We start from the raw sequence: 54,842 nt of genomic DNA, 5'->3' as shown, positions 1-54,842 counted from the left end.
GCTGGCCTGCTCTATCACCGCCACGAGCGCGCCATTGCGTCCTGGCTGTCCGCGCAGCTGCCCGCGAGTGTGCTGCGGTTTCGGTCTTCGCATTGATTGAATCGAATCGACGCGCACGCCAGCAAATCTGACGCGCAGTTCCGTTGCAACGGAACTGCGCGTCAAACATGAACAAGAAAGCGTCGAGTCAAACATTCGACTGAATCGCGGATCAACCTCTGCTCGACCGCGGACAATCTCGCCCAGCATCGACGCGACAGCACCCCCGCGCTCCTGATCCCCGCACATTTGAAGGCCGCCGAACTGGACCGGCGCTCCCGCCTTTGCGACCGCACGCATCTCAACAAGTCGACGCGGTGCCCGTCGACATAGAAGAACAATGAGGAAGCGCGATAATGAGCGACCAAGAATATCTCATCAACTCCACCACGGCCAACGATCAGCTCGATTCCACGCAAGCCGTGTTCGGCGACGGACGTATCCTTGCTGCCTGGCTCTCGGCCGAAGGCGGCGACTTCCCCACCGAGGTCCGCGTCCGCATCCTGAATCCCGACGGATCGGTCGGATCACCTGATTTCACTATCAATACGAGAGGAGAGGAGCAGAACCAGGTCTCGCTGACGACGTTGCCGGACGGCAATGTGCTGGTCGCCTGGTCGTCGACCGATCTGATCGGGGGGATCAGCGACATCCATGCGCGCGTCGTCGATTCCGACGGCACCGTCGGGTCCGAATTCATCCTCAACTCCGGATCCAACGAAGTCACGGCGGCCGCCGCGACATTGGCCGACGGTGAAACGCTGGTGGCTTCGACGGCCTTCACCTCCGGCGCAGGCAGTCCGTCCGATATCGTCGGCCATTTCGTCGATGCCGGCGGACAACCGCTGGGATCGGAGTTCACCATCAACGGCGCCGTCTCCGGGCAGCAGTTCCAGCCCGCAGTCGCGGCGATGCACGATGGTGACGCCTTCGTGACATGGGTCTCCTCGCAAGGTCAGAGCGCCAACGTGCTCGTTGGCCGTATCCTCAACCCCGACGGCACCGCGAATACAGCCGACTTCAAGATCAGCTCGAGCGACGCGACCGATCAGCTGGGATCGCAGGTCACAGCCCTCGCCAATGATAATGTGCTGGTGACCTGGAGTTCCGGCAACGCAATCGAGGGACGGATGTTCGATGCTCACGGCACGGCCTTGGGCCAGGACTTCCTGATCAGTCCTGCCGGTGGCAATGGCGTCTCATCGTTCGATTCATCGGTGACGGCGCTCGCCGACGGGCGCGCCGTCGTCACTTGGGATCAACACAGCGGAAGCAGTGACGGCGTCTATGCGCAGGTCGTGAATGCCGACGGCACGATGAGCAGTCCGGAATTTATCGTCAACACCTCGACGGGCCTCGGCGAAACGGCGCCGCATGTCACCGAGTTGCCCAACGGACAGATCTTCGTGACATGGACCTCGAGCGAAGGCATCGATCAGGACATTCATGGAAGGGTGCTGACGCTCGATGGCACGATCAGCGGAACCGAAGGCAAGGATGCGCTGTTCGGCAGCGCGGGCGCCGACGAGATCTTCGGCGCAGGCGGAAACGACGCGCTGACGGGGCACGGAGGCGACGATTTCCTCTCCGGCGGTACCGGCCACAATTTTCTCTGGGGCAACGCCGACAACGACACGTTCCTCGGTGGAGCAGGCATCGACAGCTTCGCCGGCGGCAGCGGGATCGATACCGTCCTTTACCAAAACTCCACGTCGGGCGTGACCGTCGATCTGGCGACCCATACCGGCAGCGGTGGCGACGCCCAGGGAGATACCTACGACTCGATCGAGAATGTCGTCGGCAGCGCCTTCAAGGACGCGCTCACCGGCGACGCCACCGCCAATCACCTGGCTGGCGGGATGGGTAACGACAACCTGACCGGCGGCGATGGTAACGACGAGTTGGATGGCGGCGACGGCAACGACCATCTCTGGGGTAACCAGGGCAATGACACGCTGAACGGCGGCGCGGGCGCAGACGTGCTGGCGGGCGGCGCCGGTGCTGACACCTTCGTCTTCAAGGCCACACAGGACAGCATGCCAAGTCGTCCGGACGAGATCACGGACTTCTCCAGCGCGCAGGGTGACCACATCGATCTGTCAGCGATCGACGCCAACACGCAGACCGCCGGCGCCCAGCATTTCACCTTCATCGGAGACGCTGCATTCACCGATATCGCCGGTCAGCTGCGTTATGCCAACAACATGCTGGAAGGGGACGTCGACGGCAACGGGACGCCGGACATCCGCATCCACGTCAATGTCGCCGCCCTTCACAGTGCGGATTTGATCTTGTGACGGCGTGAGATGGGGCACCGGGCGCCGCGTGGCCGGCACCCGGTGTTGTCTGTCGCGGAACGGCTCTACGACAGCCGCATGTCCAGCAGCCTGCGCCCTTCGCCCTTGATCAGCTTCTTCACCGCGCTGGAGGCGATCACCTCGCCATTGTTGGCGTAGGCCTCGTGGTTCTTCTCGATGTCGTCGAGGCGGTAGAGGTAGTTGACCATCACGCCGGCGGACTCGCGAACACCCTTCGGCGAGAGATCGCCGAGCCAGTTGATCCGCTCCAGCCGCGCGCCGTTGCCGAGATGGAAGCGGGCGACGGAGTCGATCATGCGGCCCTTCGACGTGCGTGCCTTGAGGAAATAATGCGCGGCCAGCGGCTCCAGCACGGCGCGCAGCTGCGCGGTCAGCTCGGGGTTCTCAGGCCAGCCACCTCTGTCGAGGATTTCCAGCACCTTGCGGTCGTCGTCGGAGAGCGGCACGTCGGCGGCCTCCTTGATCCACTGCATGAAGCCCGGCACCGGCGACAACGTCACGAAATTGTCGAGCTTGGGCAATTCGCGGCGCAGCTCCTCGGCCACCTGCTTGATCAGGAAGCTGCCGAACGAGATGCCGCCGAGCCCGCGCTGGGTGTTGGAGATCGAGTAGAACACCGCGGTGCGGGCGCGCTCCATCGGCACCGGCTCGCGCTCCTCGGCGAGCAGCGGCGCGATCGCGCCGGGGATCGCTTCCGTCAGCGCGACCTCGACGAAGATCAGGGGCTCATCGGGCAGCGCGGGATGGAAGAAGGCATAGCAGCGGCGATCGACCGGATCGATGCGGCGGCGCAGATCGTTCCAGTCGCGGATCTCGTGCACGGCCTCGTATCGGATGATCTTTTCCAGAATATTGGCTGGCGACGACCAGTCTATCCTGCGCAGCACGAGAAATCCCCTGTTGAACCAGGATGAGAGCAGATGAACCACGTCGCGGTCGAGCGCGGCGAGGTCCTTGTTGCCCTTCATCAGTGAAAGCAGATCGGAGCGCATCGCCACCAGATCGCTGGTGCCGCCCGGTGCGCGGTTGAGCCGGCGGATCAGCTCCTGCCGCCGCGGCTCCGACGCGAAATGCAGGTCGCTGGCGTCGTCGCCATTGGATTGGGTGCGCCAGCTCTCGACCACCTGCGACAGCTTTGCCATGTCGGGCCCGAAATCGCGGGCGAGGGCGGCGAAGAACGACAGGCGGCCGTCGGCGTCGAGGTGGCGATAGCGGTCGAGCACCTCGCGTGCCATCGCGGTGGCGGAGGCTTCACCGCGTCCCGACAGCAGCGCTTCGCAGAGTTCGAGCAGTTCGGAGGAGTCCTGCTTGCCATTGGTGGCGCCGGCGCGGCCGAGCAGGCTGCGCCCGCGTTCGGAGATCGTGGACAGCAGATCGGAGAAGAAGGCGTTGGCCATGTATCGGTTACGTCCGGTGATGCCGAACCTTACAATGGATTTAGGTTCGGGTGGATGGGAATCAAGCGCATCGATCGTTCAGAAATATGTCAGAACGCGACAACGGTATTATTCACGCCTTCTCGGCGAATTCGGTCGGCGTCTTCCCGGTCACCTGGCGGAAGGCGTGGGAGAACGCCGGCACGCTGGCATAGCCGAGGTCGGCGGCGACCTGCTTGACCGAGACATTGCCTTCCGTCGACAGCCGTTCGATCGCAGCCGCGATGCGGGCGCGCTGGCACCAGCTCTTGAACGAGAGCTGCGTCTCCGCCGAGAACAGCCGCGACAGCGTCCGCGCCGAGGTGCCGACCTCGCGCGCCAGCGTCTCGATCTCATGATCATGCGTCGGATCATCAAGCACGATGTCGGCGGCGCGGCGGCAGCGCGGCTCCTGCGGCAGCGGGATGAAGGTCGCGGAGTCCTCGGCCTGTTGCAGCTCGAGCATCACGAGCTTGATCAAGAGCTCCGTGCGCTCGCGGCTCTCGCGCGCGTCGAACAGCGACAGGATCGCCTGGTGCATCAACGGCGAGACCCGCACCACGAACTCATTGCCGAGGCCGTCGCGGAGTTTATCATCCGGCCCGCCGATGGCGGGACCGCCGGGTGGCGCCTCGCGCGTCAGCCACGCCTGGTCGAAATACAGCGTCCGCATCTGGATGTCGGCCAGCACGTCGATCGCATGCGGAAACAGGGCAGGGACCCAGACCGCGCGGTCCGGCGGCACCAGCCAGCGCCCCTTCGGCGTCGTCACCTGCATGGTGCCGCGCGCGGCATAGACCAGCTGCGCCTCGCGGTGCATGTGGGTGTCGAGCCGGACGCCCTTCCTGTAGTTGTTCGCCACCATGTGGACGCCGTCGCCGGTCGAGGTCAGGCGACCGATAATGGAAGGGATTGGCTTTTCGACGACATTCATTGGCGACATCCCGTCAGGGCATCCACGTATAACCCATTTCAAGGAATTGCGGGATTCGACCTCAGGGAACCACCATGAACAGCCCCAGCCGGGTGATCAGCTTCGTCAACGCCGCCCATTTCATCGACCATTATTCCATGCTGATCTTCGCAGCTGCGGTCATCGTGATGGGGCCCGCGCTCGGCATGGCCTATTCGGAGCTGCTGCCTTACGCGACCCCCGGCTTCGTCGCCTTCGGCGCCGGCTCGCTGCTGACGGGCTGGCTCGGCGACCGCTGGAGCCGCCGCCACATGATGGTGATCTTCTTCGTCGGCATCGGCCTGTCGATGATCTCGGTCGGCTTCGTGCAGACGCCGCTGCAGCTCGGTGCCGCCTTGCTCGCGATCGGCATCTTCGCCTCGATCTATCACCCCGTCGGCACGGCGATGATCGTGTCCTATGCCGAGAAGCTCGGCCGCGAGATGGGTTTGAACGGTGTCTGGGGCAATCTCGGCGTCGCCTCGTCCGCGCTGGTGACCGGCGTGATCGGGCAATATCTCGGCTGGCGCTGGGCCTTCATCGTGCCGGGCATGGTGACGGTGTTGATCGGCATCGTCTTCGCGATGACCGTCGCGCATGAGGACCGCAAGGGCACCAAGCAGGCCGCGGCGCAGGCGCGCGTCGCCAAGGAAGACATGTGGCGCGTCGTGCTGTCGCTCCTGATCGTGGTGATCGCGATCTCCACCACCTTCAACGCGGTGACGGTGGCGCTGCCGAAGCTGTTCGCCGAACGGCTGGCTGATCTCACCAGGAGCCCGGCGCTGCTCGGCGTCATCGCCGCTGGCGTCTATGTGTTCGGCGCGATGACGCAGTACACGATCGGCCGGCTGCTCGATCGCTACTCGCTGAAGACGGTGGCGCTGCCGCTGTCCTTCATGCTGGCGCCGTTCCTGTATCTGGCCGCGAGCCTGTCGAACCTGCCGCTGATCCTGGTCTCGATCGGCATCGTGATGGGGGCGTTCGGCCAGGTGACGGTGAACGACGCGATGGTCGGCAAATACACCACCGAAGAATGGCGCTCGCGCGCCTATTCGGTGCGCTATTTCGTCGGCTTCACGGCGGCAGGCGCATCGGTCGGCCTCGTCGCGTGGCTGTACGATCAGGGCGGCTTCGGCATGATGCTGCGTGCCTTCGCCGCGCTGTGCGTGCTCGCGATCGTCGCCGCGATCATCCTGCCGCACGAAATCAGGACGCCTGCGGCGCAGGCGAATTGAGGCAGAGACGTTTTGCCGCGCCCGCGGCAGCGGGCTGAAACGGCGTCGGATACCGCCGTTCCCGGACGCGGATGCTTCGCGCAACGCACCATGCGCCCGGCAACTTGTCTCGACCCGTTGGTGTGATACGGTTGATGCGGCTGTAAGTCTTGGGGGCTGAGGCGCCAGTTGCGCCTCGAACGCGTTTGTGTGGTGCCGCCCCAAGGAGCTGCCCAAGTCATGGCTGAAATCCGCGACTTCAAGTCAGGCAAGCCGGGCAAGCCACCGCCCGACGACGCGATGCCGCGACGCCTTGCTGCGATCGTCGCCGCCGACATCGCCGGCTACAGCCGTCTGATGCAGCTCGACGAAGAAGGCACGCATACCCGCGTCAAGCGGATCCAGCGCGAGCTCGTCGAACCCACCATTGCCGAGCACCACGGCAGGCTGGTCAAGACCACCGGCGACGGCTTCTTCGCGATGTTCGACAGTCCGGTCGAGGCCGTCCGCTGCAGCGTGGTGATTCAGCAGAACATGGTCGGGCGCAACGCAGCGGTGCCGAAGCAGTCCTGGATCGAGTACCGGATCGGGGTCAATCTCGGCGATGTCATCATCGAGCCCGACGACATCTATGGCGACGGCGTCAATGTGGCCGCGCGGCTGGAGGGGATTGCCGAGCCGGGCGAGGTCTTCATCTCCGGCGGCATCTACGAGCAGATCAAGCACAAGATGGTGTGCGGGTATGAATCGCTCGGCGACCGCAAGGTCAAGAACATCACCGATCCGATCCGCGTCTATCGTGTGCTGCCGGACGCCGCGGCCTACGGCCGGACCAGGCGGCGGCGGCGCGAGGCGGTTCTGATCACATTGCTTGGCCTTGCCATCACGGTCATCGCCTGTGGCGCGCTCTGGTACATGCTGACGCAACCGCGCGGCAAGCCTGCGGATGTGGCGCTGGCACCGCCATCTGTTACGCCATCGCCGGCACCAGCGTCGTCGCCCAAGGCGGCTGAACCGGCACCTGCTGCCACCCAGGCCGCGCCGGCGCCAGCACCGAGCCTCGCGCCAAGCCCCACATCAAGTCCTGCACCAAGTCCCGCGCCGACGCTCGCGGGACAGCAATCCGCGCCGCAGCCTGCGCCGTCAGCAAGTCCTGCGCCCGCGCAGGCTGCGGCGGTGCCGGAGCCCGAGATGGTCTCACTCACCGGCGGCAGCTTTTCGATGGGCAGCAATGATGATCCGTCCGAGCGGCCGATCCACAGGGTGACCGTGAAATCCTTTGCGATGAGCAAGTATCCGGTCACGGTGCGCGAATGGAATCTGTGCGCGGCAGCCAAGGCCTGCGGCTTTACGGCAACCGGGAAAGATGATGCGCCGGTCACCAATGTGAGCTGGACCGACGCCAAGCAATATGTGACCTGGCTCGCGGGCAAGACGAACAAGGCCTACCGGCTGCCGAGCGAAGCCGAATGGGAGTTCGCGGCGCGCGGCGGCACCCAGACCAGATACTGGTGGGGCGACCAGGTGCAGTCGGGCCACGCCGGCTGCAAGGATTGCGGTGGCGATGCCGCGGCCGAACAGCCGGTGAAGGTCGGCAGCTTCAAGCCCAATCCGGTCGGCCTCTACGACATGGGCGGCGGCGTCGACCAGTGGGTCGAGGATTGCTGGCACCGCACCTATCAGGGCGCGCCGACCGACGGTTCGGTCTGGGCCGGTGGCGACTGCGCGTCCCACGTCATCCGCTCCGGCTCCTGGAAGAACGACGCGCGCTATGTGCGGCCGGCCAATCGCGACAATTACGACGCCAACGTTCGATATCCGACCCATGGCTTCCGGGTCGCGTTGTCGCCGTAGTGCATCATGATGGGGGAGGGTTCCGATGGGAATGGCACGCGTGATCCTGCTGGCGGCGGCCGTGGGTCTGTTCGCGAGTCCCGCCAACGCACAAGGCAAGCCGGCGCCACCGGACGCAAAACTCTATTTCGTCTGGCCGCACGATGGCGCGACCATCAAGGGCGCGTTCTGGTGCCGGTTCGGCCTGCGCAACATGGGCGTCACCCATGCCGGCGACGACTATCCGAACAGCGGCCATCATCATCTGCTGGTCGATGTGAATGAGCCGCTGAATCCGAACGAGCCGATTCCATCGGACAAGTCGCACCTGCATTTCGGCGCGGGCCAGACCGAGACCCGCATCGAACTGCCGCCGGGCAAGCATACGCTGCAGCTGGTGCTGGGCGATGCCAAGCACTACCCCTTCAATCCGCCGGTCGTCTCCGAGAAGATCACCATCAGGGTCAAATAGGCCGGGATAGCCCCGTTGCGAATCTGACGGTTGCGCAACGCTGTCCCATGCGGTTTGTTGCCGGCCTTGCCGGGCATCAGATCCGGCGTGGAGGAAGGTCCGATGTCTGATCGATTGTCGCGTCTGGCTGGCCTCGCCCTGGGAGTGATCATGATGGCCATGCCTGCCAATGCAGATGCCTTGAAGGATGAGATCGCGCCGACCGGAAAGCTGCGCGTCGCGATCGGGATCAGCCCGGCGGGCGGTGCGTTCTGGTCGACCAGGACCGAGACCGGTTATGCCGGCGTGCCGGTCGACCTCGGCAAGGAGATGGCGGCGCAGCTTGGCGTCCCCGTCGAATATGTCGCGTACCCGAACTCCGGCCAGATCACCGACGCGGCGGCGAAGAACGCGTGGGACGTCACCTTCCTGCCGAAGGATCCCGAGCGCGAGACCAGGATGGCCTTCGGTCCGATCTACGAGGTCGCCGACGCCACCTACATCGTCAAATCAGGCTCGGCGGTGACGAACTTCGCGACGCTTGATCAGGACGGTATCAACGTCGCCGCCGTCAACAACACGACCACGATGCGCGGCGCGATCGCCCATCTCAAGCACGCCAAGGTCACGGGCTATCAGACCTATGACGAGATCTTCAATCTCTTGAAGAGCGGCGAGATCGATGCGTTCGCGCTGTCGCGCGACCAGCTCAACGCGATGGCGAAAAGAATTCCCGGCACCCGCGTGCTCGACGAGACCTTCAAGCAGACGGTGACCGCGGTCGCGGTGCCGCTGGATCATCCGCAGGCCGCGGCCTACATCACCAGGTTCATGACCGACGCCATCGGCAACGGCACGCTGCGCAAGGCCTACGACAACAACGGCCTGAAGGACACGCCGATCCGGACCCAGACCAAATAGCTGGCCCGCATCGCCTGATCCGGCATCGATATCGCATCCCCGTCGAATTGCGGGGACATGGGCGACATCTGTGCAACTTGCCCAAATTCACGGCATTGTGATCGGAGGTGGGCTCGCGAAAGGCCCCGACAAGCTTCGGTATTTGCAGCGTTTTTCGAGCCCTGGGCCCTGCCTGCTGTTGGCATATCGATTGCTTGCACTGTGGCAGTCAATGACGACTGCCGTCCTCCGGATTGCCGAAGCCAGTGCTGGCCGAGGCCAAGGGATCGAGCGACCCATGTGGTTCGCCTCACGCAGTAATCGAGTTTCGATCGGCGTCAAAACCTGCATATCCCTGCTGTGATCGAACGCCCCGACTGACCGTCGGGACCGAGGCCGTCGCCTCGGCGCTTTCGCATTTCGGCACGCGTCCCCGGACGGACGAGCATTTCAACCCAAGCGCATCGCGACTGCCTGTCAGCCGATGCGACCCAATTGCTCAAGGGGACTTCAAGACAATGGCCTACCTCGCTCCTTCCGAATTCGTCACCAAGATGGTCGACGCCGGCGAATCCAAGATCTTCATGTCGACGCGCGACACCATCATCCGCGCCTACATGGCCGGCGCGATCCTGGCGCTCGCCGCGGCGTTTGCGGTGACCATCAACGTCAACACCGGCGTGACGATCGTCGGCGCCGCGCTGTTTCCGGTCGGCTTCTGCATGCTCTATCTGTTCGGCTTCGACCTCCTGACCGGCGTGTTCGTGCTGGCGCCGCTGGCGCTGATCGACAGGCGGCCCGGCGTCACGCTCGGCGGCGTACTACGCAACTGGGGCCTCGTCTTCATCGGCAATTTCGCCGGCGCCTTCACGGTCGCGGTGATGATGGCCGTCGTCTTCACCTTCGGCTTCACCTCGCCGCCCGACAAGGTCGGCCAGGTGATCGGCACCATCGGCGAGAGCCGCACCGTCGGCTATGCCTCGCATGGCTTCGGCGGCATGCTGACGCTGTTCATCCGCGGCATGCTCTGCAACTGGATGGTCTCGGCCGGCGTGGTCGGCGCGATGATCTCGACCACGGTCAGCGGCAAGGTGATCGCGATGTGGATGCCGATCATGCTGTTCTTCTACATGACCTTCGAGCATTCGATCGTGAACATGTTCCTGTTCCCGTCCGGCCTGCTGCTCGGCGGCCACTACACCTTCGTCGACTATCTCCTGTGGAACGAGATCCCGACCGTGGTCGGCAACCTCGTCGGCGGTCTCGCCTTCACCGGTCTCACGCTGTACGCAACGCATGTGAAGACGGCACCGAAGCGCCAGCGTCTGGCGGCTTGATCCCATGGACTGATGGGTCTCTCCTGATCAAGGAGGGACCCATTGGTACGAGCAATGCCGCGCAGCCTCAAAATATCGGTCGGGCAATTCTCTGATAAGGGCCGCAAGGAGGCCAATCAGGATTTCCACGGCGCGCTGATCCCCGAGGAGCCGCTGCTCGGCTTGAAGGGCATCGCGGTCGTGCTGGCCGACGGCATCTCGTCCAGCAGCGTCAGCCGTATCGCGGCCGAGTCCGCGGTCAAGGGTTTTCTGACCGACTATTACTGCACCTCGGAATCCTGGTCCGTCAAAACCTCGGCGCAACGGGTGCTGGAGGCGACCAATTCCTGGCTGCATGCGCAGACCCGCCGCAGCCAGAATCCCTACGACAAGGACAAGGGCTACGTCTGCACGCTGAGCGCCATCGTCATCAAGTCGACCACGGCGCACCTGTTCCATGTCGGTGACTGCCGGATCTACCGCGTCTCCGGCAACAGCCTGGAGCAATTGACCAACGACCACCGCGTCGTGATCTCCTCGCAGCAGAGCTATCTCGGCCGCGCCCTCGGCGTGAACCCGCAGCTCGAGATCGACTACCAGAATTTTCGGCTGGAGCGTGGCGACACTTTTCTCCTCGTCACTGACGGCATCTATGAGCATGTGCCGCCGCGGCAGCTCGCCAAGCTGATCCAGGACGGCGCCGCCGATCTCGACGCTGCCGCGAAGGCGATGGCCGAGCTCGCCTTCGAGCGCGGCAGCGGCGACAATCTCACCGCACAGATCGTCCGGATCGATGAGCTGCCGGACGGCGATGCGCGCGAGGTGTTCGGCCAGCCGACCGAATTGCCGCTGCCGCCGCTCCTGGATGCGCGCATGCAGTTCGACGGCTACCGCATCGTCCGCGAACTGCACGGTTCCAGCCGCAGCCACATCTATCTCGCGGTCGACGAGGACAGCGGCACCACAGTCACGATCAAGATCCCCTCGATCGATCTGCGCGACGATCCCGCTTATCTGAAGCGCTTCATGATGGAGGAGTGGGTCGCGAAACGGATCGACAGCCCGCATGTGCTGAAACCCTGGTTGCCGCAGCGCCGGCGCAACTTCCTCTATGTTGCGACCGAATATATCGACGGCCAGACGCTGACGCAGTGGATGATCGACCATCCCGATCCCGGCCTGGAGACGGTGCGGGACATCGCCGAGCAAATTGCAAAAGGCTTGCGCGCATTCCACCGCAAGGAGATGCTGCATCAGGATGTCCGTCCCGACAACATCATGATCGACAAGACCGGCACGGTGAAGATCATCGATTTCGGCTCCACGAAAATCACCGGCGTCGCCGAAGCCGCGCCGTCGGGTGCCGACGATATCCTCGGCACCCAGCAATACACCGCGCCGGAATATTTTTTGGGCGAACCGGGAACGCCACGCTCCGACCTGTTCTCGCTCGGTGTCGTCACCTATCAGATGCTGACGGGCCGCTTGCCCTATGGTGCCCAGATCGCACGCGCGCGCACCCGCGCCGACTTCAACAGGCTGGTCTATTCGCCGGCCGGGCATTCCGGCCGCGACATTCCGATCTGGGTCGACCGCACGCTGGAGCGGGCCGTGCACGCCAATCCGCTCAAGCGCTACGAGAGCTTTTCAGAGTTCCTGTTCGACCTGCGCAATCCGAATGCGAAATACCTGACGACGTCATCGACGCCGCTGATCGAGCGCAATCCGGTGCTGTTCTGGAAGAGCACGACGCTGGCGCTTGCGCTGGTCGTCGTGCTGCTGCTGGCCTACGGCGCGCATCATTTCCGGTAGGGCGGATGAGCGAAGCGTAATCCATCTCTTTGCGACCGGCACGGCATGGCCGACGCGGCTCTGGTGGTTGCGGACCGGGCAGGGGCATGCCGGCGCCGGATATCCGCGATCCTAATGAGACGTGGCCGAGGAAACGACCGCGTGCCAATGCGACGGGTCCTTCGGGTTTCTCGTGGTAGCCGAATTCGACGTTCCGGCACTCTTCGAGGCCTCCTTGCCGAATAGGCAGGCGGCATTGCGGAGCCCGTCGTTGTATCCCTGCCGATAGCCCAACCGAAAAGCCACCCAAACGGCGGCGAGCCCAACTAAAAGCGACGCAACAACAAACATCTTGGTTGTCCCCCAAAATGGCGCACCGGACCAAATAATCCCTTTGTGCAAGAATTTCGTGCGCTAGTCGAGAGGCCCGCACACCAGCATCATTATCCAATGGGGGTAGGCCGATACTCGCGCGGGGAAACAGTCTCTGCGTGTGGACCGGGCCGCGTCCTCGCCCTCCCGCCCTGGCGTTACCAGGTCCATGGCCCTGGCCACATAGCTGGGCCGTTGCGCGTGCTTGGCTGCTCGATGATGACATAGCCCAAATGGATCAAGCTCAAACGGTGTGGTCGTGATCTCAGTGCCGCATGGAGCTGTTTTCACGATCGGGGTACGGCGTGCTATCGCTAACCGCACTATTGGCGGCGTTAGTCATGGCGCTTTTGTTCTTTACGTTCGAAGATTCAAGTTCGGGGGATGTTCGCAGCGCCGTCGGCACGCCTTCCGATCGCCGGTAAGCTCTCTCCGGTCTCGCTGGCAGTAGAATGAAAGAGTGCTGAGGCGAGCCGCGAAAACGGCGGATGCCCAAGGCGCTTCGGCTCTTCCACGCCCTCGTGGCCATGCAGCCGCCGCCCCCAAGAAAGTGCAGCTCGCTACCTAAGCTTGCGATGGTCAATTTGTCGCAGCGCGCTCGATGATCTGCCAAGACATCATGCCTGTCGATTGCGGTCAGCCAGTTAGGCGCAAATCGTTTGTTTATCGTCGTTTCGCTTGAGGGTTCTTCGGGAAATGAGCTGCTCCGTGATCCGAACCAAGAACGTCGGCCAAATGTATGGAGCAAGCTCGTGCATCGTTTTTCTTTAGGATTGTTGTATCTCACCTTCGCGTTCGTTCTGCTTGGGCCGCCGGTGGCGCACGCTCAGGCAACCCGGACTTGGGTGTCTGGCGTCGGCGACGACGTCAATCCCTGCAGCCGAACGGCACCGTGCAAGACGTTCGCCGGTGCGATCTCAAAGACCGCGGCGGGCGGCGAGATCAACTGCCTTGATCCGGGCGGCTATGGAACTGTGACGATCACGAAGTCCATCAGCATCCTTTGTAGTGGTACGCTCGGCAGCGTTCTCGCATCGGCAACCAATGGCATCAATATCAATGACTCCGCCAGTGGTTCGCCCGGCACAGTCGTGGTTTATCTCGAAGGGCTCGATATCGAAGGAGCCGGCACAACGCCGGGCTTGTCGGGAATCCGGTTCACCTCGGGCGCCTCGCTGCACGTCAAGAACGTGACAATTCGCGATTTCACGACGAGCCCTGCCCACGGGATCAGTTTCGCGCCCACCGCTTCAGCCAAGCTGATCGTTGAAAACACGACGATCTCAAACACCGGCACTGGCGCGGCCGGGGCGGCCATCGTCGTTAATCCGGGCTCTGGAGCCGCAGCAATTGCGATGATCAGCAACTCTCACCTTCATCGCGGAACCTTTGGTGTCGCGGGCGATAGCTCCGGAGGCGCCGCGGGTATCAATATCGTTGTCCGGGATACGGTTGCGAACGGCTTCACCAATACCGCCTTTCTGACGACCGGCAATAACATCGGAATGCTGGTGAACGGGAGTGCCGCGACCGCGAGCGGGACCGGCCTGGTCGCGAATGGCGGAAGCACGATCAGAGTTGGCTCGTCGGTGATCGTGGGCAACGGCACGTCAGTCAGCGGAAATGTTCTGTCTTTCTGGGATAACCGGATCAACGGCAATAACGTCGATGCCATTCCGGGTCCGGTGCCCGGCGGATCCCACTGATAACGGGACGCTGCCTGATACAAACGATCGACCTCTGGGGCTGATGCCCCAGAGGTCGCAGTCCAAACAAGCGCCACGCTGACGCAGCCCGCAAAGCTGCAGATGATCGTCCAATGCGATTGGCACGATTACCTGCACACCCTGTTCTTCTTGTTGTCCGCGACATCGATCTGGCACCACGAATTGCAGATCGGAATGCGATTGCCCCTGGCGCCCCTGCACTTCTTCTGCAGGCATGTCGCCACGTCACAAAAAGCGGGCGCCGCTCGTGCCTCCGACACGATAACGCAGCCCATCCCGGCAAGAATTGTCATGGTGAGAACCGCAGATGCCAAACGTGACATGAAATGCTCCAACAAAAAATGAGGAATAAAATCAATCGATCATAGTGCCGCGGCCGGAGAACAGGCAATCCCATCGACGTGCTGTATGGTTGTTGAAAATCTTGTTCGACGAAAATCTCCGTCCGATCTGCGTGACTTGCGTGGTGCTCGTGCGCAGGAAGCCAGCCAGGCGGACACATCCCAATCTCCGGCTGTCAATGAAATGCTGGTGATGTTGGCCGCAGTCCCTGTCGTCAGCGATGCAGCAGGGGAATCGGATCGAGCCCGCTCTTCACCAGCGTGTCGCGCGCATCCGGCGACGCGAGAAACGCGATCAGCGCCTTGCCGGCCTCGGGCTCCTTCGACACCGTGGCGATGCCGGCGGAGAACACGGTGATCTTCTGCAAGCTCTCCGGCAGCGGGCCGACGATGTCGATGCCGGCGACGGGCTTCAGCTCGCTGATCTGCTGGAAGCCGATCTCGGCCTCGCCATGCGCGACGATCTCGCCGACGGGCGTTGCCGGAATCTTCCGCGCCTTGTCCTTCATCGCCTCAGCGATGCCGAGCTTGCCGAACATCTCGGTCGAGACATAGACGCCGCTGGCGCTGTCGGAATAGGCGATGGTTTTCGCCGCCAGCAGCGCGGTCTTGATCGTCTCGGCCGAGGAGATGTCCGGCTTCGGCGCGCCGGACTTCACGGCGACACCGATCGGCGAGTTGACGAGATCGACCTGGCTGTCGGCCACGACCTTGCCCTTCCTGGCGAGATCGGCCAGCGCATAGCCCACCATGATCAGCACATCCGCCGGCTCGCCGCGCTCCAGCCGCACGGGAATCGCGTTGGTGGTGGTGCCCATCGACGGTCCGTAGGCGGTGATGACCTTGTGCCCGGTCTTGCGCTCGAACTCCGGCACCAGCGCGTTGTACGCCGCCGTCAGCCCGCCCGAGATCATGACGCGGACTTCCGCGGCGGATGCTGCGGTTGACAGGGCGAGGGCGGAGACGAAGGCAAGCGCAAGGGTGCGGAACGGCGTGGTAGGACGCATCGAGTTTCTCCCGGGCGACGATTCTTGGGAAGCAGGGGTCGTCGTGGCCGGGGGACGATACTTCCTCGAAGTATACTCCGCCAGAGAAGGCGAGGCAGATCGACGTATGTTCTGCCATGCAAGCCTGGAGTGCCACCTCTCCCGAAGGGAGAGGTCGAATTTCGGGCGTAGCGCGAAATTCGGGTGAGGGGTTTCGCTCCATCGAGGGACCTGAGCCCCTCACCCGGATCGCTGACGCGATCCGACCTCTCCCAATGGGAGAGGTGAAGCAAGAGCCCTCACGAATTCACATGCACAAAATCCCGCAGCAGCGGGTAGATCTCGTTGTTCCAACGCTTGCCGGAGAACACCCCATAATGCCCGACGCCCGCCTGCATGTGGTGCACCTTGCGATAGGTGCGCACGCCGGTGCAGAGGTCTTGCGCCGCCAAGGTCTGGCCGATCGAGCAGATGTCGTCCTTCTCGCCCTCGACCGTCATCAGGCCCATGCGCTTGATCGCGGCGGGGTTCACCGGGCGCCCGCGATGCATCAGCTGGCCCTGCGGCAGCAGGTGCTCCTGAAATACGTCGCGCACGGTTTCGATATAGAACTCCGCCGGCAGATCCATCACGGCGAAATACTCGTCATAGAACGTCTTGATCAGCTCGGCCTTGTCGGTCTCGCCCTTGGCGATGTGCTGGGCGAGGTCGATGTGCTGCTTGATGTGCCGCTCCAGATTCATCGACACGAAGGCGGTGAGCTGCACGAAGCCGGGATAGACCTTGCGGAACGCGCCCTTGCACTGCACCGGCACGAAGTTGATCAGATTGTCGGCAAACCATTTGATCGGCTTGCTCTTGGCGAACTCGTTGACCTTGGTCGGCTGGATCCGCGTGTCGATCGGGCCGGCCATCAGCGTCAGCGAGGCCGGCCGCGCCGGATGATTGTCCTCCGACATCACGGCGGCCGCCGCCAGCGCCGACACCGAGGGCTGGCAGATCGCCACCATATGCGCGCGCGGCCCGATCTGGCCGAGAAAGTCGATCAGATGGTCGGTATAGTCCTCCAGCCCGAAGCGGCCCTCGCCGCGCGGGATGTCGCGCGGATTGTGCCAGTCGGTGATGTAGACGTCGTGGTCCTGCAGCAGCGTCTTGACGGTGCCGCGGAGCAGGGTGGCGAAATGTCCGGACATCGGGGCGACCAGCAAAAGCCGTGGCTGCTCCGGCGCGCCGGGCTTCTTGAAATGCAGCAGCGAGCCGAACGGGGTGGCGTAGGCGATCTCCTCGGTGACCTCCTGCTCGCGATTGCCGACCATCACGCTGCCGATGCCGTAGTCGGGACGGTGATAGGTCAGGCTGGAACGCGAGATCAGCTCGAGCGCGGCCGAAAGCCGCCCGAACGCCCGGTCCGAGACGCCCTGGGGGACCAGATTGAGATACTTCAGCGCTTGCGCGGCCCCGGTCCGCCATGGCGCCGTCAGGTCCATGTGGTTCTGATAGGCTTGGTACATCATCGACATCATACGCATCCACCCCTGCCGGCATGGCCATGCAATATCGACGCCAAAGCGCGGGCAGGGCGCCCGGCAAATTGGCACGTGGTTTGCTGCAAATATGCCCGGCGCTCAGGCTTTGGGCATGGCGCGGGAGGCTCCCCGCGGCGGGTTCGGCCGGAATGTCGGAAAACAGGCGATCAGGCGTTCTGAGGACATGGCCCCATGGCGAAGACTACACTGACCATCAGCAGCAAGAACTACTCGTCCTGGTCGCTGCGCGGCTGGCTGCTGGCCAAATTCTCCGGCCTCGAGTTCGAGGAGGTCATCACCGCGCCCGACGACGCCTCGGCCAAGGCCGAGCTGCTGCTGCTGTCGTCCTCGATCCTGGTGCCGTGCCTCCGCCACGAGGGCGCCACCGTCTGGGACACGCTGGCGATTGCCGAGTATCTCAACGAGGTGATGCCGGAGGCCGGGCTGCTGCCGGACGATCGGGTGCAGCGCGCGCATTGCCGCTCGATCTGCGGCGAAATCCATTCCGGCTTCACCACGCTGCGCGCCTCGCTGCCGGTCAACCTCAAGGGCCATTTCCCCGGCTTCAAGATCTGGTCGCGCGCCCAGGCCGACATCGACCGCGTCTGCACCATCTGGCGCGACTGCCTCGCCAAGTCCGGCGGTCCCTTCCTGTTCGGCGAACGTCGCACCATGGCGGATGCGATGTATGCCCCGGTCGTCACCCGCTTCATGACCTACGACGTGAAGCTCGAGCCCGTGCTTGCGGCCTACACCCGGACCATCATGGCGATGCCGGAGATGCAGGAGTGGATCGAGGCAGCCAGGGCCGAGCCTGCGGACGTCGAGGAGCTCGAGGTCGAATACTAGGCAGCGCACGCGCTTCAAGTCCGCGGCTCAAGCGTCGGGCAGACTTTGCTCAAGCAGCAAGCCGTTGGCGATGGATATGCGCAGCTCGCGGCGCGACTGCAAAAGTTCTTTGGCTATCACGATGGATGGAATCGCGCGGGTTTGCGGACCGTTCGGCGGATTCCTCGCGATGCGCAGGGCGAGAACCACCGCGGAACACCACTGGCAAGGATTTCGCATGGTGAGTGGCAAGCTGTGAACGCAACGACGCGACGCTGCCGAAAATTTGGACGCCTAGCTGAGCTGCGTGCTCGCGACCCCTGTTACCGTGGAGGCTTCCAGATGAATCAGCACGCCGCGTTGAGCAAATTCTCCCACGTCAAACCTGCCGATACCGCGTTCAAGGAAGGAGGTCTGCGCGACTTTTTCCTGTATCGCGATCTCGGCATCGCCGACGCCACCAACGGGCAGGTGATCTGCCATCTGGTCAAGGCCAACCCCGATCTGCCGCCGGAGACCGGCACCGGCTGGCACAAGCATCTCTGCGAATTCCAGATCGTCATCATGACCAAGGGCTGGGCCCGCTTCATGTACGAGGACAAGGAGACGCTGGTCGAGGCCGGCGACGTCATCCATCAGCGGCCGGGCATCACCCACTATCTCTTCGATTACTCCAAGGACATGGAATACCTCGAGATCGTCAGCCCTGCCGATTTCAAGACCGTCGACGTGGAGCCTGCGACCGACAAGGTGCCGCCGGTCACGCCCTGGGAGTGATCATTGGGAATGATCATTTGAAGTGACCCATTTCAAATAACCATTGGGAGGAAGCGCGATGTCGTCAGCCGAAGAATTAACCTTCGTCGTCGGCCGCTGGGTGCGGCCGATCGTAGGCCTTCTGTATGTGGTGTGGCGTCTTGGCCTGATGACCACATCTAGCCGTGAACAACGGAGTACGGCGCTCAATCAGTGATTCGGACGCGGTTCGTTCCAGCCGCGTTCCGAACCTTAATCGCGCATGGCCTCACGTCGCGTTCTGAGACAGCACGCGGGCGAGGCCTGCGTCCTTGTCGCGCGGCTTGCGCCAGGCAATGACATTTGCCTCGAGCGCGCCGCCGGTCGTGTGGTTGCGCCACTGGCCGTCGACAAAGCGGCAGGCGAACGGCAGCTGATACGTTCCGCTGTGATCCTCGCAAAGCACTTCCACGCACTGCTCCGGCGAAGGTTCGCCATAGCCATCGAACTGAGCCAGTCGTTTTTCGCGCGTTGCCATCCGATCAATCTCCACCAAGGGTCGAACAAACAAGAGTTCCGAAGACCCCCCGTCCCCACGAGAAGTTCCCAATAAAGCCAACCACACCGCCTGAATGCGGTTTCAGTATGGTATCTCTACTCCGCTTTTCGACTGCGGCGCACAAAGCTGTGAGCGCCACAATTGACGTGAGGGAACCCGATGATCGCCCGCATTTGTTTTGCTGTGTTTGTTGTGACGTTGCTTGACATGTCCGGCGGCGCGCGGGCGCAGGACGTCCCCGGCATCGAGATCTGCACCGTCGAGAAGACGATGGAGCGCCGCACCAGCTGCCTGCAGAGCAATGTCGACTTCCTGCAGAAGACGATCACCAAGCTGACATCAGATCATCAGCAGAAGCTCGACGCCGCCAACCGGCAGATTGAGGCGCTGAAGGGCACGGTAGTGGCGTTGCAGAAGTTCATCACCGAGCTGCAGGCCGCGCAGCTGAAGCTCGCCGAGGATGTGAAGAAGAAGGCCGACGCGCCGGCGGCGAAGGATGCCGCACCCGCCGCGAAGGAGGGGACGAAGTAAGGAGTGTCCCTCCGCGAACTCGGTGCACCTCTCCCCTTGTGGGAGAGGTCGGATCACATCGCCAGATGTGATCCGGGTGAGGGGTATCTCTCCGCACGGATAAATCGCGCAAGCGGTGAGATACCCCTCATCCGGCGCTTCGCGCCACCTTCTCCCACAAGGGGAGAAGGGAAGGCGCACCGTCTCCGCGGTTGCTAGTCCCGCACCCGATATCTCTCCATCACCTCGCGGTCCGGCTCATAGCCGAGCCCCGGTCCCTGCGGCACCGCGATGTCGCCATTGGCGTCGGCATCGGCGCGGCCGGCCCACAGGCAGGCCGGACGTTTCATGAAGAAGGCCTCGATCATGCCCTCGTCGCGCACCGCCATCAGGTGCAGCGTCGCCAGGAAGCCCGGCCCGAAATAGGGCGAGTGCGGAATGATGTTGACGCCGAGCTGGTCGGCGAGCTGCGCGACGCGCTGAAACTCGGTGACGCCGCCGACCTTGGTCACCGAGGGCTGGGCGTGGCTGACGGCACCTGCATTCATCATCTGGCGAAACTGGTGCACGGTGCAGGCGTTCTCGCCGGCCGCGATGTCGAGGCCGCCCTTCCTGCGCACCTCGGCGAGCGTTGCAAAATCCTCCGGCGGCCAGATCGGCTCCTCCAGGAACATCGGCGCGGCCGCCTTGCAGTCATGCGCGAACCGGATCGCGGCCGGGCCATCCAGCGGACAGTTCATGTCGACCATGATGGGGACGTTCGGACCGATCGCCTGGCGCGCGGCTTCGACCGCAGGCACCGTGGTCTCGTGCAGCTTGATCGCGCCATAACCTGATTTGACCGCGCGTGCACATTCGCTGCCGACCAGCTCGGGCGTGCCGATCCGCATCAGGCTGGCATAGGCCGGAATCTTCGTGCGCCTGGCGCCGCCGAGCAGCGCGTGCAGCGGCATGCGCTTCTGCTTGCCGACGAGATCCCACAGCGCGATGTCGAGCGCGGAGATCGCGAACATCGTGATGCCGTAGCGGCCGAACAGATGCAAATTGCGCTGGATTTGCTCCATCGCAGCGGCGATGTCGGTCACCTCGAGCCCGCGCGCCTGCGGTGCGATCATCTCGGTCACCGCGCTGCAGGTGGTCTTCGGGCAGACATAGGCGAACGCATCGCCCCAGCCGGTCAGACCTGAATCCGTCGAGACCTCGACGATGACCATGTCGAGCGCCGCAATTGCGGACGCGCCCTGGCGGAAGCTCGCAGGTCCCGCGTCATAGGGAATGCGGATGTGGTGGGCGCGGACATCGGTGATCTTCATTGTTGTCTGCCTTTCCGACTGTCGGTGCGGGAAGTATGCACGATTGCGATCTGTTATCAGCAACACATTTGCTGCTAAATTTCCGTCTGATGGAACATATGTTCCGTCAGGGAAGAGCAAGGACAGTCAAGTGACACGCAATGCATCGGCGCAGGATGGGCGGGCTTCGAAGGGAAGGTCGTCCATGAATCCAGCCCAGAAAGCGCTCTGGTACATCGAAAGCCATCTCGGCGCGCCGCTGACGCTCGACGAGATTTCGGGCGTTGCCGGCGTGTCGCGCTTTCATCTGGTGCGGGCGTTCGCGGAAGTCACGGGATTTTCCGTCATGCGTTACGTGCGGGCCCGCCGCCTCAGCGAGGCCGCCCGCGCGCTCGCCGGCGGCGCGCCCGATATCCTCAGCCTCGCGCTCGATGCGGATTACGGCTCCCACGAAGCTTTCACCCGCGCGTTCCGCGACCATTTCGGCGTCACGCCGGAAATGGTGCGCGCCGGAGCGTGCCTTGATGACCTCAAGCTTCAGGAGCCGATCAAGATGATCTCCACCGCTCTCGATCACCTCAAGCCGCCGCGCACCGTCACCGGCAAAGCCTTCCTCGTCGCCGGTGTCGGCGAGCGCTACAACCACGCCGGTGACAGCACGGCCGCGATTCCCAACCAGTGGCACCGCTTCCACCTCGCGCAGGAGGGCATCCCGCGCCGCGTCGGCAAGGTCGCCTATGGCGTCTGCTGCAACGGCGACGATGCCGGCAATTTCGACTACATCGCAGGCTGTGAGGTCGCCGACTTCTCCGACCTGCCGCACGAATTCGCCCATGTGCGCATCCCCGAGCAGACCTATGTCGTGTTCACCCACGACCAGCACATCTCCACCATCCGCCGCACCGTCGGCACCATCTGGAATCACTGGCTGCCGCAATCCGGCCTGAAAGTCGCCGACGCCCCGAACTTCGAGCGCTACGACGAGACGTTCGATGCCTCGACCGGCAATGGCGGATTGGAGATCTGGGTGCCGGTGAAGGGGTAGGTGAGTGCTGCGCTCCATCCATCCGACGTGAGGTGAGCACGCTGCTCAGGCTCCCTCCCCCCTTGCGGGGGAGGGTTGGGGGAGAGGGGTAAGCCCCGGGCGGGATGATCGATGAGCGCATGACGCTCGCAATCTTCAATCGCTCGTCCTGGCAACTCATACGGCGAGAGCACGTCGTGTGGCCACCCCTCTCCCTAACCCTCCCCCGCAAGGGGGGAGGGAACCCTTCCGCCGGTGCGTCCCTTACGGACTATGGCGAATGCCGATTGCGCGAATAATAAAAATGCAGAAATTTACTTCCGATTCGACGAATAGCGCTTGACATTCGACCCAAATCAGATGTTTAATGTGCCCCGTCTCACCCGACACGAGGGGCGCTCGCGAACGCCACGAACGTGGGTGCAGATGCGGTGGCCGCTGGGCGTGCGACAGGCGTGTGTGCGCAAGGCGGACGGTGAAGTCGTGTGGGCCTGCCGCCCCGATGCAGGTGGCAAGCACGCGAAAGGCCCAAAGCCGATCGCGGATGATGGTGACACAAACGCAGAGTCTCACCAGGGCGAGCACGTATAAGCCGTAAGGCCATCGCGCAGGGAAGGCCGGGATGTCTCAGCCAAACCTGTATGCTCGTGCGCGCACTTTCTTCTGTGCACATGGCGCATGAGACCGCGGGTGCGGCGTGCACCCGGTCTTCCCTGCGCCCTCGTTATCAAGAGAGGGCGGAACGAGATGGACAACTCGGACAAATCATGTCGCGAGAATGCGGATGCATATTTCAATGTCATCCCCGCGAACGCGGGGATCCAGTACGCCGCGGCTTCTCGGCTCAATCACAACCGCCTCTGGAATACTGGATCACCCGCGTGCGCGGGTGATGACACCGCGGTTGGTTGCAATCGTGCGTCACCAACGCCGGGCAGCCTTGCGCGAGGCTTGCTTGGCAAGCCAAACCGGCTTTGTCATAACGAACCAAACCAACATGTTGCGTGCGCGGGGGCTAAGACATCCGCCTGCAGCCAACGAGCCGGGAGGATGCCATGGCCAATATCAAAATTCTCGCCACCGATCTGGAGTTTCCCGAAGGCCCCGTGGTGATGCCTGACGGCTCGGTGGTCCTGGTCGAGATCCGCGGCCAGCGTCTGACCCGCGTCTATCCCGACGGCCGCAAGGAGATCGTCGCCAAGATGCCGGGCGGGCCGAACGGTGCGGCATTGGGTCCCGACGGCAAGATGTATGTCTGCAACAATGGCGGCTTCTCCTGGATTCCGACCAAGAATCTGATCATGCCGGGCCCGCAGCCGGAGGACTACCAGGGCGGCTCGATCCAGCGCGTCGACCTGCAGTCCGGCAAGGTCGAGACCGTCGTGAGCAAATGCGGCGAGCATGCGCTGCGCGGGCCGAACGATCTGGTGTTCGACAGGCAGGGCGGCCTGTGGTTCACCGACCTCGGCAAGCGCCGTCCCCGCGAGATGGATGTCGGCGGGTTGCACTATCTCAAGCCCGGCATGAAGGAGGTCGTCGAAGCCGTGCACGGCGTGCTGCCGCCGAACGGCATCGGGCTATCGCCGGATGAGAAGACGGTCTACGCCGCGGAAACCCCGACGGCGCGGCTCTGGGCCTACGACATCGGCGAGCCCGGCACCATCAAGCCGCGCGACATCATCTATCGCGGTGAACGGGGAAAACCGATCGCGGGCCTCGGCGGCTACCAGATGTTCGACTCGCTCGCGGTGGAAGCGGGCGGCAATGTCTGCGTCGCGACGCTGATCTCGGGCTGCATCTCCGTGATCGCGCCCGACGGTGCCGTGGTCGAACAGGTGCCGACCGGCGACCGCGTCACCACCAACATCGCCTTTGGCGGCCCCGAGCTGAAGACCGCCTACATCACGCTGTCGGGCAAGGGCGAGCTGATCGCGATGGACTGGCCGCGCGGCGGCCTGCCGCTGAACTTTTTGAACAAGTGAGAGTGCGCGTGAGGGCGAAAGCGGCCAATGTCTTCGGAGCAATGGATTGCTTCGCTTCGCTCGCAATGACGGCTAGGGTGAGGGCGGAACCTCACATGAAGGAATCTCGAAATGCCCTGGCTTGAATCGGTCACCCTTCGCGGCGCGCATGCGCGGCTCGAACCGCTGTCGCATGATCACCTGGCCGGTCTGACCGAGGCCGTGAAGGACGGCGAGCTCTGGAAGCTCTGGTACACCGCGATCCCGACACCGGAGAACATGACAAAAGAGATCGACCGGCGGCTCGGCCTGCAGAAGGCCGGCACCATGCTGCCGTTCACGGTGTTCGATGCCGAGGGCAAGATCGCGGGCATGTCGACCTACATGAATGTCGACACGCCGAACCGCCGTGTCGAGATCGGCTCGACCTGGTACGCCAAGCGCGTACAGCGCAGCGCGGTCAATACGCAGTGCAAGCTCTTGCTGCTGACTCACGCCTTCGAGACGCTTGATTGCATCGCGGTGGAATTCCGTACGCACTTCTTCAACCACCAGAGCCGCCGCGGCATCGAGCGCCTCGGCGCCAAGCAGGACGGCATCCTGCGCAGTCATCAGGTCGCACCCAACGGCACGTTGCGCGACACCGTGGTTTACAGCATCATCGCCAGCGAATGGCCGACGGTGAAGGCCCATTTGAATTATCAACTCAACGAAAAGGCGCGCTGACGTCGACGCGAGCGCAAGAAAAGAGACGATGGAAACGTTCGATTATGTGATTATCGGCGCAGGCTCCGCCGGGAGCGTGCTGGCCAACCGCCTGAGCGAGGACGGTACTGCGCGCGTCTGCGTGCTGGAGGCTGGGCCGAGCGACTGGCATCCCTACATCCATCTGCCGGCCGGCTTCATCAAGACCTTCCACATGAAGAGCATCAACTGGGCCTACCAGCAGGAGGTCGGGCCCTATACCGGCGGACGCAGCATCTATGCGCCGCGCGGCAAGACGCTCGGCGGCTCGTCCTCGATCAACGGCCACATCTATAATCGCGGCCAGCGCCAGGATTTCGACACCTGGGCGCAGATGGGCAATCGCGGCTGGGGCTATCCGGACATCCTGCCGTATTTCCGGCGGATGGAGCGGCGGGTCGGCGAGGGCGACGACACCTATCGCGGCCGCGACGGCAAGCTCACCGTCACCACGATGGACTGGCAGGACCCGCTCTGCGAGGCCTTCATGGACGGCGCGGTCTCGCTCGGCATCCCGCGCAACCCCGATTACAACGGCAAGATCCAGGAGGGCGTCTCCTACTGCCAGCGCACCATCCAGAATGGGCTGCGCGTCAGCGCCGCGACCGCCTATCTGCATCCGGCGCGCAAGCGGGCCAATGTCGACGTGCGCACCCATGCCCATGTCACCGGCATCGTGCTCGAGGGCAAGCGCGCGGTCGGCGTGCGCTATCACCGTGGCGGCAAGTACGGCGATCCGCTCGAGATCCGCGCCAACAAGGAGGTCATCCTCTCCGGCGGCGCCTACAACTCGCCGCAGCTGCTGCAGCTCTCCGGCGTCGGTGCACCCGATCTGTTGAAGTCGCACGGCATCGAGGTGCAGCACGCGCTGGCAGGTGTCGGCGAGGGCCTGCAGGATCACTACGCGCCGCGCTCGGTGGCGCGGGTCAAGGACATCCGCACCATCAACGAAATGCGCCGGGGCTTGAGCCTGTGGGTCGAGGCGCTGAAATGGGCAACGACGCGGCGCGGCCTGCTGTCGCTGTCGCCGACCATGGTCTACTGCTTCTGGCGCTCCGGCGAGACCGCCGAGAGTTCCGACCTGCAGCTCACCTTCACGCCGGCAAGCTACAAAGAGGGCGTGCAGGGCCAGCTCGAGGACGAGCCGGGCATGACGGTTGCCTCATGGCAGCAGCGGCCGGAGAGCCGCGGCTATGTCCGCATCCGCTCCGCCGATCCGTTCGCAGCCCCGATCATCCAGACCAATTATCTCGCCGAGGAGCTCGACCGCCGCGTCGTCGTCGCCGGCATGAAGCTGGCGCGCCGCCTGCTCGCCTCCGAGCCGCTGAAACCGTATTACGCCTATGAGGATTTCCCGGGCCCGAAGGTGCAGAGCGACGACGAGTTCCTCGCGGCCGCGACCGAGCGCGGCACCACCACCTTCCATCCCGGCTGCACCTGCCGGATGGGACCGGCGGACGCGCCCTGGGCCGTCGTCGACGACCAGCTTCGCGTCCACGGCCTGCAGGGCCTGCGCGTGATCGACGCCTCGATCATGCCGCGCATGATCTCGGCGAATTTGAATGCGGCAACGTTGATGATCGCCGACAAGGCCTCCGACATGATCCGCGGCAAGACTGCGCCTGCGGCTGCGAAGCTGGAGGAGTATGCCTAAGGGATGCGTGCCGTGTTCACCTCGCCCCGCTTGCGGGGAGAGGTCGCATCGCATCGAAGATGCGATGCGGGTGAGGGGGACTCTCCGCGCACCAGACTCGTGGAGAGTCCCCCTCATCCCAACCTTCTCAGAGCGAGCTCTGCTCGTCTCGACCCCGCAAGCGGGGAGAAGGGGAAGAAAGAAAGGAGCTCAGCCGTAAACGAACGCCTTGTCCTTGAGGTCGATCAGCGGAAACTCGTCCTTCTCGGCCCAGTAGTCCTGATTGTGCTGCCACTCCGGCTTGTCGCCGCGCTTCGGCAACAGGTGCATGCCGCGCAGCATGTAGCCGGGGTTGAAGTTCTCCTGATCGATCCACGGCAGCAGCGGCATGTTGTGGTCTTCGGGCCTGAGCTGCGGCGTGACCCTGCCGACGCCGGTTTCCTTCATGTGCTTGAGCAGGCGGCAGACGAAGTCGGCGACGAGGTCGACCCGCAGCGTCCAGCTGGCGCGGAAATAGCCGAACACCCAGACGAGGTTCGGCACATCCGTGAACATCATGCCGCGATAGGTCACGGTTTCCTTGAAGTCGAGCGGCTTGCCGTCGACCTCGAAGTCGATGTCGCCATTGGCGGACAGGTTGAAGCCGGTCGCGGTGATGATGATGTCGGCTTCGAGCTCCTTGCCGGACTTGAGCAGGATGCCCTTCTCGGTGAAGCGCTCGATCTCGTCGGTGACGACGGAGGCCTTGCCGGACTTGATGCCCTGAAACAAATCGCCATCTGGAATGAAGGCGATGCGCTGCCGCCACGGCCGGTAGCGCGGCGTGAAGTGGGTGGCGATATCATAGTCCTTGCCGAGATAGGCTTCGACCGCCGACAGCAGGTCCTTTTTGGCGGCCTCCGGCTCGGCAAACGTCTTCCTGGTGAAGGCATCTTGGTCGAACAGGATTTTTCGCCGCGTGATCTCGTGGATCCAGCTCTCATCCACCTGCAGCTTGCGCAGCTCCTCCGCGATCTCGATCGCGTTGCGGCCGGTGCGGAAATAGGTCGGCGAGCGCTGCAGCATGACGACGTGGCCGGCATCCTTGGCCATTGCCGGGATCAAGGTGGCGGCAGTGGCGCCCGAGCCGATCACGACCACGCGCTTGCCCGCGTAGTCGAGATCCTCGGGCCAGTTCTGCGGATGCACGATCGGGCCCTTGAATTTGGCCATATCCTTCCATTCCGGCGTGTAGCCCTCGGCGTGGCGATAGTAGCCCTGGCACATCCAGAAGAAATTGGCGGTGAAGCGCAGATGCTCGCCGGTGTCGAGCCGCGTCGCGTCGATGGTCCAGAGATTGGTCTCGCTCGACCATCTCGCCGCAGTGATGGTGTGCCGATAGCGGATGTGGCGGGCGAGATCGTTCTCCTCGATCACCTCGCCCATGTATTTCAGGATTTCCTCGGCGGAGGCGATCGGCGCGCTGGTCCAGGGCTTGAAGCTGTAGCCAAAGGTGTGCAGGTCGCTGTCGGAGCGGATGCCGGGATAGCGGTGGGTCGACCAGGTGCCGCCAAAGGTCTTCTGCGTCTCCAGCGCGACGAAGCTCGTGCCGGGCATCTGCTTGGTCAAATGATAGGCCGCGCCGACGCCGGAGATGCCGGCGCCCGCGATCACGACGTCGAAATGTTCAGATGTGACCGGCTCGGCGGCATGAATTTGAGTTTGGACGTTCATTTTCCCTGGTCTTCTTGTTGTTGGAGACATGACAGCAAAACGCCGGAGCAAGTGCCCCGGCGTTTGGAATTCTCTGGATCAGACTTCGCGGCGGCTCAGGAATGCGAGGCGCTCGAACAGATGGACGTCCTGCTCGTTCTTCAGCAGCGCGCCATGCAGCGGCGGAATCAGCTTGCGCGGATCGCGCTCCCTCAGCATCTCCGGCGTGATGTCCTCGTTGAGCAGGAGCTTGAGCCAGTCGAGCAGCTCGGAGGTCGAGGGCTTCTTCTTCAGGCCCGGCACCTCGCGCACCTCGAAGAAGATGCGCAGCGCCTCTTCCACCAGGCGCTTCTTGATGTTGGGGAAGTGCACGTCGACGATCCGGCCCATGGTGTCGGCGTCGGGGAACTTGATGTAGTGGAAGAAGCAGCGGCGCAGGAATGCGTCCGGCAATTCCTTCTCGTTGTTCGAGGTGATCATCACGATCGGCCGCAGCTTGGCCTTGATGGTCTCGCCGGTCTCGTAGACGTGGAATTCCATCCGGTCGAGCTCGAGCAGCAGATCGTTCGGAAATTCGATGTCGGCCTTGTCGATCTCGTCGATCAGCAGCACCGGGCGCTTCTCGTGGGTGAAGGCCTCCCACAGCTTGCCGCGCTTGATGTAGTTCTTGATGTCGGACACCCGCGCATCGCCGAGCTGGCTGTCGCGCAGGCGCGACACCGCGTCGTATTCGTAGAGGCCCTGCTGCGCCTTGGTGGTGGACTTGATGTGCCAGGTCAAAAGCGGCGCATCGATCGCTTTCGCGACTTCCTCGGCCAGCACGGTCTTGCCGGTGCCGGGCTCGCCCTTCACCAGGAGCGGACGCTCGAGCACGATGGCGGCGTTGACGGCGACCTTGAGGTCATCGGTGGCGACGTAGTCCTTGGTACCCGTGAATTTCATCTATCTCGTTCTCTTCGTGTCATCGGTTGCCGGGCTGCCGTCGCCCCACATGAAACGACCGCTCTGGCGGCGGTCATCCGGCGTGAATTCGCTATGTCGGGTTCAATTCTAGTTGAAAACGCCGGCCGGTCTAGCAGGGATTCCGCGCTGCAGCGACGCCCTGAACCGCGGCGTGCGCATAGTATGTCAGGCGTACTGTTTCCGCCCTGCGGAATGATCGTCAAGTGCGGAGGCGACCACGCTGCAATTGCGCCCCGCGCGCTTGGCCTCATAGAGCGCGAGGTCGGCGGTGCGCAGCAGCTTGGCTTCGTCGATCGTCTCCGCCGTGCGGCTGGCGATGCCGAGGCTGATCGAGACGATGCCGCGATGCGAGGCCGGGTTCGGGATCGCCAGCGTGCGCACGGTGAGGCGGATCGCCTCGGCGACCTTGAGCGCATCCTGCTCGCTGACATCGGGCAGGATGATCGCAAACTCCTCGCCGCCATAGCGTGCCGCCAGCGCCGGGGTGTTCTCGGTGGCCTCGCCAATCACGCGCGCGACGCGCTTGAGGCATTCGTCGCCGGCCTGGTGGCCGCGGCTGTCGTTGAATCCCTTGAAGTGGTCGATATCGGCCATGATCACCGAGATCTGCTGCCGGTCGCGATATTCGCGCGGCAATGCGGCGTCGAAGGTGCGGCGGTTGGCGAGGCCGGTCAGACCGTCGGTGGTGGCGAGCTCGGCGAGCCGTTCGTTCAGCGCGTTAAGCTCATCTTCCATCTGATGACGCTGGGTGACGTCGCGCAGCACGGCAACAACTTCACCATCGTCGTCAGCGAGCTTGAAATTGCTCTCGATCCACGCCAGCGATCCGTCGGCGTGGCGGGTCCTGAAGATGACCGTGCGAGTCATGGTCCGGTCGGTCAGCTCCGCATTCGCCTTCGCGGCCGCCGGGATGTCCTCGGGGTGAATGAAGTCGAAGCACGGCTTGCCGATCAGGTCGGCAGCCTTCAGCCCGAGCAGCGGCTCGACGGATTGCGAAACATAACTGATCTTGCCGTTGCGGCCGTAGCGCAGCACGATATCGGCGATGTTGTCCGCGAGCAGGCGATAGCGCGCCTCGCGGTCACGCAGCATGTGCGCCACCTGCGTCCGTCTGCCGAACTCCTTCGACAGCAGGACCGCAAATCCGACGACGCTCGCCATCAGGATCAGCGCGACAAACACGTCGTTGCGCAAATCCTGATGCCAGGCGGCGAGAACCTGGTCTTCCGGCAACGCGACGGTGACCACGATCGGATATTGCGAGGCGCGTTCGAAGCCGAGATATTTGATTCGGCCGTCGAACGGCGATTTGGTTTTCGTGTAGCCGGCTGCTTCCTGGTCGATCCGCGCCTTGAAGGCAGCCGAAATCTCACCGCTCCATTTGCCGTCCGGCCAGTGCGCCAGCACGACGCCGTCGCGGCGGAGCAGGGTGATGCCGGCGTGCGGGCCGAGATTGAAGGCGTGGTAGAAATTGTCGAAATACCTACTCTCGATGGTTGCAAACAGGATGCCGCCGAAACTGCCGTCTTCCCGGGTGACGCGACGGGACAGCACGATGCTCGGCCGTCCCGTCAGGCGCGACTGCAAGGGCTCGCTGATGTGCAGCGAAGGATCGGTCGAGTCCCGATGACTGATGAAATATCCGCGGTCGGCATTGTTGTGCGACGGCAAGTCCGGAGCGGACGAGTAGACGCGGTTGCCGTCGGGGTCGATCACGCCGATCTCGCCGATCTGCGGCAGCGCGTCGGCCGTCTTGCGCAGCGCCGCGTTGAAACGGTCGGCGCGCGGCTTCTGATACTTCAGGAGATCGACCATCGCACCCATCGCCACGTCGATCGCCTGGATCGAATGCGAGCCGTGCTCGGCCAGCGAATGGGTGAGGTTGCGGATGTCGCGCTCGCCCTGGGCCAGCGCGGCGGTGTACGCCTCGGTCGCCTTCCAGACCAGGAGCCCCAGCACGCAGGCGCTCATCGCGGCGACGACGGCCGCGACGATCGCCTTCGGCGAAAACAGTTTTGGCAGCTTGGCGTTGCTGTTGGGCAAGTCGATCGGGTCCGCTGGCGTCGTGATACCTCCACTGATCAACGCCCCAGCTTAACGTCGCGTTTCGTCCCGCCGGGCGGAACGTCGCAGGGGTGGTTAAGTCATGGTGAATGGCTGATTTCGGCACAGGGCATGGCCGGCCCCTTGACGGCACCGGGCAGGCGGGTGATTTAAGTCAACATGTTCCTGCAGTTCTTCACATCGCTGCGCGACGCCCAGGTCCCCGTGACGCTACGGGAGTATCTGACGCTGATGGAAGCGCTTGACGCCGATCTCGCCGAACAGACGGTCGAGAACTTCTACTATTTGTCGCGCGCAGCGCTGGTGAAGGACGAGCGCAATCTCGACAAGTTCGACCGCGTGTTCGGAAGCGTGTTCAAGGGGCTGGAGAGCCTGCTCGACGCCATGGACAAGGCGGAAATCCCCGAGGAGTGGCTGAAGAAGCTCGCGGAGAAATATCTCACCGAGGAAGAGAAGAAGCAGATCGAGGCCATGGGCTGGGACAAGCTCATGGAGACCTTGAAGAAGCGCCTCGAGGAGCAAAAGGGCCGGCACCAGGGCGGCAGCAAATGGATCGGCACGGCCGGCACCTCGCCGTTCGGCGCCCACGGCTATAACCCGGAAGGCGTGCGGATCGGCCAGGAGAAGAACCGCAACAACCGTGCCGTGAAGGTGTGGGACAAGCGCGAGTTTAGGGATCTCGACGGCAATGTCGAGCTCGGCATCCGCAACATCAAGGTCGCGCTGCGCCGGCTCCGCAAGTTCGCGCGCACCGGCGCGCCCGACGAACTCGATCTCGACACCACGATCAAGGAGACCGCCAACCACGGCTATCTCGACGTGCACATGCGGCCCGAGCGGCGCAATGCGGTCAAGGTGCTGGTGTTCTTCGATATCGGCGGCTCGATGGATTCGCATATCGAGCAGGTCGAGGAATTGTTCTCGGCTGCGAAGAGCGAATTCAAGCACATGGAATATTTCTACTTCCACAACTGCCTCTATGAAGGCGTCTGGAAGCAGAACAAGCGGCGCTTCACCGACCGCACGCCGACCTGGGACGTGCTGCATAAATACCCGCACGACTACAAGGTGGTGTTCGTCGGCGACGCCTCGATGAGCCCTTACGAGATCATGGTGCCCGGCGGCTCGGTCGAGCATGTCAATGAGGAAGCCGGCTCGGTCTGGCTCGACCGCATCATCCGCACCTATCCGCATGCGGTGTGGCTCAACCCGGTGGCGCAGAAGCACTGGGACTATTCCGAATCGACCACCATCATCCGCCGCATCTTCTCCCAGCGCATGTATCCGATCACGATCGAAGGTCTGGAGCATGCGATGCGGGAGCTTGTGCGTTAGGCGCACGCCGTACTGCGCGCTGCGGGCGCGCCAACAAAAGCGAGGGAGAAGCCCATGCCCCAGACCATCCACCGTGGCATCAAGGCGCTGATCGACGAGGCCAATGCCGAGATCGAGACCGTCAGCGCCGCCGACGCGATCAAGCTCGCAGGCAAGGATGACATCGTCATCGTCGACATCAGGGACCCCCGCGAGATCGAGCGCGATGGCAAGATCCCCGGCGCGTTCTCCTGCACCCGCGGCATGCTGGAATTCTGGATCGATCCGAACAGCCCCTACGCCAAGCCGATCTTCCAGGAAGACAAGAAGTTCATCTTCCACTGCGCCGGCGGCCTCCGCTCCGTCCTCGCCGCCAAGACCGCGCAGGACATGGGTCTGAAGCCGGTTGCGCATATGGGCGGCGGCTTCGCGGCCTGGCGCGATGCCGGCGGGCCGATCGAGACGTGGGAACCGAAGAAGAAGGGGTGAGGCGTAACACCCTCGAGGAAGAAATCATGACTGACGATCCGCTTGTCTCCACCGAATGGCTCGCCGCCCACATCAACGACGCCAACGTGAAGGTCGTTGACGCCAGCTTCAAGCTGCCGGGCGTGCTGCCGTTGCCGAAGGACGACTATCTCGCCGCGCATCTGCCGGGCGCGGTGTTCTTCGACGTCGATGCGGTGTCGGACCATTCCAATCCGCTGCCGCACATGTTTCCGAGCGCCGAGCAGTTCGGCCGCGACATTGGTGCGCTCGGCATCGCCAACTCCGACACCGTCGTGCTCTACGATTCGGGCGGCTGGGTTGCCGCGCCGCGCGCGTGGTGGATGTTCCTGTCCTATGGCCACCGCAATGTCCGCATCCTCAATGGCGGCCTGAAGAAGTGGCGTGCGGAGGGAAGGCCGGTCGAGAGCGGCGAGGTGAAGGCTAAGCCTGCGAAATTCAGCGCGACCTATGATGCCAAGCGCGTGCGCAGCATGGAGCAGCTGATCGCCAATGTCGAAAGCCGCGCCGAGCAGGTGATCGACGCGCGCGCCGCCGATCGCTTCGAAGGCCGCGCACCCGAGCCGCGGCCGGGCATCCGCTCCGGCCACATCCCGAACGCCCGCAACGTGCCGTACAGCCAGCTGTATGACGCGGCGACCGGCGAGATGAAGCCGCTCGATGACCTGCGCAAGGCCTTCACCGGCGCCGGCGTGAAGCTCGATGCGCCGATCGTGACGAGCTGCGGCTCCGGCGTCTCGGCCGGCGTGCTGACGCTTGCACTCTACCGGCTCGGCGTCACCGACACCGCGCTCTATGACGGCTCATGGTCGGAATGGGGCCAGGCCAGCGGCCCGCCGATCGCGACGGGACCGGCGTGATCGTTCGCTCTATCGACGCGTCGTCGCCGGCAGCATCATCGGCTGCGTGATGAACGGACTGGCCGCCTGTTGCTGAACCGCCGCCGCGCGCTGCGCGGCGCGTTCCCGCGCGATGCGCTTCCGCTCCTTCTTGCGCTCCGCCCGCTTGCTGGCCTCGCTGCGCTCCGACTTCTTCTCCTTCTCCGCGGCCTTCTTCGGAGCTGGCTGCTCGATCGTCACCTCGGGCCCGCCCAACGTCGCGATCCGCGTCGCCGCCTCGCTTGTGCCGGGTGAGGGCTGCGGCGGCGCTGGATCTACTGCTGCGACTGGAGCCGGAGCAGATGGTGCGGGCGCCGCCACCGCCACCGGCTCGGTGGCCGCAGCCGGCGCGTCCGCGATCGCGGCAAGCTTGGTCGTCTCCGCTGGAGCGGCCTTGATCTCGGGCTCGACGGTCGCAGGTTGCGGAGCTGGGCTCGCGGCGACGGCGGGCACTGGCGGCGATGCTTCGCCGACCGGTTCGGCCCTCGGTGGCTCAGCTGCCGGAAGGTCCGTCTTCGCCTCTGCGGCCGGAGCCTCTGCCTTCGATAACGGTGGGGCCGAAGCCTCCGCCTTGGGTGCCTCGACGGGAGGGGCGTCGTCGGTCTTCACCGCCGCGAGCTTTTCCGGCTCGGTCGGTGGGGGCGATGTCTCGGCTGCAGCGGCCGGCGCGGCCACGATGGCCGGCGCCTCGGCGGCGGGCTTCTCGGCGGGCGCAGGCTCGACCTGCAGCATGGCGAGGGTCGGCTGGCCAGGCTCAGGTTGTTGGGCGAATTGCGGCCCGGGTGGCGCCCGGCGGGCAGGGATGCTGGCGAATTCCTCGTGCGCCGCCTTGAACAGCGCCGCAGCCCCCAGCCCGAACACCAGAACAGACGTCGCCAATACGATTGCGGCGAGCAGGAAACGAAAGCCGGGAAGCATGGACGCGGGTTCCCCCTTCTGCGGGAGGTCTCGATACAGGGGAACGCGGTGACCACTGGAGAAACCGGCTTCGCGGAGTGCGCGAATCAGGTCGATTCGAGGATATCGCAACGTTCCGAGACTGTTTGTTACAAAATGCATCGTGCGCGGCCGCCGTAGTCCCACGGAGAAACTTTCCGCTCCACCTGAGACATCTTTGCCGCAGCGCTCACGCGGGATCACAAAATGGCCGATTTGGGCCGGATTTCGCGGAATTGTCTTGAATGCGCCGCTATCTTCCTTCAACTGGCCGTTAACGGTCCGGTTGGGCTTGGGGACTATACAAAGGCGATGATGATCAACCGCATTCTGACGATTTGTGCTGCCGCGGCGCTCGGCGCGGCGGGGACTTCGGTCGCCCATGCGCAGCAGGGTTATCCGGTCAATCAGCCGCCGGTCTATTCGGCGCAGCCGCAGCCCTATCCGCAGGGCAACATGCCCGATTTCGACGCGCTGGATGACGACGACGCGCCGCAGAATTCCGCCGCCCTGCCGCCGCCCGGCCCGACGGGTCCTGTGATGTCGCCGGATGATCCGCGTTACGGCCGGCCGATGAATGCGCCGGTTTATTCCGATCGCATGCCGCCGGGCCCCGTGATGTCGCCCGATGATCCCCGTTACGGCCGGCCCGCCGGTCCGCCGCCGGTGATCTACGCCGACCGTCCGCCGGGCGCCGCCCCGCAGCAGGGTTATCGCGATCCGCAGGGCTATCGTGACCAACAAGGCTATCGCGACAACGGCGTTCCCGCAGCCGGCGTGGTGTACGGCTCCAATCCGAACCCGGGCTATGCCGCTCCGAACCAGAACTATCCCACGGCCAATGCCGACGATCGCGGCGGCCTGCGTCCGCCGGAAGGAATCGGCGGTCCGCCGCAGACCAACGTGACCGGTGCGGTGCCGCCGCAGCAGCCTCCGGTCGGCGCCGACGGCAAGCCGGTGCAGCTCGCCGCGCTTCCGCCCGACGAGCAGCCCGAATCCGGCCCCGCCCAGCTGCCGCCGAACCTGCGCCGCCAGGAAGTGGCCTTCGCCACCAAGGAGCCGGCCGGCACCATCGTGGTCGATACGCCCAACACCTATCTCTACTACGTGCTCGGAGGCGGCCGGGCCATCCGCTACGGCGTTCGCGTCGGCCGCGACGGCTTCACCTGGACCGGCGTACAGAAGATCACCCGCAAGGCCGAGTGGCCGGATTGGCATCCGCCGCCGGAGATGATCGAGCGCCAGCCCTACCTGCCGCGCTTCATGGCCGGCGGCCCCGGCAATCCGCTCGGTGCGCGCGCGATGTATCTCGGCTCGACCGTGTACCGCATCCACGGCACCAACCAGCCGTCGACGATCGGCAAGTTCGTCTCGTCGGGTTGCATCGGCATGCTGAACGAGGATGTCTCCGACCTGTTCGAGCGCACCAAGGTCGGCACCCGCGTCGTCGTGATGCCCGGCAGCGGTCCGGCCCCGGGAACGACGACCGCGTCCGCCGCACCCGCTGCTGGCGCACCGCAGGCGCAAGCTGCGCCGTTGCCGGGAACGCAGCCGACGTCGGTGGCACCGCTGCCCGCGCCCGTCACCGTGCGCTAAGCGGACGTAAACAACAGATCACGAAAAAGGCGCGCCCACAGCGCGCCTTTTTATATTGGCGGTGAGACTCTCGTCTCAGGCCAGTCGCCGAGGCGGCTCCGCGCCCTTGGTGAAGGCATCGATGCATTCAACCATCTGCCCGTAATGGCTCTGCAAGGTCTCGCGCGTGGCGTAGCCGAGATGCGGGGTGATCACGACGTTGTCGAGCTTGCGCAGGGGATGGTCGACCGGCAGCGGCTCGACCGAGAACACGTCGATGCCGGCGCCGGCGATCGTCTTCTCCTGGAGCGCCTTGAGCAGCGCGTCCTCATCGACGATCGGGCCGCGCGCGCTGTTGACGAGATAGGCCGTCGGCTTCATCCGCGCGATGTCGGCGGCGCTGACGAGGCCGCGCGAGCGCGGGCTGAGCACGACATGAATGGTGATGATGTCGGCGGTCGAAAACAGCGCTTCCTTGCTGGCGTAGCCGACGCCGGCCTCCTTGCACTTCTCCGCCGTCAGGTTCGGGCTCCAGGCGATCACGTTCATGCCGAACGCCTTCGCCATGGTCGCGACCTTGCTGCCGAGCTTGCCGAGACCGACGACGCCGAGCGTCTTGCCCTCGATCTCGGTGCCGGCAAAGATCTGCCAGGGCGCACCGGCATGCATGCGGGCATTCTCGCGGCCGATACCGCGGGTCAGTTCCAGGATCAGGCCCATGGTCAGCGCCGCAGTCGGATCGCGGCCATATTGCGTGCCGCAGAACGCGACCTGGTGCGCCTTGGCAGCCTCCGCGTCGATCGAGGCATTGCGCATGCCTGAGGTCATCAGCAGCTTCAGCTTCGGCAGCGCCTTGAACAGGCTTGCAGGAAACGGCGTGCGCTCGCGCATCGCGCAGATGATCTCGAAGTCGGCGAGCGCGCCGGCGGCTTCGGCCTCATTGGCGAACGGCTTGTTGAAGACCGTGACGTCGACGCGATCCCCGATTTTCGGCCAGTCGGCAACCGACAGCGCGATATCGAAATAGTCGTCGAGGATTGCACAGCGTTGCCGCGTCATGGGCAGGTCCGTTCATGGCGAGGATGACGGCTAAGGAAATCGGCCGTCGGAGGGGAGGCCATGGTTGCGCGCAATCGGGCAGGCGCGCAAGCGGACGGGGCGGCGGGGCGCCTCAAATATCCGGGAAGCTCAGTTCGTGCCGGGGCGGTGCTTGGCGCGCCAGGCCGGGCCCGGGCCGCGCATATAGTGCAGTTCCGGCCGGTAGGGGTTGAAGGCCTTGGCCACGAACTGGCGCCAGAAGGCGCGGAATTCGGCAAAGGGCTTGGCGTCGCGGCGCATCGCCGGGCGCGGGAGGGTAACGGAGGTGATCGTAGCCATGACGCGGCCTCTGTTTTTCCGCGGCTTCTGCCGCGAAAGACGTCTTTTTCGGCGTCGAGGACGAGTTTTGGCCTGATTTATTAAAAGATAGTTTCAATTGTCCCGACCAGCCCGCCACATGGTGTCGATCCCGTATTCATCCGTGGTGAACGGAGGGAAAACGGACGGCTCTGGTTGCGCTTTCGGGGGCCGGCCGCTACATCGGCGGCAGCAAAATTTCCTCACATCCGGATCAATTCCAGGGATCGCGAATGGCTCGCCAGTTCGTCTATTTCATGCAGGGTCTGACCAAGGCGTATCCGACCCGCAAGGTGCTCGATAACATCCATCTGTCGTTCTACCCGGACGCCAAGATCGGCGTGCTCGGCGTCAACGGCTCGGGTAAATCGACCCTGCTCAAGATCATGGCGGGCCTCGACAAGGACTATACCGGCGAGGCCTGGGTCGCCGAGGGCGCCCGCGTCGGCTATCTCGAGCAGGAACCGCAGCTCGATGCCAAGCTCACCGTTCGCGAAAACGTCATGCAGGGCGTAGCCAAGCAGAAGGCGATCCTCGATCGCTACAATGAGCTGGCGATGAACTACTCCGACGAAACCGCTGATGAAATGACCAAGCTGCAGGACGAGATCGAGGCCCAGGGCCTCTGGGATCTCGACAGCAAGGTCGACCAGGCGATGGACGCGCTGCGCTGCCCGCCCGACGACGCCGATGTCACCAAGCTCTCCGGCGGTGAGCGCCGCCGTGTCGCGCTGTGCCGGCTGCTGCTCGACCAGCCCGAACTGCTGCTGCTGGACGAACCGACCAACCATCTCGACGCCGAATCCGTCTCGTGGCTGGAAGGCCATCTGCGCAACTATCCCGGCGCGATCCTGATCGTGACCCACGATCGCTACTTCCTCGACAATGTCACCGGCTGGATCCTCGAGCTCGACCGCGGCCGCGGCATCCCCTACGAGGGCAACTACTCGACCTGGCTCGTGCAGAAGCAGAAGCGGCTGGAGCAGGAAGGCCGCGAGGATGCCGCGCATCAGAAGACGCTGGCCCGCGAGCAGGAATGGGTCGCGTCCTCGCCGAAGGCCCGTCAGGCCAAGTCGAAGGCGCGCTATCAGCGCTATGAGGAGCTGCTCAAGAAGGCGAGCGAGAAGACCACCCAGACCGCGCAGATCATCATTCCCGTCGCCGAGCGGCTCGGCGCCAATGTGGTCGACTTCGAAGGCCTCAGCAAAGGCTTTGCCGATCGCCTGCTGATCGACGATCTCACCTTCAAGCTGCCGCCCGGCGGCATCGTCGGCGTGATCGGTGCCAACGGCGCCGGCAAGACCACGCTGTTCAAGATGATCACCAAGCAGGAGACGCCGGACAAGGGCGCGATCACGGTCGGCGAGACCGTGCATCTCGGCTATGTCGACCAGTCGCGCGACGCGCTGGAGGGCAACAAGACCGTGTGGGAGGAGATCTCCGGCGGCAACGAGCTGATCCTGCTTGGCAAGAAGGAAGTCAATTCGCGCGGCTACTGCTCGGCGTTCAACTTCAAGGGTGCCGACCAGCAGAAGAAGGTCGGCGCGCTCTCCGGCGGTGAGCGCAACCGCGTGCATCTCGCCAAGATGCTGAAGTCCGGCGCCAACGTGCTGCTGCTCGACGAACCGACCAACGACCTCGACGTCGACACGCTGCGTGCGCTCGAAGAGGCGCTGGAGGATTTCGCCGGCTGCGCCGTCATCATCAGCCACGATCGCTGGTTCCTCGACCGGATCGCGACCCACATCCTGGCCTTCGAAGGCGACAGCCATGTTGAATGGTTCGAGGGCAACTTCCAGGACTATGAAAAGGACAAGATGCGCCGGCTCGGTCAGGACAGCATCATCCCGCATCGCGTGAAGTACAAGAAGCTGACGCGGTAACGAGGCGCCCTCGCAAGTCGCCGAACTTGTCGAGGAAGGCGCGCGCCCGCGGCAGCGCGTCGTGCAGGAACTGCTTTGGCTCGCGCAGCCAAAGCCCGTCGATCAGACTACATCATGATCTCGGCGCGTGAAGAGGCGGATTGCGAGGCCGCACCTTCATGACCGTTCCGTAATGCGACGTGCGGCCAGTTGTCGCTTTCCCGCCTGCGACAATTTCCTAGATAAAGCGCTCCTCATCCGAATCCCCGAGAGATAATGCAGATGTCCGCTATCACTGACGCGCGCGCCCCTTCCAAGGGCCGGCCGTTGCGCCCCGTTCCGATGCTGATCTTCGGATCGCGCTGGCTGCAATTGCCGCTCTATATCGGCCTGATCGTCGCGCAGGGCATCTATGTCGTGCTGTTCATCAAGGAACTGTTTCACCTGTTCATGCACTCCTTCGATTTCAGCGAGCAGCAGATCATGTTGGCGGTGCTCGGCCTGATCGACGTGGTGATGATCTCGAACCTGCTGGTGATGGTGATCGTCGGCGGCTACGAGACCTTCGTCTCGCGGCTCAATCTGCAGGGTCATCCGGACGAGCCGGAATGGCTCAGCCACGTCAACGCCAGCGTGCTGAAGATCAAGCTCGCGATGGCGATCATCGGCATCTCCTCGATCCATCTGTTGCGCACCTTCATCGAGGCCGGCGGGCTGACCTCGGGCAAGACCCTCTACACCGAGACCGGCGTGATGTGGCAGACCATCATCCACTGCGTCTTCATCCTGTCGGCGATCGGCATCGCCATGGTCGACAAGCTGTCGAACGCGTCGATCGAAGGCGCGCGGCAGCAGGCGGAGCATTGAGCCTCTGTTCACGGCGGTCCGGTGTCGTGATATGGCTCACGGCACCAATGGCGACGGGATCCGCGGCGTGAACAGGCTGGCTCTTGCATTCCTTTTCGCGCTGCTCGCGATGGCAACAATCTCGTCGTCCGCCCGTGCCGCCGACGCCGCCTTCACGCAGTTCGTCACCTCGCTGTGGCCGGAGGCGCAGGCCGCCGGCGTCTCGCGCGAGGCGTTCGAGCGCGAGACGCGCGGCCTCGAGCCGGATTACAAGCTGCCCGACCTGATCCTGCCGGGACGGCCGAAGACGGGAGCCGCGGCGCAGGCCGAGTTCGTGCAGGTGCCGGCGGATTACATCAAGGACGCCTCGATCGCGCGGCTCGCCGGCGAGGGACAGAAGCTGCTGCAGAAATATCGGCCCGCGCTGAACGAAATCGAGAAAAAATTCGGTGTGCCGGCCACGGTCGTGCTCGCGATCTGGGGCCGCGAGACCGATTACGGCCGCTACAAACTGCCCTACGACACGCTGCGGGTGGTCGCGACGCAGGCCTATGTCGGCCGCCGCAAGGATCAGTTCCGTACCGAGTTCATCCTGGCGCTCAAGATCCTCAGTGATGGCGTGGTCTCGCGCAAGGAGATGACGTCGTCATGGGCCGGCGCGACCGGCTACACCCAGTTCCTGCCGTCTGAATACTACAAGCACGGTGTCGACCTCGACGGCGATGGCAAGATCGACATCTGGCACTCAGTGCCGGATGCGCTGGCGTCAGCCGCGCAGCAACTCGTCAACAAGGGCTGGCAGCCGGGCCTGCGCTGGGCCTATGAGGTGAAGGCGCCCGCCAATGTCGATTGCACGACGGGCGTGCCTGAAGTGACCAAGCCGATCGGCGAGTGGCTGCGCGCGGGCTTTGTGCCGGTGCGCGGGCAAAAGCTCAGCGCGGCCGAGCAGGCGCAGCAGGCATCCCTGTTGCAGCCCGAAGGGATCTACGGCCCGGCGTTTCTCACCACGACGAATTACTTCGTGATCAAGGAGTACAATTTCTCCGATCTGTACGTGCTGTTCGTCGGCCATCTCAGCGACCGTATGACCAGCCCGCTGCCGTTTGCGACGCCGTGGTCGGCCTCGAGCCAGTTGCGCTCCGCGGATGTCGAGGCGATGCAGAAGCATCTGACGCGGATCGGTCTCTACAAGGACAAGCTCGACGGCAAGGCCGGCATGCAGACCCGCGCGGCACTCGGCGCTTACCAGAAGTCGGCCGGCCTCAAGGTCGATTGCTGGCCGAGCGATGCCGTGCTGCGTGCGATGAGCGCGGCGCGCTAAACAAAAGCCCGGCCTTGCGGGCCGGGCTTTCAAACTCGAAGCGCGGATCGCGCGGTCGACTTAGTCGCAGACCTCGACGCGGCGGAAGCGCCAGCCGTAGCCGTCCCAGAAGCGCTCACGGACCATGCGGCACGGGGGCGGGGCTTCCTCGACATACACCGGACCACCATAGGCCGGGCGGCTCGATGCGATCGCGCCACCGATGATGGCGCCGCCGATCAGGCCGGCTGCGATGCCTGCGCCGACGCCGCGCTGGGCGTGAGCGGGGGTCATCGACGATGCGGCAATCGTTGCGACAGCGGCAAGTGCGGCCAATGTCTTCTTCATTTCCTTCAGGCTCCTGGACATGGCGCTGTGGGGTGGCGCCGGGTTGGGTGATGCGCACGCTGGATTCGAACTCTGTCGCACTAGACAGCGCAGAACAGTCAATCGAACGTAAACGTCGGCGGACTGATCGGCCGAGAAAGCGGCCTTTTCAGGCCCTTAAATGGCAAAAGTCCCGGGAAACCGTCGGTTCCCCGGGACATCGCTGCAGATTTAATGGAGATGAACGGCTGCGAAGGCGTCAGTCGCAGACGCGGACCCGGCGGACCTGCCAGCCATAACCATCCCAGAAGCGCTGGCGCTGCCAGTAGCAGCCGGGGGGCGGGCCGTAGCCGGGATCGACCACATAGGCCGGTCCGGGGCCGTAGTAGCCGGGGCCATAATAGCCGTTCTGCGACGCGATCGCGCCGCCGACGATGGCGCCGCCGATCAGGCCGGCAGCGACGCCAGCCGCGACACCGCGCTGTGCTTGGGCAGGGGCGGGGACCGCCACGGCCGAAACCGCCAGGGTGGCGGCGGCGCAAAGCGCCATCAAAGTCTTCTTCATGGCCTCACCTTTCTCTTGGGAGAACAGGACCGGCTTGCAAGCGGTCTATCGTGGGCGAAAGTTCCACATTTCGCTTGAATGATCAATGAACGAGACGGCCTCATTTGGCGACGAATGGGGCAGACAGCAGACATTTTGTTGCTGTGCACAGGTGGGCAATGGCCCGAAGTGGAGCGTCGGCGATGAGCGGAATGATGGGGTTGGCGATCGCGCTGTGCGGTGCGTCCGTGGTCATCTACGCGCTGATGGCGGCCAGGCTGGACAGCAGCGGTGTCAGGCGCAGGACGGCGTATGGCAACGATACCTTCGATCGCTCCTCGAGCTACGATCGGTCTTCGAGCTACGATTCCGGTAGCAGCTCCAGCGGCTGGAGCTTGTTCAGCAGCGACAATTCCAGCTCGTCATCCAGCGCCAATGATTCAGGCAGCTGCAGCAGCGACAGTTCAAGCTCCAGTGACAGCGGCAGCAGTGATTGCGGCGGCGGCAGCGATAGCAGCAGCAGCGATTAGAGCGGCGCCCCGTAAAGGCTGCGAGGAGGGCGTCCGATGAGGGCGTCTATGACCTTGATCACTTTTAGAGCCGTTCCAAAGTGAATCCTGCATCAGTTTGGAATTGCTTCAAAAAGCGTGTTTTGCACTTCCCACCGGCGAGGCCAGCGAATATCGAAGAAGGCAAGCATCACTGACGGACCTGCCATACTTCGATGATCGTCTGTTCCTGCAACGTCCTGAGCGACAACGATGTCCGCAACGCGGTCAGCGCTGGCGTGACTCGTCATCCGAAGCAGGTCTATGGCTGCCTCGGCTGCAGCGCCGAATGCGGCCGCTGTGCCCGCACCATCAAGGCGATCATCGATGAGGCGCTGGGCCCTTGCGCCAAGGCCTGCTGCTCCGGCTGCCCGCACAGCCATCCCCACGCGGCCAACGACGAAGACACCGCCTTCGAGCTCGCGGCCTACTAAGTTCCCGTTTTGGATCTTATCCCCGAGACCGCTTGTCGCGGACGGTTGCTCTCGTCAAAAATCTGATTTAGAAGCGTTCTAAGTTCGGATTTGGGCCGAGTTGGCCGCGAAAGATGGAGTGAATCATGCAGGGCGACCCGAAAGTCATCGATTATCTCAACAAGGGCCTCCGCAGCGAGCTGACTGCCATCAACCAGTACTGGCTGCACTATCGGCTCCTCAACAATTGGGGCCTGCTGGAGATGGCCAAGGTCTGGCGTAAGGAATCCATCGAGGAGATGGAGCACGCCGACAAGTTCACCGACCGCATCCTGTTCCTCGACGGCTTCCCGAACATGCAGGTGCTCGATCCCTTGCGCATCGGCCAGGACGTCAAGGAGATCATCGAGGCTGACCTCGCCGCCGAGATCGGCGCGCGCACGCTGTATCAGGAAGCGGCGACCTACTGCCACGGTGTCAAGGACTATGTCAGCCGCGACCTGTTCGAGCAGCTGATGAAGGACGAGGAGCACCACATCGATTTCCTCGAGACCCAGCTCGACCTGATCAAGCGGATCGGTCTCGAGCTGTACACCCAGAAGCATGTCGGCCATCTGCAGGGTGAAGACTGATCGTTGACGGCGCGCCCGAGCAAGCGTGCATGGAATCAAAAGAGGCCGCCCACGGGGCGGCCTCTTTCATTTTGAGATCGCACAGGCGCTCAGTAGCAGCGCGTCACGTTGACGGTACGATCGCCGCTGCGGCCGGGGACGGTCACGCTCTCGGTCGAGCAGCTCGAGATGTAGGGACGGTCGGACGGGACCACCGCGGGCGGATAGCGGTGCGCCCAGTCCCACGGCACGTCGTATTTGTAGGTGTAGTTGACGTCGCTGGAGACCGGCTGCTGCGGCACGTCGGCGACCACCGCGCCTGTCGGACCGTAGTAGAAGCCGCCGCCCGGGAAGAAAGTGCCGGGGACGCGGTGGTGATGATGACGGAAGCCGGGATGCATCTGGGCGAACGCACCGCGCGGCGCGGTTCCCGATCGCGCGAACGCATTGTCCGCGGCAAGCATCAGTACGACGGCACTGAAGGACGCCATCAGCGTCCCGTACTTTCGATACGACATGGCACGCACTCACTGTTATCTCAGCTTTGGACGGACGCTAAGCCGTGCCCCACGGCGCCCGCAAACACATCCTTAATTGTTGGTTAAGCAATAAGATTAACGCCACGCGCTGTCGCCTCACGACCGCGCGAAAGCGACGTCATGTCGCGCTGGAAGCGCCTAAAGCTGGGTCTTGTAGCGCTCGTAGACGGCTTCCTGGCTTTCGGGTTCGCCCAGCGAGGTCTGCTCGTGAATCACCGTGCTGATGCTCGGAAACACCTTGCGCTCGACGCGGGTGTCGGCCCCCCAGAGTTTGGAGCGCATCAGCGCCTTGCCGCAGTGGAAATAGGCTTCCTTGACCGCGATGCGCAGCACCGCGCGCGGCGGTTTGCCGAATTCGATCATCTGCGACAGCAAATCGGGATCGGCCGTCACGCTGCCGCGGCCGCCGACGCGCAGCGTCTCGTCGATCCCCGGCACGAAGAAGATCAGTTGCAGGAAGCCGGAGCCTTCGACGATGTTGCGAAAACTGTCGATGCGGTTGTTGCCGGAACGGTCCGGCATCAGCATCTCGTTCGGCCCGGTGACGGTGACGAAGCCCGGTGTGCCGCCGCGTGGCGAGGCGTCGACCTCGCCGTTGGCGCCCGAGGTTGCCAGCACGCAGAACGGCGACATCTCGATGAACTTCTTCGCGTGCACATCGATCTCCGGCCGCGCCTTCGCGATCACGCGCGGGGAGGGCTGCGGATAGATCGAGGCAAGATCGGGAGCGGCGAGATCGGTCACGGCATGTCTCCGGTCAGGTGATGCCGGACAGTAACATCCGAGGCTGCCGTCGTCACCTCGATGTCATCTAAACCGCATCCGCGGGCACGAAGCAGCTGATGATGATGCTGCCGCGGTGGTGCACGTACCAGACCACGGCCTCGCCGACCGGATTGCCGCGATCACGGATGATCGCGCGCTCCGGCACCATCATCCATTCGCCCTCGATCGGCACCCAATAGGCGCCGTTGCGGACGTCGTAGCTGGTGCGATGGCCGTCGGAGATGTCGCAGCAGGGCACGCCGTTCGGCGCCATCACGCTCTTGAACCAGGCGCGGATATCCGGCGGCACGTGATCGTACTGGCCGTTGTCGAAAGCGAGCGCAGCACCTGCCAGCACCGAGAGCCACGCCAGCACGACGATGTGCGTGAACCGTCGCATCCGTATCCTCCACGTCACGTCGCGACGTTTCTTGCGCCGTCGACGAATCCTGTTGTTGGAGGGATTAGGCACGAGAAGCGCGCAAGATGCATGCTCAAAGAATCAGCGTTGTCGCGGCATCGGTAATTGATGCGATGCGAAAATTCAGCTGCGCTTTGCGCTGCGCGTTTTTGCGGCAGGTTTTGCGGTGATGTTGCCCCACGCCATCTTGAGTGCACTCTGCAGCGTCGTTGCGTCGGCCTTAGCGAGGCGGACATTGGTGGCGCCGCCCTTGCCCCAGCCGCCGGGCACCGGCCGGAAGATCTCCGGCTCGGCCTCGACCACCATCGTCTGCTGCTCCGGCGTCAGCTTCACCATGCCCCAATCGTCGTCGGGATAGCCGAGCGTCGCGAAGATGCGCTTGCCGACGCGAAAGTCTGCGTGGCCCTGATGCGCGCCCTCGACCGCGTCGGGCAGGCTCAGCGCGACCTTGCGGAAGCGGGCTTGCGACATCGCGCCGCGCTACATCGTTCGCTGCGGCGCGGTCTGCAGCAGCTCCTGCAATTGCTTCGCATAGAACTTCGCATTGCCGGTGGTGAGGTGGCCGCGCGTGTCTGAACTCGCCGGGATCAGATAGATCTTGCCGTTCCTGATCCGCTTCACCGCGGCTTCGGTGACGCCGGTCTCCGGTGGATTGCGCTCGTCGTCGGCAGCGTTGATCAGCAGCAGCGTCGCCTCGATCTTCTCCATGCCGGCGGAGGGATCGTAATCGTGCGAGGACTCCCATTGATAGATGTAATCGTTGGCATCAGCGGTGACCGGCACCGCCAGTTGATCCTCGAGCATCTTGTCGGCCTGCGCCGAGGTCGGCGCCTGCATCTGATAGGCCAGCGTGCCGCCGGCGCTGGCGAAGCGATAGGCTGTAATGGCGTATTTCATCATCCGCGGCTGGCTCGTGTAATTGCCGCCGGCGTAGTCGGGATCATTGCGGATGGTGTCCAGCATCGCGCGCCGCAACAGCCAGTTGCGCGCCGCCATCGCGGTCGGTTGCGAGGCCATCGGCACCAGCACGTCCATCATCTGCGGGTAGCGCGTGCCCCAGATCCAGGTGTGCATGCCGCCCATCGAATTGCCGATCACGAGCCGCAGATGCTTGATGCCGAGGCCCTCGGTGATGAGGCGGTACTGCGCGTCGACCATGTCGTTGTAGTCGTATTTCGGAAACGCAGTCCGCATCGCGTCCGACGGTTTCGAGGATTTGCCGTGACCGATGCCGTCGGGAATGATGATGTAGTATTTCGCAGCATCGAGCGGCTGGCCGGGGCCGAACAACTCGCCGGCGAACGTCGGCGTCAGCATGCTCGCGGCCGAGCCGCCGGAGCCGTGCAGCACAAGCACCGGCTGGCCGCCGGGATCGCCGACCGTGGTGTAGTGCAGCTTGAGTTCCGGCATGGTCTCGCCGGAATGGAATTTGAAGTCCTTTGCGACCCATTCGCCGTCCTTCGGCGCGGGATAATCTGCAGCCATTGCCGGTACCGATATCGTGAGCAGGGCGGCCGCCAGCGCCGCGCGAAGGATGTGCATGCGTTTTCTCCCGTAGCCTGGGCCACCTTGCCGGGGCCTCTTGGTCGCACAACTATCATGTCGCGTTGACGCAGCCGAGACCGCACATTGGCGAGCGCTCAGGAAAATTTTCGACCACGCGCGGCTGGCGCGGGGAATAGATCAGGTGCTGTCCTCGACATCGGTCTCCGGCCGGTCGCTGCCGTCGGCGGTCTCGGTCCGCCACTTGCCGTCCGGTGTCTCGTACATGATCGCCTCGGTACGGCCGGGCACGCGCTGCTCGGCGGCGGCACGGCGGGCCGCGGCCAGCGCCGCGCCGTGGGTCGGGAAGGGCTCCGAGAACACACCGTTGACGGTATAGGCCCAGCCGCCATCGTGCTGGACGATCTTGTAGGTCACGCGGCTCATCGGGAACCTCGCTTCGCCTAGGGTGAGGGGCAACGCAGCACCGCTTGCCAGAATAGACCACGATGTCGCAATTTGCAGCAGCCGATCGTCCTTGGAGTGTGATGGCCCGCGCTGGACGGGCCTGAGGAGACTTTCATGTGCCGCAACATCAAGACGCTGTTCAATTTCGAGCCGCCCGCGACCGAGGACGAGATCCACGCTTCCGCGCTGCAATTCGTCCGCAAGCTCTCCGGCTTCAACAAGCCGTCGCAGGCCAATGAGGCGGCGTTCGATCAAGCGGTCGCGGAGGTCTCCGAAGCCGCCCGGCGGCTGTTGACGTCGCTGCACACCACGGCGCCGTCACGCGACCGCGAGGTCGAGGCCGAGAAGGCGCGGGAACGGTCGCGGCTACGCTTCGGATAAGCGTGGCGGGGTCCGTGACAGCGCTCACGGTGCTGCGCCGCGAGATCAGGCAGGGTGGCCCTTCATTCCGGCTCCTGGAGCCCTGCCATGAAGCCCACTGTTCCACTCAAGCTGTGCTCGATCGCCTTCGCCGTGCTCTGGACCTGCGGCATGGTGCTGTCGAGCGGCGCGATCGATCGCGTCAACATCATCATCATGTCGATCTGCGGCGCCTTGGCCGGCGTCGGCTGGTATTTCGCGATGCATTGGGTGTTCCAGTTCATCGAACTGCTGCCGCCGCACGATCAGGGTTAGTCGCCATGTTGGGACGCGTGATCGGATGGCTGACGCTGATGGTGCTGACCGGCCTTGCCACATCAGCGCTGCACGGCATCATCGAGCCGCGCCTGCCGCCCGGCGAGTGGCACGTGCTGGTCACGAGTATGTTCATCTTCGTGGTCTGGCCGGCGCTGACCTGGGCGCTGCGCGCACTGGCCGGACCTTACCTGCTCGCGTTCTTCAACCTGCCGTGGCTCTGACCGCCGGCAATCACCGCGCTACTTCTTGTCTTTCTTGTCCTTGTTGCGGTGCTTCTTCTTTTTCTTGCGGTCGTCCTCGTCTTCGTCGTCGGCGAAATCGCCGGCATCGACGTCGTAGGCGATCGCTTCAGCAGCCGCGCGCTCCGCGGCCTCGTGCTCGGCATGCTCGGCGGCTTCACGCTCTTTGGTGCGCTTGTAGTCTTCGTAGGCGTCGAAGATCAGGTGCAGCCAGGGCATCACCTGCTCGATCGACGGCAATTGTCCGGGCGGGCCGGCTTCGCCGCGCGGCCCGGCCGGTCCCTGGGGGCCTATCGGCCCGGCTTCGCCGCGGGCGCCCTGCGGTCCCGCCTTGCCCTCAACGCCGGGCTTGCCTTGCGGACCGGCCTTGCCGACCGCACCAGCCTTGCCCTGCGGGCCCGGCTTGCCGCGGGCACCTTCCGGCCCGGGACGACCGGGATGGCCCTGCGGACCGGGACGGCCCGGCTCGCCCTGCCGGCCTTGCGGGCCAGGGCGGCCCTGGCGGGAAGTTGTGTCGTCAGCCACTGTCATACTCCGTCGCTTCGAAGCCGCTTGTATCAGAGGTTCGATGACGGCTTCAATGAACGGGCCGCCGTCCGATGCGTGTGATCAACAGTCATAATTCGCGCGGCCGGCGCCGAGGAGAGCGCGGTGCGACATATCGAGGTGACTTGCGACCGTCCGGCTGCGGACATTCTCGTGACACGCGTGGACGTGTGCGACGAGGCAAGCTTTCGTGCCAGCGGCGTGCTCGATCTCTATTACGAGCTGTTTCCGCCGCACGAGCGCGACGATCCCGACGACATCGTGCGCTGGGTGCTGACCGATGACGTCGGCGAGTTGCGCTGCTTTGAGCTCGATGGCGAGCAGATATCGTATCGGCTGGACTCCCGCTACGTCATCCTGCGCGCCGAAGGCCGCGCGATCGGGCTCGGCTTCTTCACCTATGACCATGCCAGCCGCCTGATCTATTGCAACTATGTCGGCGTTCATCGCGACTGGCGCCGCGGCGGCATGGCACGCGAGTTTTATCGCGAGACGATCAAGCTGTTCGATAGCGAGCTGTTCACCGACAATCTTGGCGTCGTGCTCGAAGTCGAGCCGTTCGATGGCGACAGTCTGGAGCGGATCATCGACGATCTCGAGCGCTCGGGCGAGCGGCAGCTTGCCGCGCATGATCAGGAGACGGTCCGGAAATTCCTCCGCATCACCTGGTACGACAAGCTCGGCCACTCATTCCTCGTCGACGCGCGAAGCCGGCTACCCCTGTCGTGCCGATCGCCTTGCCTCGATCCGGAGCTGCCGCGCGCGGCTTGGGCCGGAGAGGAGGCAGGCTATTGGCTCATGTGGCACGCGCGGCCCGGCGTCGTGCCTGATGCGCACGATCTCTGGCGCGCCGCCGTCGAGACCATCTATGTCGAGATCCTCGCGAAATCTCTCGTCGCGGAGGATGCGCAGCGTCGCCGCGACTATTGGAAATACACGACGGGCCTTGTCGCGGACACGTTGCGCGCGACCGACGCGGAACGCGTCGGCCTCGGCAGCTATCTCGGTCCCGATGACCGCCCGTGGCTGCCACGCTGGCGACAGCTCGGGATTGATTTGCCGATCTGACATGCAAGGACTCGCTGAAAGCCTACTCGCTGTAGGGCGGCACCTCGATGCCGTCGGCGGCGTATTCGCGGATCTTGTTGCGCAGCGTGCGCACGGAAAGGCCGAGCACGCGGGCGGCGCGGGTGCGGTTGCCGTCGCAGCGCGCGAGCGTCTGCAGCACGAGCTCGCGCTCGATCTCGCCGACGGTCGCGCCGATCAGCAGCGGGACGATTTCATTGGGAGCCAGCAGCGGCGCAGGGACCTCCGGCACGGGCAACACGGACGCGTACGACATCAACACCTCCCGAAAAACGCACCGCCTTCCTCGTCGAAAGCGGACATCGGATACCAACTACCCCGCCGCGGAACGTGTCCCCGTTTGGTTAACGGTTTCTTAACGGCCCCGTAAGATCACGGGAATACCCCGAAAGCGTCACGATTGATGGCACAGACCGCGTAAGCGCTGGCACAGACCGCCTAGCCTAGATCGTGCGGTAGCCGCCATCGACCATCACGATCGAGCCGGAGACGTAGGCAGCGAGATCCGAGGCGAGGAAGATCGCGGGGCCGACGATGTCTTCCGGCTTGCCGGGTCGGCCGAGCGGGGTGTGATCCATGAACACCTTGACGAGATCGGGATTGGTCGCGCGCACCTTCTCGTTCAGCGGCGTCTCGATGAAGCCGGGGCCGATCGCATTGACGCGCACGCCGTCACGGCCGAGCTCGGCGGCGAGCGCCTTGGTGAAGCCGAGCACGCCATGCTTGGAGGCCGTATAGGCCGGCGAGCTCGGCGTGCGCAGATGCACGAAGGACTGGATCGAGCCGATATTGACGATGCGTCCCTTGTTGGCACGGATCGGTGCAAGGAACGCGTGTGTCACATTGAACACGCCGGTGAGGTTGATCGAGATGATGTCCTCCCAATCGGCGATCACGGCCTCATCCGCGCCGAGCATGCCGTTGCGGCGGGCGATGCCGGCATTGTTGACGAGGATCGTGACCGGGCCCACCTTGTCGGCCACTTGTTTGGCCATCGCGACGCAAGCGTCGCGTTTTGTCACATCCAGTGCGAAGCTGTCGGCCTTGCCGCCGGCGTCGCGGATTTCCCTCGCGGCGGACGCCGCCGCATCGCCGTTCATGTCGAGCAGCACCACGCGGGCGCCCTCGCTTGCATAGCCGGCCGCGATCGCGCGCCCGATGCCGGAAGCAGCACCCGTGACGACGGCGATGTGATTGGCGAGCAGGGGCATGGCGTTCCTCGTTTGTGATTGTTGGTCGTGACAAGCTTATTCAAACCTGATCGAACTGAAACGCCAAGCCGTGTTTGCGCGTTGCTGTCATCCCGATTTGGATGACGCACATGGACCCACGGATCACACAATGGAAGCGCGCGATCGATCAGGGCTGGCTGGCATCCGAGCCCGATTATCGCGACATGGCACAGCTCGTTGCCGAGATCGCCGCGAGCGATAGCGACGAGCCATTGCGGCAGGCGGCGGCGCAGGTGCTGCCGATCCTGCGACAGGCCGCCGCAAGGTCGGCCGATCGGCGCACCCGCGAGACCGCGCACCGCAGGCTCGGCATCGTCAGGGATGCGCTGCATGTCGCGACCGCGCCGCGGTTCGGCCTGCGCGGCCTCAAGCCAAAACCGCTGACGCAGGAGGAGCAGTATCGCCAGCTGCTCGGCCTGCCGCTCGGCCGGCGGCTGGCGACCACCGAGATCCATCAGGCCTTCAAGCGCGCCGCCAAGACCGTGCATCCCGATGGCGGCGGCAATGGCGAGGCGTTCCTCGCGTTATCAGCGGCGCGTGATGCGCTGATCAAGCATCACTAGGGCATGAACCGGAAAAGTGTGAAGCGGTTCTCCGAATAGATCATGACCAAACAAGGAGGCTACACGCTCACCTTCGCGTGGATCGCCTTGCAATGCCGCACGATGTTGTCGTGGGCGACCACGAACTGCTTCAGCGGCGTATCGATGTCGTAGAAATAGATGTTGGCGATGAAGCCGTAGAGGCCGGCGTCGATGCTGGTCGGCTTGTCGCCATGCACGTAGCCCTGCGGCGAGATCACTTGCGCGATCGCCGCGAGATCGGCGAGGCCGCGGGCCATCGCGGCGTCGGGATCGAAGCGGCCGATGCCCTGGTAGTAGTAGCGCTGGGCGTTGTACTCCTTCGCCTTCATCAGCCCGTCGGCGGTGACGCTGGAATGCTCGCGCAGCAGCGCGTCGCGAAACGCCGGCCAATAGCGCTCGTCCTTCCAGCGCGAATACGACATCACCCAATAGAGATCGTCGAGCATCCGCGTGATCAAGAGATCCTCCGCGCGCTGCGCAGGCGTGAGCGCGGCGTCGATGGTGAGGCGATATTTTCCGGTAACGTAATGGAGGATGGTCTCGCTGTCGCCGACCGTATCGTCGCCTTCGACGATGTAGGGCAGTTGCCCGCGCGGCGCCTTCGAGGCATCGAAGATGTGCTGGTGCCGGAACGGCACGCCGGCGAGTTTCAGGAACGCGTAGACCTTGAGGCCGTAACCGTTGTTGTCGGCGACGCCGAACAGCTGTGGGTAGGAATAGAGCGTGAGCATGATGCCGGCCCGCAAGCTGAGTGATGGTACATCCGCATCACTCAGCTTAGGTCATGATGCAATGAGTTGCCATCGCATGGTGACCTGATTTCTTTTGGGCTGCGATCAGCTCAGAGCTTGCACGTGCCGTTCTTGAGCAGGCCGTCCTTGACGGCGAGTGCGCCGGTGAAGGTCGCCTGCTGTTTGCTGATGGTCCTGTAGTCGGCCGGGAAGGGCTTTGTGGGAACGCTGTTGTCCCAGACCTGGCACACGCCCGTGCCGTTCCAGCGGATCAGATGGAAGCCGGCCTGCGCGGGGCTGGTGGCGGCAAGCGCGGTGAGGGCAAGGGTCGAGGCAGCACAAAAGGCGTAAACCTTACGCATATGGTATCGCTCCTGTTGGGAAAAACTTGAGCCGGCCCTCGGCGCTGTCACGCGAGCATTGAGGGCGGCGCCTGCTTGCAAAACCAGGCAACAACTGAGTGTGACGCAGCCGTGATTGGGTTCAAATTGCGGCGTGAGTTTGGATTAAGAAAAAGGCTGATGAGATTGGTCATCGGCCTATGCGCGACGCTGATGCGCACTGAGATCTTGTAGGGTGGGTTAGGCGAAGCCGTAACCCACCAATCCCGCGCACGAACGAAGATGGTGGGTTACGCCTCGCGAATGCGCTTTGCGCATCCGCGCAGCTAACCCACCCTACGCGATCACTCAGAACGAGCAGCTGCCGTTCTGCAGCATGCCGGTCTTGGTGGCGAATGCGGCTTCGAAGGTCGGCAGCTCCTCGCTGACCACGACATAGTTCGCCGGCCACGGCGTGGTCGGGATGCTCTGGTCCCAGATCTGGCAGAAGCCGGTGTCGTGCCAGCGGATCAAATGATATGGCGTGGCGCTGGCCGGGCTCGTGGCGGCGAACGCAGTAATGGTGACGGCGGCAGCGGCACAGAACAGCGACAGACGGCGCATGGGGAGTTCTCCGGTTTGAAAAACGGGGCGCTCCGCGAGTGCAATGGTCGGGAGCTAAGGGACGTGCGCCCCGGACATGAATTGGGTCACGGAACCCCCTGTCGAGGTTCAAACGCGATACAGTCCACATCAGCGTGATTCGTCGTCGCTTTTGTTTGGAGCATGATCTCCTCGGAAAACCGCTTCACACTTTTCCGGATCATGCTCTAGAACCGTTCAAGAGAATTCGGGGAGACACCTCCATGAAAATGCCGTCCATCCTTCGCGCTGCGCTCGTCGCACTCGTTGCTCTCAGCGCAAACGTGCTGTCGTCGGCCGCGCAGGCCGATAGCGGCTTCGTGTCGCTGGTGATCTACAAGGCCGGCTGGGTGATCGGCGGAAGCGGCGGCAGCGGCACGCTGACCTTCCGCGGCCGCACCTACGCGCTCTCCACCGGCGGCCTCGATTACGGCCTGGTGTTCGGTGGCTCGAAGACCGTGCTACGCGGCCGCGTCAGCAACATCAACCGTCCGAGCGACGTCGCCGGCGTCTACGGAGCCGCCGGTGCCGGCCTCGCCGTCGGCCGCGGCGCCCGCGCCATCGTGCTCACCAACCAGAAGGGCGCGGTGCTGGAACTGACCGGACAGCAGGTCGGCCTGATGGCGAACGCCGATCTGAGCGGGCTTGCGATCACGATGCGGTAGGGCGTCGTCGGCTTCGCGCTCGACACAAATTCCGACGTCGTCCTGGCGAAAGCCAGGGGACCCATTACCACCGAGCTTTGTTGTGAAAGGGATCGTGGCCCCAGCGTCGCGCAACAAGCGGCATGCGGGGTAATGGGTCCCCTGAGTTCACAAACGAAGTGCAACACTTCCGACTGGAGGTGTTGCCATGGGGCGGACTTAC

At 63.9% G+C, this 54,842-nt stretch carries 60 protein-coding genes (1 of these 60 running past the window's edge); 33 read left to right on the top strand and 27 right to left on the bottom strand.

All coding sequences use genetic code 11. The features are described from left to right. Both JQ604_RS08625 and JQ604_RS08620 read left to right on the top strand, forming a co-directional pair. Positions 1-96, top strand: partial view of a hypothetical protein gene (locus JQ604_RS08625; RefSeq protein ID WP_212355427.1) — the 3' end only. 951 nt of this gene lie to the left of the window's left edge; only the last 96 of its 1,047 coding nucleotides appear in the window; its start codon lies beyond the left edge, outside the window; its stop codon occupies positions 94-96. A 299-nt stretch (positions 97-395) separates the two neighbouring features. Then, positions 396-2,336 (top strand): calcium-binding protein, encoded by a 1,941-nt coding sequence (locus JQ604_RS08620; RefSeq protein ID WP_212355425.1) that lies wholly within the window; start codon positions 396-398, stop codon positions 2,334-2,336. Positions 2,337-2,401: 65 nt separating this feature from the next. On the opposite strand, the gene JQ604_RS08615 is transcribed toward JQ604_RS08620, so the two are convergent. Beyond that, on the bottom strand, positions 2,402-3,754 hold the full coding sequence (locus JQ604_RS08615; RefSeq protein WP_212355423.1) for a malonyl-CoA decarboxylase: 1,353 nt from the start codon (positions 3,752-3,754) through the stop codon (positions 2,402-2,404). 112 nt (positions 3,755-3,866) lie between these two features. Continuing rightward, positions 3,867-4,706: an AraC family transcriptional regulator gene (locus JQ604_RS08610; RefSeq protein ID WP_249158139.1), complete on the bottom strand. Its 840-nt coding sequence runs from the start codon at positions 4,704-4,706 to the stop codon at positions 3,867-3,869. A gap of 74 nt (positions 4,707-4,780) precedes the next feature. On the opposite strand from JQ604_RS08610, the gene JQ604_RS08605 reads away from it, so the two are divergent. The 7 genes from JQ604_RS08605 (at position 4,781) to JQ604_RS08575 (ending at position 14,307) form a co-directional block, all read left to right on the top strand. Continuing rightward, positions 4,781-5,959 (top strand): MFS transporter, encoded by a 1,179-nt coding sequence (locus JQ604_RS08605; protein ID WP_212355419.1) that lies wholly within the window; start codon positions 4,781-4,783, stop codon positions 5,957-5,959. A gap of 219 nt (positions 5,960-6,178) precedes the next feature. Further along, positions 6,179-7,792 (top strand): SUMF1/EgtB/PvdO family nonheme iron enzyme, encoded by a 1,614-nt coding sequence (locus tag JQ604_RS08600; RefSeq protein ID WP_212355417.1) that lies wholly within the window; start codon positions 6,179-6,181, stop codon positions 7,790-7,792. A 25-nt stretch (positions 7,793-7,817) separates the two neighbouring features. Beyond that, the gene (locus JQ604_RS08595) at positions 7,818-8,243 is read left to right on the top strand and encodes a DUF4399 domain-containing protein (protein ID WP_212355407.1); all 426 of its coding nucleotides are present in this window, start codon (positions 7,818-7,820) and stop codon (positions 8,241-8,243) included. Between the two features lie 153 nt (positions 8,244-8,396). Then, positions 8,397-9,143 (top strand): transporter substrate-binding domain-containing protein, encoded by a 747-nt coding sequence (locus JQ604_RS08590; RefSeq protein WP_433996234.1) that lies wholly within the window; start codon positions 8,397-8,399, stop codon positions 9,141-9,143. A gap of 497 nt (positions 9,144-9,640) precedes the next feature. Beyond that, complete coding sequence (locus JQ604_RS08585) at positions 9,641-10,459, top strand: formate/nitrite transporter family protein (protein WP_212355396.1); 819 nt, start codon at positions 9,641-9,643, stop codon at positions 10,457-10,459. A 54-nt stretch (positions 10,460-10,513) separates the two neighbouring features. Further along, a complete protein-coding gene (locus JQ604_RS08580) occupies positions 10,514-12,250 on the top strand; it encodes a bifunctional protein-serine/threonine kinase/phosphatase (protein WP_212355394.1) in 1,737 nt (578 codons plus the stop codon). A gap of 1,010 nt (positions 12,251-13,260) precedes the next feature. Then, positions 13,261-14,307 (top strand): hypothetical protein, encoded by a 1,047-nt coding sequence (locus JQ604_RS08575; protein WP_249158138.1) that lies wholly within the window; start codon positions 13,261-13,263, stop codon positions 14,305-14,307. Positions 14,308-14,884: 577 nt separating this feature from the next. On the opposite strand, the gene JQ604_RS08570 is transcribed toward JQ604_RS08575, so the two are convergent. Further along, positions 14,885-15,676, bottom strand: a complete 792-nt coding sequence (locus JQ604_RS08570; protein WP_212355392.1) for a substrate-binding domain-containing protein — start codon at positions 15,674-15,676, stop codon at positions 14,885-14,887. A gap of 278 nt (positions 15,677-15,954) precedes the next feature. Continuing rightward, a complete protein-coding gene (locus JQ604_RS08565) occupies positions 15,955-17,178 on the bottom strand; it encodes a polyhydroxyalkanoate depolymerase (protein ID WP_212355922.1) in 1,224 nt (407 codons plus the stop codon). Positions 17,179-17,373: 195 nt separating this feature from the next. Here JQ604_RS08565 and JQ604_RS08560 point away from each other — a divergent pair, with 195 nt between their 5' ends. Next, the gene (locus JQ604_RS08560; protein WP_212355390.1) at positions 17,374-18,030 is read left to right on the top strand and encodes a glutathione S-transferase; all 657 of its coding nucleotides are present in this window, start codon (positions 17,374-17,376) and stop codon (positions 18,028-18,030) included. 27 nt (positions 18,031-18,057) lie between these two features. Here the strand turns inward: JQ604_RS08560 and JQ604_RS08555 are convergent, their stop codons facing one another. Beyond that, positions 18,058-18,219, bottom strand: a complete 162-nt coding sequence (locus tag JQ604_RS08555; protein WP_212355388.1) for a hypothetical protein — start codon at positions 18,217-18,219, stop codon at positions 18,058-18,060. A 132-nt stretch (positions 18,220-18,351) separates the two neighbouring features. Between JQ604_RS08555 and JQ604_RS08550 the strand changes: the two genes are divergently transcribed. Together JQ604_RS08550 and JQ604_RS08545 are read left to right on the top strand one after the other, a co-directional pair. After that, a complete protein-coding gene (locus tag JQ604_RS08550) occupies positions 18,352-18,786 on the top strand; it encodes a cupin domain-containing protein (protein WP_212355386.1) in 435 nt (144 codons plus the stop codon). Positions 18,787-18,844: 58 nt separating this feature from the next. Next, a complete protein-coding gene (locus JQ604_RS08545; RefSeq protein WP_212355384.1) occupies positions 18,845-18,982 on the top strand; it encodes a hypothetical protein in 138 nt (45 codons plus the stop codon). A 51-nt stretch (positions 18,983-19,033) separates the two neighbouring features. On the opposite strand, the gene JQ604_RS08540 is transcribed toward JQ604_RS08545, so the two are convergent. Next, positions 19,034-19,282, bottom strand: a complete 249-nt coding sequence (locus tag JQ604_RS08540) for a hypothetical protein (RefSeq protein WP_212355381.1) — start codon at positions 19,280-19,282, stop codon at positions 19,034-19,036. Between the two features lie 180 nt (positions 19,283-19,462). On the opposite strand from JQ604_RS08540, the gene JQ604_RS08535 reads away from it, so the two are divergent. Next, on the top strand, positions 19,463-19,834 hold the full coding sequence (locus JQ604_RS08535; protein WP_212355379.1) for a hypothetical protein: 372 nt from the start codon (positions 19,463-19,465) through the stop codon (positions 19,832-19,834). A gap of 194 nt (positions 19,835-20,028) precedes the next feature. Here the strand turns inward: JQ604_RS08535 and JQ604_RS08530 are convergent, their stop codons facing one another. Continuing rightward, on the bottom strand, positions 20,029-21,126 hold the full coding sequence (locus JQ604_RS08530) for a mandelate racemase/muconate lactonizing enzyme family protein (protein WP_212355377.1): 1,098 nt from the start codon (positions 21,124-21,126) through the stop codon (positions 20,029-20,031). Positions 21,127-21,310: 184 nt separating this feature from the next. Between JQ604_RS08530 and JQ604_RS08525 the strand changes: the two genes are divergently transcribed. From JQ604_RS08525 to JQ604_RS08510, 4 genes are all read left to right on the top strand, one after another. Beyond that, on the top strand, positions 21,311-22,150 hold the full coding sequence (locus tag JQ604_RS08525) for an AraC family transcriptional regulator (RefSeq protein WP_212355369.1): 840 nt from the start codon (positions 21,311-21,313) through the stop codon (positions 22,148-22,150). A gap of 1,034 nt (positions 22,151-23,184) precedes the next feature. Then, a complete protein-coding gene (locus JQ604_RS08520) occupies positions 23,185-24,111 on the top strand; it encodes an SMP-30/gluconolactonase/LRE family protein (RefSeq protein WP_212355367.1) in 927 nt (308 codons plus the stop codon). Between the two features lie 111 nt (positions 24,112-24,222). Continuing rightward, the gene (locus tag JQ604_RS08515) at positions 24,223-24,816 is read left to right on the top strand and encodes a GNAT family N-acetyltransferase (protein ID WP_212355365.1); all 594 of its coding nucleotides are present in this window, start codon (positions 24,223-24,225) and stop codon (positions 24,814-24,816) included. Positions 24,817-24,844: 28 nt separating this feature from the next. Continuing rightward, complete coding sequence (locus tag JQ604_RS08510) at positions 24,845-26,488, top strand: GMC family oxidoreductase (protein WP_212355363.1); 1,644 nt, start codon at positions 24,845-24,847, stop codon at positions 26,486-26,488. A gap of 189 nt (positions 26,489-26,677) precedes the next feature. On the opposite strand, the gene JQ604_RS08505 is transcribed toward JQ604_RS08510, so the two are convergent. The 3 genes from JQ604_RS08505 to JQ604_RS08495 all read right to left on the bottom strand — a co-directional run bounded on the left by JQ604_RS08505 (position 26,678) and on the right by JQ604_RS08495 (position 31,165). Further along, a complete protein-coding gene (locus tag JQ604_RS08505) occupies positions 26,678-28,180 on the bottom strand; it encodes a flavin-containing monooxygenase (RefSeq protein ID WP_212355361.1) in 1,503 nt (500 codons plus the stop codon). Between the two features lie 78 nt (positions 28,181-28,258). Beyond that, positions 28,259-29,101: an AAA family ATPase gene (locus JQ604_RS08500; protein ID WP_212355359.1), complete on the bottom strand. Its 843-nt coding sequence runs from the start codon at positions 29,099-29,101 to the stop codon at positions 28,259-28,261. Positions 29,102-29,287: 186 nt separating this feature from the next. Next, a complete protein-coding gene (locus JQ604_RS08495) occupies positions 29,288-31,165 on the bottom strand; it encodes a diguanylate cyclase (protein WP_249158137.1) in 1,878 nt (625 codons plus the stop codon). Positions 31,166-31,345: 180 nt separating this feature from the next. Here JQ604_RS08495 and JQ604_RS08490 point away from each other — a divergent pair, with 180 nt between their 5' ends. From JQ604_RS08490 to sseA, 3 genes are read left to right on the top strand one after another with little or no spacing between them, the layout of a single operon-like run. Next, the gene (locus JQ604_RS08490; RefSeq protein ID WP_212355357.1) at positions 31,346-32,521 is read left to right on the top strand and encodes a vWA domain-containing protein; all 1,176 of its coding nucleotides are present in this window, start codon (positions 31,346-31,348) and stop codon (positions 32,519-32,521) included. A 54-nt stretch (positions 32,522-32,575) separates the two neighbouring features. Further along, the gene (locus JQ604_RS08485; protein WP_212355355.1) at positions 32,576-32,989 is read left to right on the top strand and encodes a rhodanese-like domain-containing protein; all 414 of its coding nucleotides are present in this window, start codon (positions 32,576-32,578) and stop codon (positions 32,987-32,989) included. Between the two features lie 26 nt (positions 32,990-33,015). Continuing rightward, positions 33,016-33,867: a 3-mercaptopyruvate sulfurtransferase gene (gene sseA, locus JQ604_RS08480; protein ID WP_212355354.1), complete on the top strand. Its 852-nt coding sequence runs from the start codon at positions 33,016-33,018 to the stop codon at positions 33,865-33,867. A 9-nt stretch (positions 33,868-33,876) separates the two neighbouring features. Here sseA and JQ604_RS08475 read toward each other — a convergent pair whose 3' ends face one another. Beyond that, on the bottom strand, positions 33,877-34,803 hold the full coding sequence (locus JQ604_RS08475; protein ID WP_212355352.1) for a hypothetical protein: 927 nt from the start codon (positions 34,801-34,803) through the stop codon (positions 33,877-33,879). A 330-nt stretch (positions 34,804-35,133) separates the two neighbouring features. Between JQ604_RS08475 and JQ604_RS08470 the strand changes: the two genes are divergently transcribed. Continuing rightward, complete coding sequence (locus JQ604_RS08470; RefSeq protein ID WP_212355350.1) at positions 35,134-36,417, top strand: L,D-transpeptidase; 1,284 nt, start codon at positions 35,134-35,136, stop codon at positions 36,415-36,417. 75 nt (positions 36,418-36,492) lie between these two features. Here JQ604_RS08470 and JQ604_RS08465 read toward each other — a convergent pair whose 3' ends face one another. Further along, entirely contained in the window at positions 36,493-37,455 is a 963-nt protein-coding gene (locus tag JQ604_RS08465; protein WP_212355348.1) for a D-2-hydroxyacid dehydrogenase family protein, read from the bottom strand. Positions 37,456-37,584: 129 nt separating this feature from the next. After that, complete coding sequence (locus JQ604_RS08460) at positions 37,585-37,773, bottom strand: hypothetical protein (protein ID WP_212355346.1); 189 nt, start codon at positions 37,771-37,773, stop codon at positions 37,585-37,587. A 251-nt stretch (positions 37,774-38,024) separates the two neighbouring features. Here JQ604_RS08460 and ettA point away from each other — a divergent pair, with 251 nt between their 5' ends. From ettA to JQ604_RS08445, 3 genes are all read left to right on the top strand, one after another. After that, positions 38,025-39,674, top strand: a complete 1,650-nt coding sequence (gene ettA, locus JQ604_RS08455) for an energy-dependent translational throttle protein EttA (RefSeq protein WP_212355338.1) — start codon at positions 38,025-38,027, stop codon at positions 39,672-39,674. 261 nt (positions 39,675-39,935) lie between these two features. Continuing rightward, complete coding sequence (locus JQ604_RS08450; RefSeq protein WP_212355336.1) at positions 39,936-40,520, top strand: TIGR00645 family protein; 585 nt, start codon at positions 39,936-39,938, stop codon at positions 40,518-40,520. Between the two features lie 109 nt (positions 40,521-40,629). Next, the gene (locus JQ604_RS08445) at positions 40,630-41,820 is read left to right on the top strand and encodes a lytic murein transglycosylase (protein WP_212355918.1); all 1,191 of its coding nucleotides are present in this window, start codon (positions 40,630-40,632) and stop codon (positions 41,818-41,820) included. A 60-nt stretch (positions 41,821-41,880) separates the two neighbouring features. Here JQ604_RS08445 and JQ604_RS08440 read toward each other — a convergent pair whose 3' ends face one another. Continuing rightward, positions 41,881-42,147 (bottom strand): hypothetical protein, encoded by a 267-nt coding sequence (locus JQ604_RS08440; protein WP_212355334.1) that lies wholly within the window; start codon positions 42,145-42,147, stop codon positions 41,881-41,883. Positions 42,148-42,385: 238 nt separating this feature from the next. Then, complete coding sequence (locus JQ604_RS08435; RefSeq protein ID WP_212355332.1) at positions 42,386-42,691, bottom strand: hypothetical protein; 306 nt, start codon at positions 42,689-42,691, stop codon at positions 42,386-42,388. A gap of 182 nt (positions 42,692-42,873) precedes the next feature. On the opposite strand from JQ604_RS08435, the gene JQ604_RS08430 reads away from it, so the two are divergent. The 3 genes from JQ604_RS08430 to bfr all read left to right on the top strand — a co-directional run bounded on the left by JQ604_RS08430 (position 42,874) and on the right by bfr (position 44,263). After that, positions 42,874-43,200, top strand: coding sequence for a hypothetical protein (locus JQ604_RS08430; RefSeq protein ID WP_212355330.1), 327 nt, complete (start codon positions 42,874-42,876; stop codon positions 43,198-43,200). 194 nt (positions 43,201-43,394) lie between these two features. After that, entirely contained in the window at positions 43,395-43,652 is a 258-nt protein-coding gene (locus JQ604_RS08425) for a (2Fe-2S)-binding protein (protein WP_212355329.1), read from the top strand. 125 nt (positions 43,653-43,777) lie between these two features. Continuing rightward, positions 43,778-44,263, top strand: a complete 486-nt coding sequence (bfr, locus tag JQ604_RS08420; RefSeq protein ID WP_212355319.1) for a bacterioferritin — start codon at positions 43,778-43,780, stop codon at positions 44,261-44,263. 89 nt (positions 44,264-44,352) lie between these two features. On the opposite strand, the gene JQ604_RS08415 is transcribed toward bfr, so the two are convergent. The 6 genes from JQ604_RS08415 to JQ604_RS08390 form a co-directional block, all read right to left on the bottom strand. Continuing rightward, complete coding sequence (locus JQ604_RS08415) at positions 44,353-44,760, bottom strand: hypothetical protein (RefSeq protein ID WP_212355317.1); 408 nt, start codon at positions 44,758-44,760, stop codon at positions 44,353-44,355. A 159-nt stretch (positions 44,761-44,919) separates the two neighbouring features. Continuing rightward, positions 44,920-45,525 carry an MSMEG_1061 family FMN-dependent PPOX-type flavoprotein gene (locus JQ604_RS08410; protein WP_212355315.1) on the bottom strand — a complete coding sequence of 202 codons (606 nt, stop codon included), beginning with the start codon at positions 45,523-45,525 and terminating at the stop codon, positions 44,920-44,922. Between the two features lie 67 nt (positions 45,526-45,592). After that, the gene (locus JQ604_RS08405; RefSeq protein ID WP_212355307.1) at positions 45,593-45,946 is read right to left on the bottom strand and encodes a hypothetical protein; all 354 of its coding nucleotides are present in this window, start codon (positions 45,944-45,946) and stop codon (positions 45,593-45,595) included. 144 nt (positions 45,947-46,090) lie between these two features. Further along, positions 46,091-46,438, bottom strand: a complete 348-nt coding sequence (locus JQ604_RS08400) for an MmcQ/YjbR family DNA-binding protein (RefSeq protein WP_212355306.1) — start codon at positions 46,436-46,438, stop codon at positions 46,091-46,093. A 9-nt stretch (positions 46,439-46,447) separates the two neighbouring features. Next, positions 46,448-47,509, bottom strand: coding sequence for an alpha/beta fold hydrolase (locus tag JQ604_RS08395; RefSeq protein WP_212355305.1), 1,062 nt, complete (start codon positions 47,507-47,509; stop codon positions 46,448-46,450). Between the two features lie 141 nt (positions 47,510-47,650). Continuing rightward, entirely contained in the window at positions 47,651-47,896 is a 246-nt protein-coding gene (locus tag JQ604_RS08390; protein WP_212355916.1) for a DUF2188 domain-containing protein, read from the bottom strand. A gap of 135 nt (positions 47,897-48,031) precedes the next feature. On the opposite strand from JQ604_RS08390, the gene JQ604_RS08385 reads away from it, so the two are divergent. The 3 genes from JQ604_RS08385 (at position 48,032) to JQ604_RS08375 (ending at position 48,816) form a co-directional block, all read left to right on the top strand. Then, a complete protein-coding gene (locus tag JQ604_RS08385) occupies positions 48,032-48,298 on the top strand; it encodes a DUF2277 domain-containing protein (RefSeq protein ID WP_212355304.1) in 267 nt (88 codons plus the stop codon). An 87-nt stretch (positions 48,299-48,385) separates the two neighbouring features. After that, positions 48,386-48,592 carry a hypothetical protein gene (locus JQ604_RS08380; RefSeq protein WP_212355303.1) on the top strand — a complete coding sequence of 69 codons (207 nt, stop codon included), beginning with the start codon at positions 48,386-48,388 and terminating at the stop codon, positions 48,590-48,592. 5 nt (positions 48,593-48,597) lie between these two features. Next, complete coding sequence (locus JQ604_RS08375) at positions 48,598-48,816, top strand: hypothetical protein (protein ID WP_212355302.1); 219 nt, start codon at positions 48,598-48,600, stop codon at positions 48,814-48,816. Positions 48,817-48,834: 18 nt separating this feature from the next. Here the strand turns inward: JQ604_RS08375 and JQ604_RS08370 are convergent, their stop codons facing one another. Then, the gene (locus JQ604_RS08370) at positions 48,835-49,359 is read right to left on the bottom strand and encodes a collagen-like protein (protein WP_349631073.1); all 525 of its coding nucleotides are present in this window, start codon (positions 49,357-49,359) and stop codon (positions 48,835-48,837) included. A gap of 174 nt (positions 49,360-49,533) precedes the next feature. Here JQ604_RS08370 and JQ604_RS08365 point away from each other — a divergent pair, with 174 nt between their 5' ends. Next, positions 49,534-50,448 (top strand): hypothetical protein, encoded by a 915-nt coding sequence (locus JQ604_RS08365; protein ID WP_212355298.1) that lies wholly within the window; start codon positions 49,534-49,536, stop codon positions 50,446-50,448. A 22-nt stretch (positions 50,449-50,470) separates the two neighbouring features. Here JQ604_RS08365 and JQ604_RS08360 read toward each other — a convergent pair whose 3' ends face one another. Both JQ604_RS08360 and JQ604_RS08355 read right to left on the bottom strand, forming a co-directional pair. Beyond that, the gene (locus JQ604_RS08360; RefSeq protein ID WP_212355296.1) at positions 50,471-50,722 is read right to left on the bottom strand and encodes a helix-turn-helix domain-containing protein; all 252 of its coding nucleotides are present in this window, start codon (positions 50,720-50,722) and stop codon (positions 50,471-50,473) included. A 187-nt stretch (positions 50,723-50,909) separates the two neighbouring features. Beyond that, a complete protein-coding gene (locus tag JQ604_RS08355) occupies positions 50,910-51,677 on the bottom strand; it encodes an SDR family NAD(P)-dependent oxidoreductase (protein WP_212355294.1) in 768 nt (255 codons plus the stop codon). Between the two features lie 110 nt (positions 51,678-51,787). Between JQ604_RS08355 and JQ604_RS08350 the strand changes: the two genes are divergently transcribed. Continuing rightward, a complete protein-coding gene (locus JQ604_RS08350; RefSeq protein WP_212355292.1) occupies positions 51,788-52,261 on the top strand; it encodes a hypothetical protein in 474 nt (157 codons plus the stop codon). A gap of 59 nt (positions 52,262-52,320) precedes the next feature. On the opposite strand, the gene JQ604_RS08345 is transcribed toward JQ604_RS08350, so the two are convergent. From JQ604_RS08345 to JQ604_RS08335, 3 genes are all read right to left on the bottom strand, one after another. After that, on the bottom strand, positions 52,321-53,013 hold the full coding sequence (locus tag JQ604_RS08345; RefSeq protein ID WP_212355290.1) for a glutathione S-transferase family protein: 693 nt from the start codon (positions 53,011-53,013) through the stop codon (positions 52,321-52,323). A gap of 110 nt (positions 53,014-53,123) precedes the next feature. Then, the gene (locus JQ604_RS08340) at positions 53,124-53,375 is read right to left on the bottom strand and encodes a hypothetical protein (protein ID WP_212355288.1); all 252 of its coding nucleotides are present in this window, start codon (positions 53,373-53,375) and stop codon (positions 53,124-53,126) included. A 327-nt stretch (positions 53,376-53,702) separates the two neighbouring features. After that, a complete protein-coding gene (locus tag JQ604_RS08335; protein WP_212355286.1) occupies positions 53,703-53,957 on the bottom strand; it encodes a hypothetical protein in 255 nt (84 codons plus the stop codon). A 242-nt stretch (positions 53,958-54,199) separates the two neighbouring features. On the opposite strand from JQ604_RS08335, the gene JQ604_RS08330 reads away from it, so the two are divergent. Further along, positions 54,200-54,640: a hypothetical protein gene (locus JQ604_RS08330; protein ID WP_212355285.1), complete on the top strand. Its 441-nt coding sequence runs from the start codon at positions 54,200-54,202 to the stop codon at positions 54,638-54,640. The last annotated feature ends 202 nt before the right edge of the window (positions 54,641-54,842 follow it).

It is taken from the genome of Bradyrhizobium jicamae, assembly GCF_018130695.1.
Taxonomy (GTDB): Bacteria; Pseudomonadota; Alphaproteobacteria; order Rhizobiales; family Xanthobacteraceae; genus Bradyrhizobium; species Bradyrhizobium jicamae_B.
This window is presented reverse-complemented; position numbering and strand designations above follow the sequence as displayed.

Bases quoted from the DNA above. Each gene is read 5' to 3' on its own strand.
- JQ604_RS08620 (WP_212355425.1), top strand. From the start codon at position 396: ATGAGCGACCAAGAATATCTCATCAACTCCACCACGGCCAACGATCAG.
- JQ604_RS08615 (WP_212355423.1), bottom strand. From the start codon at position 3,754: ATGGCCAACGCCTTCTTCTCCGATCTGCTGTCCACGATCTCCGAACGC.
- JQ604_RS08610 (WP_249158139.1), bottom strand. From the start codon at position 4,706: ATGAATGTCGTCGAAAAGCCAATCCCTTCCATTATCGGTCGCCTGACC.
- JQ604_RS08605 (WP_212355419.1), top strand. From the start codon at position 4,781: ATGAACAGCCCCAGCCGGGTGATCAGCTTCGTCAACGCCGCCCATTTC.
- JQ604_RS08600 (WP_212355417.1), top strand. From the start codon at position 6,179: ATGGCTGAAATCCGCGACTTCAAGTCAGGCAAGCCGGGCAAGCCACCG.
- JQ604_RS08595 (WP_212355407.1), top strand. From the start codon at position 7,818: ATGGGAATGGCACGCGTGATCCTGCTGGCGGCGGCCGTGGGTCTGTTC.
- JQ604_RS08590 (WP_433996234.1), top strand. From the start codon at position 8,397: ATGGCCATGCCTGCCAATGCAGATGCCTTGAAGGATGAGATCGCGCCG.
- JQ604_RS08585 (WP_212355396.1), top strand. From the start codon at position 9,641: ATGGCCTACCTCGCTCCTTCCGAATTCGTCACCAAGATGGTCGACGCC.
- JQ604_RS08580 (WP_212355394.1), top strand. From the start codon at position 10,514: ATGCCGCGCAGCCTCAAAATATCGGTCGGGCAATTCTCTGATAAGGGC.
- JQ604_RS08570 (WP_212355392.1), bottom strand. From the start codon at position 15,676: ATGCGTCCTACCACGCCGTTCCGCACCCTTGCGCTTGCCTTCGTCTCC.
- JQ604_RS08565 (WP_212355922.1), bottom strand. From the start codon at position 17,178: ATGATGTCGATGATGTACCAAGCCTATCAGAACCACATGGACCTGACG.
- JQ604_RS08560 (WP_212355390.1), top strand. From the start codon at position 17,374: ATGGCGAAGACTACACTGACCATCAGCAGCAAGAACTACTCGTCCTGG.
- JQ604_RS08550 (WP_212355386.1), top strand. From the start codon at position 18,352: ATGAATCAGCACGCCGCGTTGAGCAAATTCTCCCACGTCAAACCTGCC.
- JQ604_RS08545 (WP_212355384.1), top strand. From the start codon at position 18,845: ATGTCGTCAGCCGAAGAATTAACCTTCGTCGTCGGCCGCTGGGTGCGG.
- JQ604_RS08540 (WP_212355381.1), bottom strand. From the start codon at position 19,282: ATGGCAACGCGCGAAAAACGACTGGCTCAGTTCGATGGCTATGGCGAA.
- JQ604_RS08535 (WP_212355379.1), top strand. From the start codon at position 19,463: ATGATCGCCCGCATTTGTTTTGCTGTGTTTGTTGTGACGTTGCTTGAC.
- JQ604_RS08530 (WP_212355377.1), bottom strand. From the start codon at position 21,126: ATGAAGATCACCGATGTCCGCGCCCACCACATCCGCATTCCCTATGAC.
- JQ604_RS08525 (WP_212355369.1), top strand. From the start codon at position 21,311: ATGAATCCAGCCCAGAAAGCGCTCTGGTACATCGAAAGCCATCTCGGC.
- JQ604_RS08520 (WP_212355367.1), top strand. From the start codon at position 23,185: ATGGCCAATATCAAAATTCTCGCCACCGATCTGGAGTTTCCCGAAGGC.
- JQ604_RS08515 (WP_212355365.1), top strand. From the start codon at position 24,223: ATGCCCTGGCTTGAATCGGTCACCCTTCGCGGCGCGCATGCGCGGCTC.
- JQ604_RS08510 (WP_212355363.1), top strand. From the start codon at position 24,845: ATGGAAACGTTCGATTATGTGATTATCGGCGCAGGCTCCGCCGGGAGC.
- JQ604_RS08505 (WP_212355361.1), bottom strand. From the start codon at position 28,180: ATGAACGTCCAAACTCAAATTCATGCCGCCGAGCCGGTCACATCTGAA.
- JQ604_RS08500 (WP_212355359.1), bottom strand. From the start codon at position 29,101: ATGAAATTCACGGGTACCAAGGACTACGTCGCCACCGATGACCTCAAG.
- JQ604_RS08490 (WP_212355357.1), top strand. From the start codon at position 31,346: ATGTTCCTGCAGTTCTTCACATCGCTGCGCGACGCCCAGGTCCCCGTG.
- JQ604_RS08485 (WP_212355355.1), top strand. From the start codon at position 32,576: ATGCCCCAGACCATCCACCGTGGCATCAAGGCGCTGATCGACGAGGCC.
- sseA (WP_212355354.1), top strand. From the start codon at position 33,016: ATGACTGACGATCCGCTTGTCTCCACCGAATGGCTCGCCGCCCACATC.
- JQ604_RS08475 (WP_212355352.1), bottom strand. From the start codon at position 34,803: ATGCTTCCCGGCTTTCGTTTCCTGCTCGCCGCAATCGTATTGGCGACG.
- JQ604_RS08470 (WP_212355350.1), top strand. From the start codon at position 35,134: ATGATGATCAACCGCATTCTGACGATTTGTGCTGCCGCGGCGCTCGGC.
- JQ604_RS08465 (WP_212355348.1), bottom strand. From the start codon at position 37,455: ATGACGCGGCAACGCTGTGCAATCCTCGACGACTATTTCGATATCGCG.
- JQ604_RS08460 (WP_212355346.1), bottom strand. From the start codon at position 37,773: ATGGCTACGATCACCTCCGTTACCCTCCCGCGCCCGGCGATGCGCCGC.
- ettA (WP_212355338.1), top strand. From the start codon at position 38,025: ATGGCTCGCCAGTTCGTCTATTTCATGCAGGGTCTGACCAAGGCGTAT.
- JQ604_RS08450 (WP_212355336.1), top strand. From the start codon at position 39,936: ATGTCCGCTATCACTGACGCGCGCGCCCCTTCCAAGGGCCGGCCGTTG.
- JQ604_RS08445 (WP_212355918.1), top strand. From the start codon at position 40,630: ATGGCAACAATCTCGTCGTCCGCCCGTGCCGCCGACGCCGCCTTCACG.
- JQ604_RS08440 (WP_212355334.1), bottom strand. From the start codon at position 42,147: ATGAAGAAGACATTGGCCGCACTTGCCGCTGTCGCAACGATTGCCGCA.
- JQ604_RS08435 (WP_212355332.1), bottom strand. From the start codon at position 42,691: ATGAAGAAGACTTTGATGGCGCTTTGCGCCGCCGCCACCCTGGCGGTT.
- JQ604_RS08430 (WP_212355330.1), top strand. From the start codon at position 42,874: ATGAGCGGAATGATGGGGTTGGCGATCGCGCTGTGCGGTGCGTCCGTG.
- JQ604_RS08425 (WP_212355329.1), top strand. From the start codon at position 43,395: ATGATCGTCTGTTCCTGCAACGTCCTGAGCGACAACGATGTCCGCAAC.
- bfr (WP_212355319.1), top strand. From the start codon at position 43,778: ATGCAGGGCGACCCGAAAGTCATCGATTATCTCAACAAGGGCCTCCGC.
- JQ604_RS08415 (WP_212355317.1), bottom strand. From the start codon at position 44,760: ATGTCGTATCGAAAGTACGGGACGCTGATGGCGTCCTTCAGTGCCGTC.
- JQ604_RS08405 (WP_212355307.1), bottom strand. From the start codon at position 45,946: ATGCGACGGTTCACGCACATCGTCGTGCTGGCGTGGCTCTCGGTGCTG.
- JQ604_RS08400 (WP_212355306.1), bottom strand. From the start codon at position 46,438: ATGTCGCAAGCCCGCTTCCGCAAGGTCGCGCTGAGCCTGCCCGACGCG.
- JQ604_RS08395 (WP_212355305.1), bottom strand. From the start codon at position 47,509: ATGCACATCCTTCGCGCGGCGCTGGCGGCCGCCCTGCTCACGATATCG.
- JQ604_RS08390 (WP_212355916.1), bottom strand. From the start codon at position 47,896: ATGAGCCGCGTGACCTACAAGATCGTCCAGCACGATGGCGGCTGGGCC.
- JQ604_RS08385 (WP_212355304.1), top strand. From the start codon at position 48,032: ATGTGCCGCAACATCAAGACGCTGTTCAATTTCGAGCCGCCCGCGACC.
- JQ604_RS08380 (WP_212355303.1), top strand. From the start codon at position 48,386: ATGAAGCCCACTGTTCCACTCAAGCTGTGCTCGATCGCCTTCGCCGTG.
- JQ604_RS08375 (WP_212355302.1), top strand. From the start codon at position 48,598: ATGTTGGGACGCGTGATCGGATGGCTGACGCTGATGGTGCTGACCGGC.
- JQ604_RS08360 (WP_212355296.1), bottom strand. From the start codon at position 50,722: ATGTCGTACGCGTCCGTGTTGCCCGTGCCGGAGGTCCCTGCGCCGCTG.
- JQ604_RS08355 (WP_212355294.1), bottom strand. From the start codon at position 51,677: ATGCCCCTGCTCGCCAATCACATCGCCGTCGTCACGGGTGCTGCTTCC.
- JQ604_RS08350 (WP_212355292.1), top strand. From the start codon at position 51,788: ATGGACCCACGGATCACACAATGGAAGCGCGCGATCGATCAGGGCTGG.
- JQ604_RS08345 (WP_212355290.1), bottom strand. From the start codon at position 53,013: ATGCTCACGCTCTATTCCTACCCACAGCTGTTCGGCGTCGCCGACAAC.
- JQ604_RS08340 (WP_212355288.1), bottom strand. From the start codon at position 53,375: ATGCGTAAGGTTTACGCCTTTTGTGCTGCCTCGACCCTTGCCCTCACC.
- JQ604_RS08335 (WP_212355286.1), bottom strand. From the start codon at position 53,957: ATGCGCCGTCTGTCGCTGTTCTGTGCCGCTGCCGCCGTCACCATTACT.
- JQ604_RS08330 (WP_212355285.1), top strand. From the start codon at position 54,200: ATGAAAATGCCGTCCATCCTTCGCGCTGCGCTCGTCGCACTCGTTGCT.